Genomic DNA, 49541 nt, shown 5'->3' on the forward strand with positions numbered 1-49541 from the left:
GGAGCCTTCGGCCCCACGACCACGGCAAGTTTAGGGATCTTCCTTCACCCCCAAAGAAACCACTCCACCCCATCGAGCACTGGGCGAGCGCTGGTCCGGCTTCGTGGGGGCGGGTCCGCTGCTGCTCGGTCCGCCGCATCAAGCACCTGGTAGGGCCGGGTACGGCTTCGTGGGGGCGTGGGTTTGGGTTTGCTGCTCCACGCATCGAGCACTGGGCAGGGTTCGTGCGGCCTGGATGGAAGGTCGATTTGCTGCCTCCCCCGAAGAAACCACTTCACCCCATCGAGCACCTGGCGAGCGTCGGTGCTGCCTGGCAAGAGGGGCCGGTTTTGCTCCTTGCCCCATTGAGCACCTGGCAGGCCGGTGCGGTTTCGTGGGGGGCGGGTGTCGTTCGGCGCCCCACCGCCACCCCCACCGCAAAGCCCACCCTCCCTGGGGGACCGTCCCTGATCCATCCTATCGTCGCAGGTCAGCTGACGGAAGAGGGTGCGCCGCGCCTGTGGATAACTCGCGATCATGGACGGGGGCGGGGTGGGCACTTGGTGTGCTCAGGAAGGGGGTGCTTCGGTGAGTGACTTTCTTGCTCTGGTTGCGACTGTGCTGTTGTTGTTGGGGAACGCGTTCTTTGTGGGAGCGGAGTTCGCCGTCATTACTGCGCGGCGGGATCGGTTGGAGGCGTTGGCTCGGGAGGGGAAGGGGCGGGCTGTCGTCGCGATTGAGGCGGGGCGGCAGTTGCCGTTGTTGATCGCGGGGGCGCAGTTGGGGATCACTGTTTGCTCTTTGGGGTTGGGGGCGCTTGCTGAGCCGGTGATCGCTAGTTTGCTGGAGCAGCCGCTTGGCGCGCTTGGTTTGCCTGACGCTGTGGTGCATGGGGTGGCGTTCGCGATCGCGTTGGGGGTTGTGGTGACGTTGCACACGGTGGTTGGGGAGATGGTGCCGAAGAATCTGGCTATCGCGGGGCCGGAGGGGGCGGCGATGGCGTTGGTTCCGGTCCACTTCGCGTTTTGTCGGTTGGTGCGGCCGTTGTTGGGGTTGTTCACTACCGTGTCTACCGCTGTGTTGCGGCTCTTTCATGTCACGCCTAAGGACGAACTGGAAAGTGCCTATACGCCGGATGAACTGGCTACGTTGATCGCCGAGTCGCGGCGGGAAGGGTTGTTGGACGACTCCGAGCACCGGCGGTTGGCCAACACGCTCTCGTCGGCTGAGCGGACGGTGGCCGAGGTGGTGGTGCCGTTGGAGAAGCTCAAGACGGTGCCGCATCCGCCCACGGTGGGCGATGTCGAGGCCGCTGTCGGTGAGACCGGGTTCTCGCGGTTTCCGGTGCGGATGCCGGATGGGTCGCTCAACGGGTACGTGCATGTGAAGGATGTGCTCGACCAGGTCGAGGGGGACCCTCGGGCTCGGGTGCCGTGGTCGCGGGTGCGGGGGCTGCCTGAGCTGCCCGCCGACTCCCGGCTCGATGAGGCGCTGGCCGCGTTGCGGCGGGCGCAGAGCCACCTCGCCAAGGCCGTGTCCGCTGACCGGACGGTGCTGGGCGTGGTGGCGTTGGAAGACCTGGTGGAGGAATACGTGGGAACGGTGCGCGACGGGACGCACATCGCCAATGGCGCTTGAGGTTCTGACCGAGGCCGAGTGGCATGCGCGGCGGGACGCGCACACCCGGCGGGTGCGGGTGTGGACCGGGCCGCATCAGGCTCGGCGGTCGCGGGGGGAGAAGCACCCGGTTCTCGACTTCCTGTTCACCTACTACAGCCACCGGCCCGCGCACCTGGAGCGGTGGCACCCGGGGGCGGGGGTGGCGCTGGCGGGCCCGTCCGCGCGCGAGTACCTGCGGTGGAAGGCGTACGTCGAGACCGAGGACGGGGTGACCGTCGACGTCGCGGGGATGCCCGAGGCGCGGCGGCGGACGGCGGTGTTCGTGCGCGACCTGCTGGTGGCCACGGCCGCGCGGGCGCCCCGGCTGGGGTGTTTCGGGCTGCACGAGTGGGCGATGGTCTACCGGCTGACCGAGGACGAGATCCGGCACGCCGACTGGCCGCTGCGGCTCGGGTCGGCGGGCACGGACGCGGTGGTGGAGGCGCAGACCATCAAGTGCAGCCACTTCGACGCGTTCCGGTTCTTCACCGAGCCCGCGCGGCCGCTGAACACGCTGCGGCCCACCCGGGAGGGGCAGATCGCGCTGGAGCAGCCGGGGTGTCTGCACGCGACCATGGACCTGTTCAAGCACGCGTACAAGCTCGACCCGTACACGCCTTCGGAGCTGGTGGCCGACTGCTTCGCGCTGGCGGTGGACGTGCGGGCGCTGGACATGCGCGCCAGCCCGTACGACCTGGGCGCCCTGGGGTACGCGCCGGTGCCGATCGAGACCGAGCGGGGGCGGGCGGAGTACGTGCGCGCCCAGTCGGAGTTCGCGCGGCGGGCGGAGCCGCTGCGGGCGGCGCTGATCGGGGTGTGCGAGTCGCTGCTCGCGGAGGCGCCCGCCTCCTAGGATCGCCTCATGCAGCGAAACTTCCCCGCCCGGGCCCTGGTCGCGATGCTCTTGGTCGTGCTCGCCGGATGCTCCGGGCAGACCAGTGGCGACACCCCGCCCGGCGATCCGCCCGGGTTGGGCAGCGGGCCCGTCCAGGCCCGGGTCGCGGTCGAGTTACGCCCGGTCCTGTCGGTGGCCGAGCCGGAGCCGGGCATGTCCACCGCGCCGAATCCGGAGCCGGGCGTGTCCACCGCGCCGAATCCGGACGTGCTGGTCGGCCCGGACGGCGCGGTCTACACGCTCGCCCCGTCCATCGACGACTTCACCCGGTTCGAGAACGTGGTCGCCGAGGACATGCGGGAGAACGGCGGCGGGTGGGTCGTGACCATCCAGCTGCCGCCCGACAGCGCGCGGGTTTTCGCCGACTGGACCACCGGGCACGTGGACGAGCGGCTCGCGATCGTCGTGGGCGGCAGGCTCATCTCGGCGCCCACGATCATGTCGCCGATCACCGGCGGCACGGTGCAGATCGCGGGGAGCTTCACCGAGCAGGAGGCCAAGCGGCTGGCCAGGGACATCACCGGCGGATAGGGAGACGGCTTGTGGCTGAGGCGAGCCCGAAAATCGTGGAGATCTACACCGACGGGGCGTGCGTGCCCAACCCCGGCCCCGGCGGCTGGGGCGCGGTGCTGCGCTACGGCGGCCACGAGCGGGAACTCAGCGGCGGCGAGGTGGAGCGGACCACCAACAACCGGATGGAGCTGATGGCCCCGATCCAGGCGCTGGAGACGCTCACCCGTCCGTCGCGGGTGGATGTCTACACCGACAGCACCTACGTCCGCGGCGGCATCACCGGCTGGATGACGAAGTGGAAGGCGAACGGCTGGCTCACCAGCGGGAAGAAACCGGTCGCCAACGTGGACCTGTGGCAGCGCCTGGACGCGGCCGCCGCGCGGCACGAGGTCGAGTGGCACTGGGTGAAGGGCCATAGCGGCCACCCCGAGAACGAGCGCGCCGACCGGCTCGCCCTGGCTGGCCTGCACGCCGCGCTGCGGGCGGCGGGCATCGAGCCGCCACCGGAGCGGCGGCAGGCAGGCCAGTCCACGGCGAGGCCGCGTCGGCCGGTGTGATCGCCACCCCGGAATCCCCTCCGGGCGGGCGGTGTTGTGCCTGCCGAGACCGTGACGCAGAAGGGGGACCGGGCATGTCGTTCGTCATGACCGCGGCGGAGCGCGAGGCATTCCTGTCGGGACCGCACGTGGGGGTGCTGGCCGTGGAGCGCGCGGGCGCGGCGCCGCTGGCGGTGCCGGTCTGGTACGACTACGAACCGGGCGGCGACCTGCGCGTCTGGATCGAGCGGGGCACCAGGAAACACCAGGCCATCAAGGCCGCTGGGCGGTTCAGCCTGGTGGCGCAGACCGAGGTCCGGCCGTACCAGTACGTCTCCGTGACGGGAACCGTCGTGGCGGACGACGATCCGCCCACCCGTGCGCAGGCGCTGGGCATCGTGCGGCGCTATTTGCCCGACGACCAGGCGGCGGCCTATGTGGACGATGCGCTCGATGAACGCGCGGTCCTGGTCCGGCTGCGCCCGGAGAAGTGGCTGAGCAACGACCAGAGCAAAGGCTGACCGGCGGACCCCGGTGCGCGGCTTCGCACCGGGGTCCTGCTGCCAGGTCGGGGTCAGCCGTTGAACGTGTCCGGGTTCGGACCGACGCGCTTGCCGTTCTCCAGCCCGGCCAGGACGTCCATGTCGTCGGGGGCCAGCTCGAAGTCGAAGATGTCGATGTTGGCGCGGATGCGCTCGGGGGTGACCGACTTCGGGATGACCACGTTGCCGAGCTGGATGTGCCAGCGAAGCAGCACCTGCGCGGTCGACTTGCCGTACTTGTCGGCGAGGGCGGTGACCGTCGGGTCGGCGATCAGGTTGCCCTGCGCCAGCGGGCTCCACGCCTCGGTCGCGATGCCGTTGGCGGCGTGGAAGGCGCGCAGCTCGGCCTGCGGCAGGTTGGGGTGCAGCTCGATCTGGTTGACCACCGGCACCGTGTCGGTCTCGGCCAGCAGCCGCTCCAGGTGCGGCACGTGGAAGTTGGACACGCCGATGGAGCGGGCGCGGCCCTCGGCGCGGATCTTCTCGAACGCGCGCCAGGTGTCCAGGTAGGCGTCCCGGCCGGGGGCGGCCCAGTGGATCAGGTACAGGTCCACGTAGTCGAGCTTGAGCTTGGCCAGGCTCTCGTCGAACGCGCGCAGCGTCGAGTCGTAGCCCTGTTCGGAGTTCCACAGCTTGGTGGTGATGTAGAGGTCTTCCCTCGGCAGGCCGGACGCGGCGACGGCCGCGCCGGTGCCCGCCTCGTTGCCGTAGATCGCGGCGGTGTCGATGCTGCGGTACCCGGCCTCGATCGCGGTGGCCACCGCGGCGGTCACCTCGTCGTCGGACACCTGCCAGACCCCGAACCCGATCTGCGGGATGGTCGTGCCGTCGTTGAGGGCGACATTGGGGACGTTCGGCATGAAGCGGATTCCTCCGGTCACTGGATCGATTCGTCTTCTCTCGCAGCAACCTCGGGGTACCCAGGTTTCTTCCCGCTACCGCGTGCGGTCCCTCACCGTCCCCGTGGGAGGGACCGCACGCGGTGGGTCAGCCGCTGTACGCGTCGATCGGGGGGCAGGAGCAGACCAGGTTGCGGTCGCCCTTGGCGCCGTCGATGCGCCGCACCGGGGGCCAAATCTTGCGCGCGTCCTGCCCGGCCGGGAACACGGCCTCCGCGCGGGTGTACGGGTGGTCCCACTCCCCCGCGATCGACGCGGCCGTGTGCGGGGCGTTGGCCAGCGGGTTGTCCGCCAGCGGCCACTCCCCCGCGGCGACGCGTCCGATCTCGCCCGCGATGGCGATCATGGCGTCGCAGAAGCGGTCCAACTCGGCCAGGTCCTCGCTCTCGGTCGGCTCGACCATCAGCGTCCCCGCGACCGGGAACGACATGGTGGGCGCGTGCAGGCCGTAGTCGGCCAGCCGCTTGGCCACGTCGTCCACGGTGATGCCGGTGGCCTTGGTGATGGGCCGCAGGTCGAGGATGCACTCGTGGGCGACGAACCCGCCCTCGCCGGTGTAGAGGACCGGGAAGTGCTCGTCCAGCCGCCGGGCGACGTAGTTGGCCGCCGCGACCGCGGTCAGGGTCGCGCGGCGCAGGCCGTCCGCGCCCATCATCCGCACGTACGCCCAGGAGATGGGCAGGATCGATGCGCTGCCCCAGGGCGCGGCGCTGATCGGGCCGACCCCGGTCGCCGGGCCCGCGGCGGGTTGCAGCGGGTGGTTGGGCAGGAACGGCGCCAGGTGCGCGCGCACGCCGATCGGGCCCACGCCGGGGCCGCCGCCGCCGTGTGGGATGCAGAAGGTCTTGTGCAGGTTCAGGTGCGAGACGTCCGCGCCGAACCGGCCGTAGCGGGCGAGCCCGATGAGGGCGTTGAGGTTCGCGCCGTCCACATAGACCTGGCCGCCCGCGTCGTGCACCAGCGCGCACACCTCGCGCACGGTGTCCTCGTACACCCCGTGCGTGGACGGGTAGGTGATCATGATCGCGGCGAGGTCGGCGCTGTGCTCGGCGACGGTGGCGCGCAGGTGGTCCAGGTCGATGTTGCCGGAGTCGTCGCACTTGACGACCGCGACGCGCATCCCGGCCATGACCGCGCTCGCGGCGTTGGTGCCGTGCGCGCTCGACGGGATCAGGCACACGTCGCGCTCGCCGTGGCCCTGGGCGCGGTGGTAGGCGCGGATCGCGAGCAGGCCCGCGAACTCGCCCTGGCTGCCCGCGTTGGGCTGGAGGCTGACCGCGTCGTAGCCGGTGAGCCGGGCCAGCCAGGTCTCCAGGTCGGCGACGATCCGCAGCAGGCCCTCGGCGTCCTCGGCGGGCGCGAACGGGTGCAGGTCGGCGAAGGCTGGCCAGGTGATGGGCTCCATCTCCGCGGTCGCGTTGAGCTTCATCGTGCACGAGCCCAGCGGGATCATGCTGCGGTCCAGCGCGACGTCCTTGTCCGAAAGGGACCGCAGGTAGCGCAGCAGCGCGGTCTCCGAGCGGTGTGTGGCGAACACCGGGTGCGTCAGGTAGTCCGACGTGCGCAGCAGCGCGCCGGGGAGGGCGTCGGCGGTCTCGGCGTCGAGCGCGTCGACCGCGTCGGCTGAGTCGAGGCCGCCGGGGACGCCGAAGGCGGTCCACACCGCGCGCAGGTGGTCGCGGGTCGTGGTCTCGTCAGTGGCGACGCCGATGTGGTCGGCGTCGACCAGGTGCACGGTGACGCCCTGCGCGCGGGCGGCCGCGGCGACCGCGGCGGCGCGGCCGGGAACGCGGGCGCGCACGGTGTCGAAGAACTCCCCGTGCACGACCTCGACTCCGCCCGCGCGCAGCCCCGCCGCCAGGACGGCGGCCATCCGGTGCGCCCGGGTCGCGATGGCGCGCAGCCCCTCGGGGCCGTGGTAGACCGCGTACATCGAGGCGACGACCGCGAGCAGGACCTGCGCGGTGCAGATGTTCGAGGTGGCCTTCTCGCGGCGGATGTGCTGCTCGCGGGTCTGCAACGCCAGCCGGTAGGCGAGCTTGCCGTCCGCGTCGGTGCTGACGCCGACCAGGCGACCGGGAAGCTGGCGCTCCAGGCCCTTGGTCACGGCCATGTAGCCCGCGTGCGGCCCGCCGAAGCCCATCGGCACGCCGAAGCGCTGGGTGGTGCCCACCACGACGTCCGCGCCGATCTCGCCGGGCGCCCGCAGCAGGGTCAGCGCCAGCAGGTCGGCGGCCACGGCGACCTTGGCGTCGCGCCCGTGCGCCTCGGTGACGAGCGCGGCGTGGTCGCGCACCGCGCCGCTCGCGCCCGGGTAGGACAGCAGGACGCCGAAGAAGTCGCCCACCGGCAGGCCGTCGGCCAGATCGGCCACCACGACCTCGATGCCCAGCGGCTCGGCGCGGGTCTCGACCACCGCGATCGTCTGCGAGAACGTGTCGGCGTCCACCACGAACCGGTTCGACTTCGACCGGCCCGTGCGGCGCAGCAGGGTCATCGCCTCGGCCGCGGCGGTCGCCTCGTCCAGCATGGAGGCGTTGGCCGTGGGCAGCCCGGTCAGGTCGGCGACCATGGTCTGGAAGTTGAGCAGCGCCTCCAGCCTGCCCTGGCTGATCTCCGGCTGGTATGGGGTGTAGGCGGTGTACCAGGCGGGGCTCTCCAGCACGTTGCGCCGGATCACCGGCGGGGTCACGGTGCCGTAGTAGCCCAAGCCGATCATCTGGGTCAGCACCCGGTTGCGCCCGGCGAGGTCGCGCAGCTCGGCCAGCGCCTCGACCTCGGTGGCCGGGTCGGGCAGGTCGATGGTCAGGTCGCCCTCGCGGATGGAGTCCGGCACCGCGTGCTGGGCCAGTTCCTCCAGCGACCCGACGCCGACGACGTCGAGGATCCGGGCCAGCTCGGCGGGCCGGGGGCCGACGTGGCGGTCGGCGAACGGGGTGCCGTGTTCCAGCGCGGCGAGCGGAATCCGGTCAGTCGTCATCGGTGCGGGTCCTCCGGCGTTCGGGGTCGGGCCTGACGGCGGGCGACGGCGCCCGCGTGGCCCTCCCCCTCTGTCCGTGCCCGCGAACAGGCGCCTGAGAGCTTCGTCCGGCCCTGCCCGGACTTGCACCTTCGGCGGAGTCGCCCGGCGGTGACCGGGAGACTCGCTTTCCAGAGGCGTCTCGACCACGCGGTCCGTTTGCCTGAGAGGTTCCGGGGAGGATTTGCTCCTTCGGCGCCGAGTCGGCCGGTGGGCCGCTCGGACTCTCCCGCGTGGGTTTCGCGACGACCTGGCAAGTCTATCTCGGTTGCCGCCGCTGCCAGGCACGCGGTGGACTGCGTTCATGACCACAAAAAGTCCGTTGAACGTAAAAACCGTGCTCGCCGCGCTCGATCGGCAACTGCGCCGCGACCTGCCCGCGGGCGACGCCCGCACGACGGTCGTCCGCACGGCCACGCTGACCCAGCACGTGGCGGACAGCCCGCACGGGTGGTCCGGGGTGCTGTGGTCCAACCTGGACGACGCCGACCCGGAAAACGCCGATCAGGTGATCGCCGAGGTGGTCGCCGGGTTCCGGGCTGGCGCAGGCGCGGCCGAGTGGAAGCACTACCACCACGACCGGCCCGCCGACCTCCCGCGACGACTGGTCGCGGCGGGCTTGGCGCCCGGCCCCGACGAGGCGGTGATGGTCGCCGAGGCGGCCGCGGTGCCCGATTTCGCGCCGCCCCCGGGCGTCACGCTGGTCGCGGTGTCCGATGCGGACGGAATCGCCGACGCGGTCCGGGTGCACGAGCAGTCGTTCGGCGGCGACTTCGCCTGGCTGGGGGCGCGGATGCGCGACGCGCTCCCGTCCGGATCGATGGACGTGGTGCTGGCCGTCGCTGACGGCACGCCGGTAAGCGCGGCCCGCACCGAGTACTACCCGGGCGCCGAGTTCGCGGGCCTGTGGGGCGGTGGCACCATTCCCCAGTGGCGCGGAAAAGGCGTCTACCGCGCGCTGGTAAGCCACCGCGCCCGCCGGGCGGAGGCTCGCGGCGTGCGCTACCTCCAGGTGGATGCCCTGCCGACGAGCCGCCCGATTCTGGAGCGCGTCGGCTTCACCCAGGTCACCACGACGACCCCGTACACCCTGTCCGACCGCGAGCGGTCCTAGTCAGCCCGCGTTGCGGGCCTTGCGGCGCTGGGTGAGCTCGTCCTCGGTCGGCTGCTCGATCTCCAGGCCGTCCGCGCGCTCGGCGGGGAAGTCGTGAATGGTCCCGCTGATCTCGCGGATGGCGCCGCTGACGGCGATGCCGAACACCCCTTGGCCGCCCTGGAGCAGGTCCACGACCTCCTCCGGCGACGTGCACTCGTAGACCGTCGTGCCGTCGCTGAACAGGGTGATCCTGGCCAGGTCGCGCACGCCCCTGCGGCGCAGGTGCTCGACGGCGACGCGGATGTTCTGCAGCGACACGCCCGTGTCGAGCAGGCGCTTGACGACCTTGAGGACCAGGACGTCCTTGAACGAGTACAGCCGTTGCGATCCGGAGCCGTGCGCGCTGCGCACGGTCGGGACGACCAAGCCGGTGCGGGCCCAGTAGTCCAGCTGCCGGTAAGTGATCCCGGCTATCTGGCACGCGGCGGGCCCCCGGTAGCCGACGAGCTCGTCCGGCAGTGAGGCATCCGGGAACAGCTCGCCCTGCTCTCCGGCGTCAGCCCCGACGGGACTTTCCTCGAACACGCCTGCCTCCCCTCGACCGGCCACCGATGACCGGCGAACGAGACCGCCCGTTCCGCTGTGGAACCGTCGGCCGGGCGAACCAGCCGGTGTGTGCGGCAACCGAACCACACCGACGCGATTCGCTCGTCCCTGACGGTAAGACGGGCGCGCGGGGAGGTCAACGCGACGCGCGGGAGCGCGTCGCACTCGCGCGCTGAACCCCGGGCCGACAGCTCGGCCGGGCGCGCTCGACGGGACTCAGGTGTCCGCGCCGCGAAAGTCCTCCGGCGAGACCGAGTCCAGGAACTCCCGGAACTTCTCGACCTCGTCCTCCTGCTCGTCCGGGATGATCAGCCCGGCCTCCTGCAGGACCGAGTCCTCGGCGTGGATCGGCACGCCGATCCGCAGCGCCAAGGCGACCGAGTCGCTCGGGCGCGCGGAGACCCGCACATCGCCGTCGAAGACCAGTTCGGCGAAGAAGGTGCCCTCGCGCAGGTCGGTGATTCTGACCTGTTCAAGCTCCCGGCCCAGTGCGCCGATCACGTCCTTGAGCAGGTCGTGGGTCAGCGGCCGCGCGGGCCGCACCCCCTGCTGCTCCAAGGCGATCGCGGTGGCCTCGACCGATCCGATCCAGATCGGCAGGTACCGCTCTCCTTCGGTCTCACGCAGCAACAAGATCGGCTGGTTCGCGGGCAACTCCACCCGCACACCCACGACGCGCATCTCGCTCATCGGGCTCGCCTCCCTCCGCTCGCTGGGGCATCGGCGTCCCGTCCTATCGAGGATCGCTCATCGCCTGCTTCGACGCTACCCGCCATCCGGACCCCACGCCTGACTATTCCACGCTGATCAGATCACAATGAGCAACGCGATGGGGCGGATTCTATTTCCCCGTCACCCTGCGCAGGCCCGCGTTCACCAGCAGCGAGTGCAGGGTGACCGACAACGCCGCGAGATCGCGAGCGATCTCGTCGGCGCGGGCGCGCGCCGACGGGTCGCGCTGCAGGTACATCGGCGCGACGACCTGCTCCAGCAGACCGACCTCGCGGTCCGCCGAGGCCCGGAACGCGCGCAGGTGCCTTGGCTCGATGCCGTAGTCGGCCAAGGCGGCCACGGTCCGGGCGATCGGCGCGGCTTCCGCGTCGAACCGGCCCTGCGCGTCCGCCTTGACCAGGCCGTACTGCTCCAAGTCGAGCAGCGCCGCTGCGTCGATGCCCGCCTCGGCGATCAGCTCGTCCCGGGTCAGCCGGGCGGCGGGCCGCTCGGCTGGGGTGAATGTCTCGGGAGCGGGCGCCCGCTCCGGCACCGACGCGAGCCGGGGCGCCGGGGCGCCGCTGTCGGCCCGGTCCAGTTGCTCCCTGATCACCTTCAACGGCAGGTAGTGGTCGCGCTGCGCCGCGAGCACGAAGCGCAGCCGCGCCACATCCGCCTCGGTGAACCGCCGGTATCCCGACGGCGTGCGGTCCGGGCTGACCAGCCCCTCCGATTCCAGAAAGCGAATCTTGGAGATGGTGACGTCCGGGAAGTCCGGCCGCAGGTGCGACAGCACCGCGCCGATACTCAATCCCTCACGCGCGGGCCGCCCGGCCGCCGTCACGGTGATCCCTAGGCCCCCGCGCCGGGGCCGGTGAGGAACACCAGGCGGAACTTGCCGATCTGCACCTCGTCGCCGCCCGCGAGCACGGCCTGGTCGACCGGCTCCCGGTTGACGTAGGTCCCGTTGAGGCTGCCCACGTCGATCACGACGAACTCCCCGCCCTCGCGGCGGAACTCCGCGTGCCGCCGGGAGACGGTGACGTCGTCGAGGAAGATGTCGCTGTCCGGGTGCCGACCCGCGCTGGTCGTGTCGCGGTCCAGCAGGAAGCGCGAGCCCGCGTTGGGGCCACGCTTGACCACCAGCAGGGCCGATCCGGCCGGAAGTGCGTCGACTCCCGCGACCGCGGGCTCCGGGGCCGGAGCCGCCTCGCGGCCCTCAGCCTCGGTGAGGAAGTCGGCCCGGAAGACCGAAGTCCGCTCCGGAGACTGCTCCGGCGGGACGCCGGGCCCGTCGTTCGTGCTCACCTGAGCTCTCCTCCTGCTGGTCAATTGCGTTGAACAGTGCCAACGTACCGTGCGCGATCAGGAGCCGGGATGGTGGTCCCACCTTGGCCGCGGCGCGCCGGGCCAAGATCGTCTCACGGCTCGGTGAGCGCCTGATAGGCGTCCGCGTCGAGCAGCGCGTCGACGGCGTCGGGGTCGTCCACGGTGATCTCGAACAGCCAGCCCTCGCCGTAAGGGTCGTCGTTGAGCAGCTCGGGCTGGTTGACCACGGCATCGTTCACGGCCGTGACCTCGCCGCCGACCGGCGCGAAGATCTCCGACACGCTCTTGGTCGACTCGACCTCACCGGCCAAGCCGCCCTGCTCGACCTGCTCGCCGACCTCGGGAAGCTGCACGAAGACCACGTCCCCCAGCTGCTGCTGGGCGTACTCGGTGATCCCGACGCGCACCAGGACGTCGGTTTTGGTCGCCACCCATTCGTGTTCGTCGGTGTAGCGGAGTTCTTCGGGAATCACCTGGTCGCCTCTCAAGGACGTGTCCGATGCGGTGGACAGAGCTTAGGGCCTGTATCGAAGTACCGGCACGCGCCAGCCGCGCCGGTACTTCGATACAGGCCCTAGAGGGCGCTCGCCTGGTTCCGCCGCAGCAAGGCCATCCGCGTCTGCACCACGTAAAGCAGCCCGGACCACAGGAACAGCAGGACGCCCCACAGGGCGAACGCGTAGGCCACCGGCCGCGCCGCGGCGGCGAACGCCGAGCCGCCCTGGGCGAGCAGCAGCAGCGGGAAGGCGTACATGAGGTTGAACGTCGCGGCCTTGCCGATGTAGGTGACCTCCGGCGGGGCGAAACCGTTGCGCCGCAGCACCAGGACGCACACGCCGACCAGCAGGTCGCGGCCGACCAGGACGGCCGCGACCCACCACGGGACGATGTCGCGCAGCACGAACGCCACGATCGTGGCCAGCGTGTAGAGCCGGTCGGCGGCCGGGTCGAGCAGGGCGCCGAGCCTGCTCGCCTGGTTGAGCCAGCGGGCGATCTTGCCGTCGAGCCAGTCGGTGAGCCCGCTGAACCCCAGCACCGCGATGGCCCACCCGTCGGCCCTCGGGCCGAGCAGCAGGTAGAGGAACACCGGCACGCCCGCGAGGCGCAGGACGCTGAGCAGATTCGGGATCGTCCAAATGCGATCCGGTGGTCTGCTCAGGTCCCGCGCGGCTTCGGCCATGCGGGGAAGGTTATGGCTCAGTCGTCGCGGTGCCGCGACCAGCCCTGGCGCTCCAGGGCGGCCGGGCTCATCGAGCACGGCCTGCCGAACGCGTCGAGCCCGACCCAGCGGGCGCCGCCCCCGGTGTGCTCCAGGACGAAAGCGTGTCCGCCGCTCCACACGACGCTGCACGGCACGGTCGGCAGCAGGTGCGGCCGGGGCAGCGTCTGGGCGGACAGTGGTCTCAGGCAGGTGTCGTCGTCGCTCATCTCGGGATCCCCTCTCGACAACAGTGTCGGCGATGACGCCGGTCGCGTTAGCCCCTTTGACCCAATCTTGACCGGTGGACAACCACTGTTCACACAGCGGCACCGTCGGCCACACGACTGTCACACTCCTGTCGAAACGGTGTTACGGAGCGACTTTCTCCGCGGCGAAGGTCTCCACCATCGTCGAGCAGAACGCGGGCAGATCGTCGGGTTTGCGGCTGGTGACCAGTGGGGCGTCCGCCGAGGTGTCCACGACGACCTGCTCGTCCACCCACTCCGCGCCCGCGTTGCGCAGGTCGGTCCGCAGGCTCGGCCACGAGGTGACCCGCCGCCCGCGCAGGACGCCAGCCTCGACCAGCGTCCACGGCGCGTGGCAGATCGCGGCGACGGGCTTGCCAGAGTCGAAGAAGGACTTGGCGAAGGCGACCGCGTCGGGGTCCGAGCGCAGGAAGTCCGGGTTCGCCACGCCGCCGGGCAGCACGAGCGCGTCGTAGTCGTCGGCGGTGACGTCGGCCGCGGCCCGGTCCACGGGGAACGTGTCGGCCTTGTCGAGGTGGTTGAACGCCTGGACGGTCTCCGGGCCGGTGGACACCAGCTCGGGCGTGCCGCCCGCCTCCTGGACCGCCTTCCACGGCTCGGTCAGCTCCACCTGCTCGATGCCCTCCGGGGCGACCAGGAACGCCACCTTTCGGTCGGTGAGCACTGCCATGTCGGTTCCTTCCACTCGGGTACACCCCGGGGATTGCCCACCGACGCGGGTTCCAATCAGCGCGCTTGTGTCCCTCAGCCCGCAGAAAGGCGGGGGCTACTCCCCGGTGAACTTCGGCGGCCTGCGCTCCAGGAACGCGCCGACGGCCTCGCCGAGGTCGCGGCTGGGTAGGAAAGCGGCGTTCCAGGCCGAGACGTAGCGCAGCCCGTCGGCGACGCGGCGCTCGCGTTCGAGGTTGAGCACGTCCTTGGTGCCCTGCACGACCAGCGGCGGGTTCGCGGCGATCTCGGCCGCCATGGCGCGCGCGGCGGCGACCAGGGCCGCCTGGTCCAGGTGGACGTCGTTGACCAGGCCGATGCGCAGGGCGCGCTCGGCGTCGATGTCCTTGCCGGTGAGGGCGAGTTCGCGCAGGTGGCCCTCGCCGACGATGCCGACGAGCCGTTGCAGGCTGCCCATGTCGGCCACGATGGCGACCTTGACCTCGCGGACGCTGAACTTCGCGTCGGCGCTGGCCAGCCGGACGTCCGCGGCGGTGATCAGGTCGACGCCGCCGCCGATGCACCAGCCGCTGACCGCGGCGATCACCGGCTTGCGGCACGCGGCGACCGCGGTGATCCCGTCCTGCATCCGGCGGATCCCGTCGAGGAAGCGGGTGCGCGGGCCCGCGAGGGAGTCCGCGCCGAGCAGCCCGCCCCAGTCGGGCATCATGGCGGGCAGGTCCAGACCATAGGAGAAGTGCGTGCCGCTGCCCGCGAGCACCACGGCCCGGACCTCGGGGTCGGCGTCGATCCGCTCGAACACGGTCGGCAGCTCGCGCCAGAAGTCCGGCCCCATGGCGTTGCCCTTGCCCGGCCCGAGCAGGGTCACCTCCGCCACGTGCTCGGCCACGTCGACTTTCAGGGACACCAGGTTCTCGGTCATTCCCCTAGTATTACCCACCGGTAACATCTTGTCAGCAGTGACCTGTACCCAGGCTGTTACCGCATCACACCGCGTTTCCCCCGAACGTGTCTGCCCAAGTTGGGCTGGCTTGACGGTGGCGGGCGGTAGGTTCCGAACCGTTGAGCCCGGAAGCGATGGGAGTCCCCGGATGGCAAGCCAGAGCGTGATGTCCACGCCGATCTTCGACGAGCTCTTGCGTGAGATGAGCGCGAGCGCCGCGGCCGAGGAACCGGCGGAGGACACCGCTGAACCGGCGGGCCAGCAGGCCGAGGCGAGCGGGCGGCGCAGGCACCGTTCGTCGTGATTCCCGACCGCGGCCATGGGTAATCTCGCGGGCATGACGCAGGAGCGCGCGGGCTCGTTCACCGTCGAGGGCCACACGCTGCGCTACACCGACTTCGGCGGCGGCGACCGCCTGCTCGTGCTCACCCACGGGCAGCTGATGACCCGGCGCATGCACGCCCCGCTGGCCCGCTCGCTGGCCGCGGCCGGATACCGGGTGGTCACCCTCGATCTGCTCGGCCACGGCGAGTCCGACCGGCCCGCGGAGTCCTGGCAGTACTCGATGAGCATCTGGGCGGAGCAGGTCGTCGCCCTGCTCGACCACCTCGACGTGGAGCGCGCGGTCGTCGGCGGGACCTCGCTCGGCGCGAACGTCACCCTGGAGGTCGCCGTCGCCGCCCCGCAGCGGCTGCGCGGGATGGTCGTGGAGATGCCGGTGCTGGACAACGCGATCGTGGCCGGGCTGCTCGCCTTCACCCCGCTGCTGTTCACCGCCCGGTTCCTGCCCTCGGCCGTGCGCGCTGTGGCCTGGGCCGCGGGCCGGGTGCCGCGCGGCAACCAGTGGGTCGACGTCGTCACCGACACCCTGCGCCAGGAGCCAGCGGCGATGGCGGCCGCGGTGCACGGCATCTTCTTCGGCCGGATCGCGCCGCCGAAGTCGCTGCGGACCGCGATCGAGGTGCCTGGCCTGGTCATCGGCCACCGCCGCGACCCCATCCACCCGTTCGGCGACGCGCACATGCTCGCGGGCGAACTGGTCGACGCCGAGTTCGTGGAGGCGGAGAGCCCGGTCGAGCTGCGCCTGCGGCCCGCGCGCCTGACCGCGCACATCGCCCGCTTCCTCGACGCGCGCCACGCGGTCGAACCCGTGCTGACCGCGCAATAGTCATTTGACACGGTCGGGTCCGATTCAGAGACTCGGATCATGGACATGGGGGATTCACGCAATACTTTGCACGGGATGCGCGCGCTCGCGCACCCGCTGCGGATGCGCATTCTGGGCCTGGTCAGCGATCGCGCCATGAGCGCGGCCGAAGTGGCCAGAGAACTCAAGGACAGTCAACCCAACATCAGCTACCACCTGCGCAAGCTCGCCGACGCGGGCCTGGTCGAGATAGTCGAGGAGGTTCCCATCCGCGGCGGGCTCGCCAAGCGCTACCGGCACTACCCGCCCTCGGTCGCCGCGCCGCGCGGCCCCGGGGACGACACGGTGGCGGGCAGGCGCGCCGCGAGCGCGGAGGGCGCGCTCACCGACGCGGAGCTGTGGGTCGACCCGCAGGTGTGGCAGGACCTGGTGGCCCGCGGCCGCGACTTGAGCCACCAGCTGCGGGACGCGGCCCGGCCGCCGCGCACGCCCGGGACCGTCCGGGTGAGCACGACAATCTCGATGATCCAGATGGACATCCCGACCCGGGCCGCGGGAGACCCGCACCCCCGGGAGTGAGGAGAACCGAGCGCCGATGACGACGGTGGGGATGTTCGCGCCGCTGCGCGAACCGATGTTCCGGCGACTGGCCATCGGCCGGACGACCACCTACATCGGCAACGCGGTGGCCCCGGTGGCGCTGGCGTTCGCGGTGCTCGACCTGACTGGGTCGGTCGTGGCGCTGGGCTTGGTGGTCGGCGCGCGGTCGATCGCGAACGTGGTGCTGCTGCTCATGGGCGGCGTGCTGGCCGACCGGCTGCCGCGCGGGGTGATCCTGCAGGGCGCGAGCCTGGCGGCCGCGGTGTCGCAGGCGGTCACCGGGCTCGCGGTTCTGCTGGGCTTCGCCTCGGTGTGGCTGCTGGTGGTGCTGAGCGTGGTCAACGGCGCCGTGTCCGCGGCGTCGTTGCCCGCGGCGTCGGCGCTGACGCCGCAGACCGTGCCCGAGGGGATGATCCGGCAGGCCAACGCGGTCGTGCGGATGGGCGTCAACACCGCCATGATCGCGGGCGCGTCGGTCGGCGGCATGGTGGCCGCGCTGGCCGGGCCGGGCTGGGCGATCCTGGGCACGGCGGCGGTGTTCCTCGCCGCGTCGTTCTTCTACGCGCGGGTGCGGGCGCCGGAGATCGCCGAGAGCGAGCCGACGCGGCCCTGGCACGACCTGCGGGTGGGCTGGGCCGAGTTCACCGCGCGCGCCTGGGTCTGGTCGGTCGTGGTGGCGCTCATGGTGGTCAACGCCGCGGTGATCGGCGCGGTGCAGGTGCTCGGCCCGGCCATCGCCGACGCCACGATCGGGCGGCTCGCCTGGGGATTCGTGCTCGGCGCGCAGACCGTCGGCGCCCTGGTGGGCGGGATGGTGGCGAGCCGGTGGCAGCCCCGGCGCGCGCTGCTGTTCGGCACGGCGCTGATCGCGGTCGAGGCGGCGCCGCTGCTCGTGCTCGCGCACGCCCCGATGGTCATCCCGCTGCTGGCGGCCATGTTCGTCGGCGGGATGGCCGTGGAGCAGTTCAGCATCGCCTGGGACGTGTCGCTCCAGGAGAACGTGCCGCAGGACCGGCTGGCCCGGGTGTACTCCTACGACGCGGTGGGCTCGTTCGTCGCGATCCCGCTCGGCGAGATCGCGGTCGGCCCGCTCGCCGCCCACTTCGGCGCTGCGGCGACCCTGACCGGGCTGGCCGCGCTCGTGGTCGCCGCGATCGTCGGCGTCGCGGTCACCCCGAGCATCCGCGCCCTCGCGCGCGGCGACGCGACCACCGGCGGACTGGCCCCGGCGGTCACCTGACCTCCGGGTCGGTTCCAGGGTCGTGCTCGGGGATTCGCCGGACGCGGCGGCACCGGCGGCGCTGGTGAAGTCGTGGGGTGCGAATCCCTTCCGCCTTATGGCGCTCCCGCGGCCGCTTCGGCAAGCTCATGGTCGTCCTGCTCTCCGTCGCGGTGGCGACGACGGGCCTGTTCGCGGTCGCTTTCACCGTCGCGTACCAGAACGCGCGGCAGACCAACGTCGGCACGCTGGCGTTCGCCACCCCGCTGGCGATCCCGCCGCTGCTCGAACCGACCGTGGACGCCGAGGGCCGCAAGCATTTCGACCTGCGCCTGCGGACCGGGCGCACGGAGTTCACGCCGGGGGTGGGCACCGACACCTGGGGCGTCAACGGCGCGCACCTGGGGCCGACGCTGCGCGCCCGCCGGGGCGACCAGGTCGTCATGCACGTGGGCAACGGCCTGCCAGAGGCGTCTTCGCTGCACTGGCACGGAATGCGGCTGCCCGCGGCCATGGACGGCGGGCCGCACCAGGAGATCGCGCCGGGCGCGACGTGGAGTCCACAGTGGACCATCAAGCAGCCCGCCGCCACCCTCTGGTACCACCCGCATCCGCACGGCCGGACCGCCGCGCACGTGTACCGAGGGGTGGCGGGCATGTTTCTCATCGATGAGGTCGACGGGATCAGCGGGCTGCCCGACGACTACGGCGTGGACGACGTGCCGTTGATCATCCAGGACAAGCGCTTCGCCGACGACGGCTCGCTGGACGAGAGCCAGTCGGTGGGCGGCGCCACCGGCATCCTCGGCGACACGATCCTGGTCAACGGGACCCGGGACCCGCACTTCGAGGTCTCCGCGACCCTGACCCGGTTCAGGGTGCTCAACGGGTCCACGGCGCGGATCTACAACCTGGGCTTCGACGACGGCCGCGCGTTCGACGTGGTAGGAACCGACACCGGCCTGCTGCGCTCCCCCGTGCGCCAGGACCGGGTGGTGCTCTCCCCCGGCGAGCGGGTGGAGATCGTGGTGCGGATGGCGCCCGGCGACGCGCCGATCCTGCGCGGCTTCCCCGGTGGCATCGGCACCGGCTTCCCCGACGGCCGGTTCTCCGGCGCGGACGACACGTTCGACCTGATCCGCTTGCGCGCCAAGGCGTCGCTGACCGAGGCCGCGCCGCTGCCCGCCACCCTGTCCGCCGAGGCGGACATCACCGCCCCCGCGGACGCCACGACCCGGCAATTCACCCTCAGCGGGCAGTCCACGATCAACGGCGAGGAAATGAGCATGACCCGGATCGACGCGGTGATCCCCGCGGGCGCGGTGGAGGTCTGGGAAGTGCGGGGCGGCGGAAACCCGCACAGCTTCCACATCCACGATGTCACCTTCCGGATCATCGACATCGACGGCTCGCCGCCCCCGGCGTGGCTGGCGGGCCGCAAGGACACCGTGTACCTGCCGCCCGGCAAACGAGTCCGCCTCGCGGTGTCCTTCGGCACGGACGCCAACCCCGCGACGCCGTACATGTACCACTGCCACCTGCTGCGCCACGAGGACAGCGGGATGATGGGCCAGTTCGTCGTAGTCGCCCCGGGGCAGAAACCGGTCACGCCACACGCGCACAACTGATAGGTGTTATCCGTGACGGCTCCCACCCTGCTGCTGGGCATCGATGTCGGGACGACCGCGGTCAAGGTCGCGGTGTTCACTGTGGACGGTTGCCTGGTCGCCGCCCATTCGACCGGCTACCCGATCAGCCGCCCTCGGCCGGGCTGGGCCGAACAGGACCCGATGGACTGGTGGCACGGCTGCGCCGAGGGCGTCCGCGCGGTCCTCGCCGGGCTGGCGCCGGGGGCGGTGCGGTCGGTCGGGATCGTGAGCCAGGTGAACACCCACGTCTTCGTGGACGACCGGCTGCGCCCGCTGGCGCCCGCGATCATCTGGCAGGACCAGCGCTGCGCCGACCTCGCCCGCGACCTCGACGCCCGGTTCACCGCCGAGGACAAGACCCGCGTCTGGGGCGGCCCGATCGTCCTCGACGCCTCGTTCGTCGGGGCGCGGGCGGCCTGGTTCGCCCACGCCGAGCCGGATCTGTGGGCCCGTGCCCGGTGGGTGCTGAGCCCGAAGGACTTCGTCGCCGCGAAGCTGACCGGGCGGATCGCGACGGACCGGCTGTCCGGGGTGCGGGTGGCCGGGGCGTCGGGCTATCTCCCGGAAGCCGTCGGGCTCGTGGACGGGCTGGCGGAGCGGCTGCCGGAGATCATGGAGCCGGAGGCGCCGCTCGGGGCGGCCGCGGACTCGGACTCGCCCCGGCGAGCGTGGTCGTGGGCACGATGGACGCCTTCGGTGCCGTCTTCGGCACCCGCACCACCGAGCCGGGCCGCGCCATGGTGTCCTGCGGGACCTCGCTCGTCGTGGCGGGCGCGTCGCGGGAATCGGTTGGGGAGCCCGGAATCGTCAGCTTCCCGCCCCGCCACGGGCTCACCGTCCACGCGGGACCGACCCAGGCCGCGGGCGACGCGGTGCGCTGGTGGAGCCGCGTGACCGGGCTGAGCGTCGCCGACGTGTTCGCCTCGGCGGCCGAGGGCGCGCCGGGAGTCGTGTTCACCCCACACCTTCAGGGTGAGCGGGCGCCGCTGTGGGACCCCGATGTGCGCGGAAGCTTCTTCGGCCTCGACACGGCGACCACGCGGGCGGACCTGTCCCGCGCGGTCCTGACGGGCGTGGCCATGTCCGCCCGGCACGTGTTGGAGGGCGTCGAGCGGGCGTGCGGGGTGCCGCTGCCATTGGTCGCCTTCTCCGGCGGCGGCGCCAGAAGCGACCTGTGGACCCAGATCCACGCGGACATCCTGCGCCGTCCGGTCGAGCGACTGCGCGTGCGTGACAGCGCCGCTCTGGGCGCGGCCCTGGTGGGCGCGGTTGCCGCCGGGATCTATTCGGATGTGGAGACAGCGGCAGCGGCGACGGTCACCGCCGAGCGCGTCTTCCGCCCCTCCCCCGACGCCGACCGTCTGGAAACCCTGTACGCCGCTTATCGGTCTTCACACGAAGCCTTGCGTGAGACGCACGCCCACCTCGCCGCCTGGCGCTCGGCCTGAGGCAACCCCGGCCGCCGTGGGTCAACCGACCACCTCCGACCGCTCAGCCTTGTCGGCCACCGCGCTGTCGTTATCCGGGCCGTCGATCTCGGCGGTGTCCTCGGGATCGTCGGCCGGTTCGGCGGGGTCGAGGCGGTCGGCGACCGTCCCCGAACCACGCTGGGCTTGGCTGTCTTGCGTGCCAACGACTTCCCGCCGCGGAATGTCCACTTGGGCGCGACGCACCGATTCCTCCAGACCCGCGGTGAGGCTGTCGGTGCGGAACAGGTCGGGGTCGAACGCGGGCCCCGGGCTGACGTCCGGCGGCGCGGGGATCACCGGCAAGGAGCCGCTGTAGCGCTCGATCTCCCGGGTCAGCTCGTCGGCGGCGTCGCGGGCGCCGGTCTTGAGCTTGTCCGCCTCGGTGAAAAACGACTCCAGGATCTCCAGCGGGTCCCCGCCCGAGACCGAGCCGGTCACCGACGCTTCCAGGCCCGTGGCGATCGCCGCCCCCGCCGCCGAGCCCGCCGCCGCGGCGCCGTGGGAGATCGTGGCGGCTCCGGCGACCCCAGCCCCAGCCCCGACCCCGGCGGTGAGCAACCCAGTGATGGCTCCGGCGAACGCGGTGACCAGCACCCGGCCCAAGAGGTTGTCGTCCGCTGGGTTCTGGCTCTCGTGGTATTGCTTGGCCGCATCGTGAAAGGACTCGGCCAGGGCGGTCAGGTCGTTGCGGGCGGTCGCGATCAGTTCCCGTGCCGCGACGACACCGCCCTCCACCTCGCTGATGTTGGTCACGCTGAGGTCGAACGCCTCGATCAACCGCGAGAGGTAGTACTTGGTCTCGTCGGCCGCGGCCCCGTTCCAGTCGGTGAGCAGCCGCCGCGCCTCGTCCAACTCGACCCGGGCGCCCTGGTCGAGTTCCCGCCAGGTCCGGTCCAGTTGGTCGATGAGGTCTTGCAGCCCGGCGATGTCGGTTTCCGAGAAAAGCCGGAACACCGCGGCTACCTGGGGCTTGCGCTCATCGATCAGTTCCCCGTATGTCCCCGGGCCGGTGATGTGCGCGTACTTGAGGTACTCACACGCGTCGAGGGCCCGGTTCGCAGGCTCGATCAGGTCGTCGTGGATGCCCTCCAGCAACGCCTCCCGCTCCTGATCCGCCAGCAAGTCGTCCAAAATTCCCACTGTGTCCCCGCCCGTCAGTCGTCTCGGAGGTCGGCGCTCTCATAGGTCTTGACCACGGCGGCGAGCGCGCCACTCGTCGCGGACGCGCTCTCGTTCAGCCGCCTCAGCTGGTCACGCACGGCGCCGACGTGCTGCTGGTAGGCCCACGCGATGCCGTCGAACCCCAGGTTGTCCCCGAACGCGTGCGCCGAACCACCGCCGGTGATCCAGTCCCCCACGTCGAACAACCGCGGCTCCCCGGCGGGCACTTCCGCCTCACCCGTCCCGACCATCGCGGTGTCCGCCTTCTCCGCCGCGACCGCGATGTGCCCACTGGCCCGCCGCAGCTGCTCCAGGTGAACCTCGAACCCAGGCATTCCCACCCCTCGTCCAGTCATCTCGACTTCGCACTTGACGCCCGCCCGCGGGCGTCGACTGGTCCAGATTGGCATGATCATGCCGCTGTTCGCCGGTGTTTGGCGGAATAATTCCACACACGCGGAATTGCGGTCGCGCCAAGGTGCGCTGGGCGGGCACGGGCCGCCGAGCCTGAGGCAACGCCGATCAAGGCGCGACGCTGGTCGCAGCCCCAAGAGAACACCCGACTCCCAGCAGATCGGCTGAAGATCGCGTACTTGAGGTACTCGCATGCGTCGAGGGCCCGGTTCGCAGGCTCGATCAGGTCGTCGTGGCTGCCCGCCAGCAACGCCTCCCGCTCCACCGACGTCGACTGGCTGCGGTGTGTGCGGCAATGATCGGGTGGCGTCGGCGATGACCAAGACCAACCACCGACACCCCGAAGCCACTCCCGCCCCGGCCGCGGCTTGACGACCACATAAGAACACCGTCCGCCTGCTTCACACCGCAGGCTCGGTGGTCAGCGGATGCCCGCCGCGTCCATGCCGCGGAGTTCGCGCTTGAGGTCGTGGATCTCGTCGCGGAGGCGGGCGGCGAGCTCGAACTGGAGGTCGCGGGCGGCGTTCATCATCTGGTCGGTCAGCTGCTGGACCAGGTCGGCCAGTTCGGCGCGGGGCATGGACTTGACGTCCTTGTCGCCGACGATGCCCGCGCTGCGGGCGTTGCCCGGCTCCCCCGCCGCGCGTTTGCCTCGGGAGGTGTTGCGGCCGGAGCCGCCGACCGGGACGGAGGCGTTGTCGTCCTCGGCCTCGGTGAAGACGCGGTCGAGGATGTCGGCGATCTTCTTGCGCAGCGGCTGGGGGTCCAGGCCGCGCTCGGTGTTGTAGGCGATCTGCTTCGCGCGCCTGCGGTTGGTCTCATCGATGGCGTGCCGCATCGAGTCGGTGATCTTGTCGGCGTACATGTGGACCTGGCCGGAGACGTTGCGGGCGGCGCGGCCGATGGTCTGGATCAGCGAGGTGCCGCTGCGCAGGAAGCCTTCCTTGTCCGCGTCGAGGATCGCCACCAGGGACACCTCGGGCAGGTCGAGGCCCTCGCGCAGCAGGTTGATGCCGATCAGCACGTCGAACTCGCCGAGCCGGAGCTGGCGCAGCAGCTCGACGCGGCGCAGGGTGTCGACCTCGGAGTGCAGGTAGCGGACCCGGATGCCCAGCTCCAGCAGGTAGTCCGTCAGGTCCTCGGCCATCTTCTTGGTCAGCGTGGTCACCAGGACCCGCTCGTCCTTCTCCGCGCGCACCCGGATCTCGTGGACCAGGTCATCGATCTGGCCCTCGGTCGGCTTGATGACGACCTCCGGGTCGATCAGGCCGGTCGGGCGGATGACCTGCTCCACGAACTCGCCGCCCGCCTGACCCATCTCGTACGGGCCCGGCGTCGCCGACAGGTACACCGTCTGCCCGATGCGCTGAGTGAACTCCTCCCAGGTCAGCGGCCGGTTGTCGACCGCGCTGGGCAGCCGGAACCCGTGCTCGACCAGGTTGCGCTTGCGGGACATGTCGCCCTCGTACATGCCGCCGATCTGCGGCACCGTCACGTGCGACTCATCGATGACCAGCAGGAAGTCGTCGGGGAAGTAGTCGATCAGGGTGGCGGGCGCGGTGCCCGCGCCGCGGCCGTCGATGTGCCGGGAGTAGTTCTCGATGCCCGAGCAGAACCCGACCTGGCGCATCATCTCGATGTCGTAGCTGGTGCGCATGCGCAGCCGCTGCGCCTCCAGCAGCTTGCCCTGCCGCTCCAGGGTGGCCAGCCGCTCCTCCAGCTCCGCCTCGATGGCCGCGATCGCGCGCTCCATCCGCTCGGGGCCCGCGACGTAGTGGGTGGCCGGGAAGATGCGCAGCTCGTCGCACTCGCGGACGATCTCGCCGGTGAGCGGGTGCAGGTAGTACAGCTTGTCGATCTCGTCGCCGAAGAACTCGACCCGGATGGCCAGCTCCTCGTACGCCGGGATGATCTCCACCGTGTCGCCGCGCACCCGGAAAGTGCCGCGGGCGAACGCGATGTCGTTGCGGGTGTACTGCACGTCGACCAGCGCGCGCAGGAACAGGTCGCGGTCGACCTCGGCGCCGACCTTGAGCCCCACCGACCGGTCGAGATAGGACTGCGGCGTGCCCAGGCCGTAGATGCACGACACCGAGGCCACCACGATCACGTCCCGCCGCGACAGCAGGCTCATCGTCGCCGAGTGCCGCAGCCGCTCGACGTCGTCGTTGATCGAGGAATCCTTCTCGATGTAGGTGTCCGTCTGCGGGATGTACGCCTCGGGCTGGTAGTAGTCGTAGTAGCTGACAAAGTACTCGACCGCGTTGTCCGGGAAGAAGTCCCGCAGCTCGTTGGCCAGCTGCGCGGCCAGCGTCTTGTTCGGCGCCATCACCAGTGTCGGGCGCTGCACGCGCTCGATCAGCCAGGCCGTGGTCGCCGACTTGCCCGTGCCGGTGGCGCCGAGCAGCACGACGTCCTGCTCGCCAGCGCGAATGCGCTTCTCCAGCTCATCGATCGCCGCGGGCTGGTCGCCCGCGGGCTGGTAGTCCGCGACCATGCGGAACTTCACGTCGGCGCGCGGGATGTCGCTGACGGGTCGGTGCTCGGAGTGCGCCAGTACTGGGTGCTCGGTCGGGAAGGCCACGACAACGAGGCTACGCCCGCCCACCGACAATTCCGATCGGGCTGGTGGGCGCGGTCAGCAGCCGCAGTCGCAACACCCGCAGTCACCGCAGTCGCAGTCCCAGGAGCTGCGCGGTTTCCCGCTCCACGCGCCCGGATACGGATCGCGGCAGCACACCTGGCAGGTGCCGCACTCGTAGAGGCACGCGAAGCAGCCGAGGATGATGTTGCGCTTCGTGGGCGGCGTGGTGAGCTTGGGCCAGCGGTAGCACAGACAGCCCGATGGCTTGTGCGGCCCATCGCCGCCGCGTCCGCCGTGGTCGTGCGGCGGAGGCGGACCGGGGGGCTGATTACCGGGTGGCTGGTAACCCGGCGGCGGGTTGCCGGGCGGATAACCGGGCGGCGGGTAACCCGGTCCCTGGTGCGGCGGGTACCCCTGCTGCGGATAGCCCTGCGGGTGGCCGTGCGGATGAGGCTGCGGCGGCTGGCTTCCCGGCGGGTGCGGCGGCGCGGGGCGCTGCCAGCCGGGCGGCGGGGGCTGCTGACCGTGCGCCCGGAAAGTGCGGTGCACGGCCGCCCCAAGCTCGTGGACCAGGAGCGCGTGGACCAGCGCGCCGTCGTGGAACCTCGCCTCGGTCAGCGCCAAGCGGACGCCCATGACCGCGTCGTCGCAGAGCCGCCGGGCCTCGGCCAGCGACGTCCCGGTGGCCGCGAGCGGGTTCCACGCGCCGGTCGCGGCGTCCTCGGCGAGGTCCTCGACCGCGTCCAGCAGGTGCGCGACCCGCCCGAACAGCCGTCCCGCCTCGCGCAGCGGGGCCTCGTTGCCGGGCAGGCCCGCGAGCGTGGCCGTGTGGGCGAACGCCGCCGCGGTCGCCGTCTCGGTCGGCTCGGTCGCGGTGAGCACCGACATCCCGGTCCGGACCGCGGCCTCCACCTCGCCCTGCCTGCCGACCGCGTCGAGCAGGACCGCGGTGGCGAAGCCGACCCGGTCGCCGGAGGCCGCGCCCTGGCGGGCCCACCGGGTGGCGACCCGCCGGGCCGCGCCCGCGACCGGGCGCCTGCCGAAGACGCCGTCGCCGTCCTCGACGTGGTCGCCCACCTTGGCTGAGGCCAGCACCAGCGAGACCGCCGCGGCCAGGCGCGCGCCCGCGCCGTCGGCGACCGAGGCGGACCGCAGCCCGCGCAGCGCGCACGGGCCAGCCGTCCGCCGGTCCGCGACCGGGGTCTGGGCCTCGACCAGCGCCGAGATCGCCAGGCCGTCGTAGTTGGTCACCGTCCTGGCGAACTGGCCGTGGTCGTCGCGCAGCGCGAGGCACAGCCCACACAGGTGCGCCAACCACGTCGTCGCCAGGTCGGCGCGCAGGCGGTGGCGGCAGGGGCGCAGTATTCCGAACATCTCAGCAGTCACACATCCGCGGCCGTGGGGACAACGCGCCTGCCGGTCCAGGCCGGGGTGTCCGACCGCGACTGTCCAGAAGGTCCGGACAACCGGCCACGGCAGACGCGCCGGGTCGGCGCCGGAGCCTAGCGGGATTCACCCGTTCAGTTGACGAAAACACGCCACAAAGGCTGGGCTCAGGTCGGGGTGAGTGGGCACGATGTCGGCATGGCCGCGAACTTCCCGGTACCCGTCCCGACCGCCCGCCGCGACGACACCCACCACGAGGTGCACTCGCCCAAGGTGGAGGTGTTCGACGTCGCCGCGATGACCAACACGGACCCGAAGGGGTACGTGCGCAAGGTCGACCGGTACCGGGAGACCGAGCACGGGCTCTACATGGCCCGGCCGGTCAAGGGCCACCAGCGGATCGCCTACTTCGAGTCGCTGCTGCTGCCCGAGCAGGGGCTGCGGGTGTCCAAGTGGCGTGGGCGGCCGGGCGTCGACCTCGGCCACGATTTCTATGTCGACGTCGTGGACGTGACCGACGGCCCGGTGTGGCGCACCGTCGACCTCTACCTCGACGTGCTCGTGCGCACCGGCCGCGACCTGCGGGTCGAGGACTCCGACGAGTTGCTGGCCGCGTTCCGGGCCGGGCTGATCGACTTCGGCGCGACGCTGCGGGCGATGGAGCGCGCGCACCGCGCGGTAGACGGGATCGCGCGCGCGGGCTACGACGTCGACCAGTGGCTGGCGGGTCTCGGAATCCCGGCTCCGTGGCTGATTCGTTAGCGGAATGTGCGGGATCAACTCAACCCGAGGACTCGCGAAGGTGACTATATTCACCTGAAAGATACCTTCGCGGTGACGACTCGTGACATAACGAATCAGCTCTGGTGATCACTGAGAGCACGTCCGCGACTACCCTCAGCCCCGTGGGCACGGTCATAACGCCGCAGCTGGTCGACATTGTCGACACGGTCGCCGCGGTACGCAGCTTCTCCTCCGGGATGACCCGGACGCTCCGCGTTTGCCAGGTGGAACGCTGGGGTCTCCGCATGGAGTGCCCCACGCCGGAGGACCCGTTCTACGACTCCGAGGTCACCTGGCTGTTGCCGCACCTCAACCTGCGGCTCACCCAGCAGAAGCCGCGCTCTCGGCACGCCCGGGGCGGCCCGAGCGTGCTCAGCGCCGCCCGGGTGATGCGGGACGGCCGCTACTGGCGCACGACCGACCTGCTGCTCGGGCTGGCCGCGCCGGGCGGGGCCGCCGCGCGGATCGTGCGGTCCGAGGAGTTCGCCGCCGCCGTCGCGGGCCAGGTGCTGCGCGTCGGCGACGCCGACCTCGCGCTGTCCACGGTGCACAAGACCCTCGAAGAACTCAGCCGGTTCCGGCACGACCTGTCGTCGTGGCTGGCCTTCAAGCACATCTTCGAGGTCTGGCCGCCCTACTAGAGCCGCCAGCCGGTTCCCGCCGCCCACTGCTCGGCGCGCGGGACGGCGCCCGCGAACCACGGCTCCTTGGCCGTGCCGTACTCGGGGATGTTCGCGAAGTCCCCCGCGAGCCCGCGCTTGACCCGCTCGTACTCCTGCCGGGCGACCGAATCGCCGCGCAGCCAGTCCCGGAACAGCAGGGTGAGCCGGGCGAACGGCGAGTCCTGCTGACGGATGTGGACGTTGGCCCACCGCCCCGGGTCGGCGCTGACGTGGGTGCGCTTGGGGTGCGGCTTGATGTCCGGCGGGTGCGGGGTGTCCTCGTCGAAACCGGGCAGGCGGGGGAAACCCGCCGCGGCGAGCGGTCCGTCGAGGGAGAAGTCCAGGGCCGGGACCACGATCTGGAAGTCGAGGACGTCCTTGGCGGCCAGCCACGGGACCGCCGTCGAGCCGACGTGGTCGATGCGCAGCACCTTGTCGCCGGTGACCAGCCGCAGCCGGGCGAGAATCCGCTCGGCCTGCGCGGGCCAGGTCGGGTCGGGCGCGACGATGCGGGGCGCGCCGCGGTCGACGTGCCGGTGCAGGCGGACGTTGGACTCGAACCGGACGAGTCGATCGGCCCAGAGCGTGTCGACCGCGGCCTGCACCTGGTCGCGCGGGCCGCTGTTGTCCAGCCAGACATCGGCCACGGCGCGGCGCTGCTCGTCGGTGGCCTGCGCGGCGATCCGGGCGCGGGCATCGTCCTCAGCCAGACCGCGGGAGTGCACCAGCCGGTGGACCCGGGTCTCCACGGGCGCGTCGACCACGATCACCAGGTGGTAGAGCGCGGCCATCCTGTTCTCCACCAGCAGCGGCACGTCGTGCACCACCACCGCGTCCTCGGGCGCCTCGGCCAGCAGTTCCGCGGTCCGGGCGGCGACCCGGGGGTGCACGATCGAGTTGAGCCGCAGCCGGGAAGCCTCGTCGGAGAAGGCGATCGCGGCGAGCTTGGCCCGGTCCAGCGCCCGGTCGGCGAGAATGCCCACGCCGAACGCCTCGACCAGCTCGGCCAGTCCCTCGGTGCCGGGCTCCACGACCTGCCGGGCGATCACGTCGGCGTCGATGACCAGCGCGCCGTGCTCGGCCAGCCGTGTGGCCACTGTGGACTTTCCCGACCCGATCCCGCCCGTGAGGCCGATGCGCAACATGATCGGCATTCTTCCAGCCATCGTCCGATCGCGACCGAACAGTTACCTCTTGTGGGTGATGACACGCCGCGACGTTCCCCGGGTTTCTCGCCTTTAGTGGCTACGGTGTCGCCAGCCAACCACCCAAGCGGAGGAATCGATGCACGACATTCGGCACCAGGGAAGGCACCGGCTCGGTTCGCCGGGCCTGGTGCACTGCATCGAGCATCGGCCGGTGGCCGACGCGCTCGCCGAGTACCGCCGAACCTGGTGGTCCGCCATCCTGGTGCCCGCCCGGCACAGCCTCGCGGGGCTGCGCAGGCGCGCCGCCGCCGCCGCGGCCGAACGCGCGTGGGCCCCGACGGTCCGCCGCGTCGCCACCGCGAGCTGACCACAGCGCTTTACGGCTGTCACCGAGCGTTTCTTACTGGGCCGTGTCCACGGGACGCGCCCAGCATCAGTGTGTCCTTGCGCGCCCCTGACTCGTTCCCGTGCTGTCGCCCGAAGGCGTCGGCGGGACCAGAACGCCCGACGTAAACGGGCTGACATGCCCTCGCACGCGATGCAACATGGGGCCGTGAACACGCAAACCGCGCTGTCGAACGCGCGCGAGGTTGTCGCTCTGTGGTACGTCGATCAGCGCGGCGCGGCTGACATCGTCTACGCGGCGTGCGATCTGCTGGTGGCCGGATTCGATGGCTCAGCGCTGCGGATGCTGGCTGCCGCCTCGATTCGGCATGCTGAGGACGAGGTCCCCGACCTGCTGGAACCAGCCTTGCACGAGGTTGGGCTTCCCTACCACGCGAGGAGCACCGCCGCCGCGGGCACAGCCGGGCTGATAGCCATGGCCTCGCAAGTTCTGCGCGACTCGATCACGCCCAGGTATTTGGCGGCATGGACGCACAACACCTTCGGTCACACCGGGCTTGAGCTCGCTGAACATCTCGCTCAACTGGACGATGTCTACGACATGCTGAAGTACACGGACATGACCCGAGAGGAAGTCGACGCCCAAGTCAGGGCAGAAGCGCGACGAATCACCGAACTCGGCGCTGTCGCATCCCCCTAGGCCCGGCCGCAACCGCGCGACCGGCGTCCGACTGGACGATTGGGGGCACCACCCAGGAAGTGCCCCAAGACATTCGCGAAGCCGAGCCCTGGACAGGCCGAAGGCCCCGCACCGGAGTGCGGGGCCTTCGGATGTTCTCGCTGGGGCTAAATCACACGCCGCCCGACAGCTTCTCGCGGAGCGCGGCGAGCTGCTCGTCGCTGGCGAGGGTGCCGCCGCTCTGGGCGGGCTTCTCGGCTCCGGCGGAGGAGTAGCTCTGCTCGCCACCGGCGCCGGTGGTCGCACCCGGGACAGCGCCCTCGGCCTCGGCGGCGGCGTCCGCCTCCGCGGCCTTGACGATCTGCTTCATGTGCTGCTCGTAGCGGGTGTGCGCCTCGGCGTACTGGCGCTCCCACTCCTCGCGCTGCTTCTCGAAGCCGTCCTGCCACTCCTGGGTGTCCGGGTCGAAGCCCTCGGGGTAGATGTAGTTCCCCTCGGCGTCGTACTCGGCGGCCATGCCGTACTGGGTCGGGTCGAACTCGGTGTCGGGGGTGAAGCCCTCGTTGGCCTGCTTCAGCGACAGCGAGATCCGGCGACGCTCCAGGTCGATGTCGATGACCTTGACCATGACGTCGTTGCCGACCTGCACGACCTGCTCCGGGATCTCCACGTGGCGCTCGGCCAGCTCGGAGATGTGGACCAGGCCCTCGATGCCCTCGTCCACCCGGACGAACGCGCCGAACGGAACCAGCTTGGTGACCTTGCCCGGCACGATCTGGCCGATCGCGTGGGTGCGGGCGAACTGGCGCCACGGGTCTTCCTGCGTCGCCTTGAGCGAGAGCGACACGCGCTCGCGCTCCATGTCGACGTCGAGGACCTCGACGGTGACCTCTTGGCCGACCTCGACAACCTCGGACGGGTGGTCGATGTGCTTCCAGGACAGCTCGGAGACGTGCACGAGGCCGTCCACGCCGCCCAGGTCGACGAAGGCGCCGAAGTTGACGATCGAGGAGACGACGCCCTTGCGGACCTGCCCCTTCTGGAGCTGGTTGAGGAACTCGCTGCGGACCTCGGACTGGGTCTGCTCCAGCCACGCGCGCCGGGAAAGCACCACGTTGTTGCGGTTCTTGTCCAGCTCGATGATCTTCGCCTCAAGCTCGCGGCCCACGTACGGCTGCAGGTCGCGCACGCGGCGCATCTCCACGAGGGACGCGGGGAGGAAGCCGCGCAGACCGATGTCGAGGATGAGACCGCCCTTGACGACCTCGATGACCGTGCCCTTGACCGGCTCGTCCGACTCCTTGAGCGCCTCGATCGTGCCCCAGGCCCGCTCGTACTGAGCGCGCTTCTTGGACAGGATCAGGCGGCCCTCCTTGTCCTCCTTCTGGAGAACGAGGGCCTCGACCTCGTCGCCGACCTTGACGACATCGGCGGGGTCGACATCATGCTTGATCGACAACTCGCGCGAGGGGATGACGCCCTCGGTCTTGTAGCCGATGTCGAGCAGGACCTCGTCCCGGTCGACCTTGACGATCGTGCCCTCAACGATGTCGCCGTCGTTGAAGTACTTGATCGTCGCGTCGATCGCGGCGAAGAACTCCTCCTCCGTCCCGATGTCGTTGATGGCGACCTGCTGCTTCGGCGCGGACGCAGCCGGGACAATGGTGGTGTCGGTGGACATTAGGTAGGTGGCTCCGGTACGGATTGGGGTCGTTGGGCTTATCCAGTTCTGGGCGCGGCAGGATCTTCTCGCCGACGGACACCCAGAAGAACAGGAAACCCAGACACCGCCAACGCCGCGCGACCTGTGGCGATTCCCAGCGGTCAGAAACCCAGGTCGGCGCGATACCACTGCGCGGATGTATCCTACGCGGCCCCGCGAGAGCCGGGCAAACCCGGGGGTACCTCGTGCTGCCGCCGCACCGGCCCGGCTGACAGGATGGCGGCGTGTCGAGCAGCACCAGTGCGGAGAAGACTCTCGGAACCACGGCGGTGGCGCGGGTCGAGGTGGGGTCGAGGGAGTCCGTCGCGGCGAACATCGCCTGGTGGGACGCCGACGCGGACGACTACCACGCCGAGCACGGCGACTTCCTCGGCGTGAGCGACTTCGTGTGGTGCCCGGAGCGGCTGCGCGAGGAGGACGCCCGCCTGCTCGGCGACGTCGCGGGCCGGGAGGTCCTGGAGGTCGGCTGCGGGTCGGCGCCGTGCGCGCGGTGGCTGGCCGAGCGCGGCGCGCGGGTGGTCGGGCTCGACCTGTCGACCGGCATGCTGCGCTACGCGGCCGCGGCCAACCTGGCGACCGGGGTGGCGGTGCCGCTGGTGCGGGCCAACGCCGAGCGGCTGCCGTTCGCGGCCGGGTCGTTCGACCTGGCCTGCTCGGCGTTCGGCGCGGTGCCCTTCGTCGCCGACGTCGGCGCGGTGTTCCGGGAGGTGGCGCGGGTGCTGCGGCCGGGCGGGACGTGGACGTTCGCCGTCACCCACCCGATGCGGTGGATCTTCCCGGACGACCCGGGCCCGGACGGGCTGCGGGTGACCTCGTCCTATTTCGACCGGACCCCGTACGTCGAGGTGGACGCGGCGGGCACGCCGACCTACGTCGAGCACCACCGCACGCTGGGCGACTACGTGCGGGCGCTGAGCGCGGCTGGCTTCGAGCTGTTCGACCTGGTCGAGCCGGAGTGGCCGGAGGGGCACACCCAGGAGTGGGGCCAGTGGAGCCCGCTGCGCGGCGCGCTGTTCCCCGGGACCGCGATCTTCCGCTGCCGCCGGTGACCGCCGGGCTGCTGCGGGCGCAGACGGCCCGGTTCGCCGGGCTCGACCCGCTGCTGCCCGCCGCGGTGGAGCCGCCGCCCGGCGACCTGCTGACCGCCGACCTGCCCGGCGGCGACCGGGTCGCGGGCGTGCTCACCCGCACGGCGCTGGCTCCGGGGACCCCGCAGACGCTGTGGTCGGCGACGGAGGTGTGGGAGCTGCACCCGCTGCTCGGCGCGGCGGGCGGCGCGGGCATGGACGCGCTGCTGCGGCGCTGGCCCACGGTGCTGGCCCGGGTCTTCCCCGCGCGGGACTCCGCCTGCGTGGTCAACTGGCCCAGCCGCGACACCGAGGCCACCGCGGCGCTGCTGGCGCACGGCATGGTGCCGCTGTCGGTGCTGGCCGTGCGGCCACCGCTGCCCGCTGATCGGCCGGACCGCCCGGCCGCGGGCGTCCGGGTGCGGGCGGCGGGCCTGGCGGACCTGGACGAGCTGGTGGCCTCGGCGATGGCCGAGGTCGAGTACTCCTCCCAAGTCGGCGGCGCGATCCTGCGGGCCGGGGCAGCGGACATCAAGCGCGACGCGCTGCTGCGGCACCTGGAGCAGGGCGACCCGGTGTGGCTGGCCGAGCGGGACGGCGAGGTCGTCGGCCACGCGGAGGGCTGGCACACCGACTCGACGCCCGGGTCGTGGGCCGAGACCCGGGTGCGGCACGGCCGCTGGGGATATGTGAACTGCCTGTCGGTGGCGCCGTCGGCGCGCGGCACCGGCGTCGGGCGGGCGCTGATGGACGTCGTGCACGCCGAGCTGGCGGGCCCGGCGGGCTCGTTTCTCTACTACAACCCGCCGAACCCGCTGTCGCCGGTGTTCTGGGCGCGGCAGGGTTACCGGCCGCTGTGGACGGTCTGGGAGATCCGCCCGGCGGGCGCCCTGCGCTGAGCCGCCGTTTAGATCCTGTCGAGCCAGGGCCTAGAGCAGGTCCGCGCTGATCAGCGCCTGTAGCGCGCCCAGCGCGGCGACGACGGCGGCGGCGATCCGCCAGTGTGTCGCCCGGTCGGCCTCGGTCTCCCATTTCATGGCCATGGCCCACCCGATCGAGATCGCCGCCACGCCCGCGATGACGCCGCCGATGTTGAGGCGGTTGTCCACGGTGACCTGGCCGTTGACGACCACGGTCTGGGAGATGCCGAGGAAGAAGACGTAGGGAAGCAACGCGCACACGAGTCCGGCGGCCAACAGTTTCACCTGTCTGTTCACGGGCCTCTGATGGCGGTGACCGCCGGGCAGTTCCCTCCATCGGGTCACGGAGATCACTCCGTGACCGGTTGCGTGCGGCGCTCATCAGGCGCAGCCTTTGTACTGACCGGTCAGTACAAAGGAGGTGGCGCATGGAGGTTCACGCGGACCGGGTGGCGGTCATGGGCGCGCACGGTCCCCTCTTGGCCGCGACGTCGCTGCGGGTGGGCTCGGGTGAGCTGGCGGTCGTCGCGGGTGAGCCGAACGACGGGCACACTGCCTTCGGACTGGCGCTGACCGGCCGGATCTCGCCGTCGTCCGGGTCGGTCAGCCCGGACGCGGCGACGCTGCGCGCGCACGCGGTCCTGGTCGACTCCCCCGCGGTGACCGCGCCCGAGCCGAACCTGCGGACCGCCGACGTGGTGGCCGAGGAACTGGCGCTGGCGGGCGCGCGGCCCCGGCGCGCCGCCGTCGACCGGGTGCTGGAGACGCACGGGCTGAGCCCGGACGTCCGGTTCGAGACGGTGCCCGCCGCCGCCCGGGTCGCCCTGCTGACCGGGCTCGCCGCCGCGCGGCCCGGCGTGGCGCTGCTGGTGCTCGACACCCCCGACCGGCACAGCGGCGATCCCGGGGACTGGTGGCCGACCGCGCTCGCCCAGGCCGAGGCGGGCCGCGCCGTCGTCGTGCTGTGCGGCGCCGCGGCGGCCCACCGGCTCCCGCTGACCCCGGCCCGGCTCGGCGAGTCGGACCAGCCCGCCCCGCTGGCGACCCTGCTTCCGTTGGAGAACTGACATGAGCAACCTTGCGGGCACGGTGGCCCGATGAGCGTCCTGCGCCTGGCGCGCAACGAGTTCCGCCGGATCAGCTCCGGCACGATGCCCAAACTCGCGGTGCTGGCCTTGGTCCTGGTGCCGCTGCTCTACGGGTCGATGTACCTCTACGCCAACGCCGACCCCTACGACCGGCTCGACCGGATTCCAGCGGCGCTGGTCGTGGCCGACACCGGCGTCACCACAGCGGACGGAACCCGGCTCGACGCGGGCCGCAAGGTCGCGGGCAATCTGCGGGACTCCGGGGCGTTCGACTGGCACGAGGTCGACGCCGCCGAGGCCGAGGCTGGCGTGCGGGACGGCCGCTACACCTTCTCAATGACGCTGCCCGAGGACTTCTCCTCGGCCCTGGCCTCCAGCGGGGAGTTCGCCCCGCGCCAGGGATTCATCACCGTGACCACCAACGACGCGAACAACTACCTGGTCGGCACCATCGCCGACCGGGTGGTCAGCGAGGTCCGCAAGGCGGTCGCGGCGGAGGTGGGCGCCGAGGCCGCGGAGAGGTTCCTGGTCGGCTTCGGCACCGTCTACGAGCGCACCCGCCAGGCCGCGGACGGCGCGACCCGGCTCGCGGACGGCGCGGGCCAGGCGAACGCGGGCGCGGCCGAACTCGCGGGTGGCCAGCGCAGGCTGCTCGACGGCGCGACCCGGCTCGCCGATGGCGCCGCGACGGCGGCGACCGGCGCGGGCGAGCTGTCCACCGGGCTCGGCACGCTGCGGGAGAAGACCGCGAACCTTCCCGGGCAGACCGCGGCGCTGGCCGATGGCGCGCGGCAGGTCGCCACCGGCAACGAGCGGGTGGCCAAGACCGGTGAAGAGGTGGCGGGCGCGGCGCAGGGTCTGGTCGACCGGCTCGACGGCGTGGCCGAGCAGGTCGCCGTTCGGCTACGCGCGGCGGGTGTGCCCGAGGACCAGATCACCGCGATCCAGAGCGAATTGGGCACCCTGCGGGCCCCGGTCGACCAGGCCAACACCCGCGTGCGCGACGCGGCGACCCAGTTGCGCGCCCTGGCCGATGGGTCGGCGAAGGTGGCGGACGGCGCGAGCACGCTGGCCGCGGCGACGCCCGCGCTCACCGACGGCATCGCCAAGGCCGCCGAGGGTGGCCGCGATCTGGCCGAGGGCACGGTTCGGCTGCGGGACGGGGCGATCGAGGTGCGCGACGGCGAGCGCGCCGCCGTCGAGGGAACCGACAAGCTGGCGGCGGGGACGAAGACGCTGGCCGACGGCAGCGTCCAGCTCCGCGACGGGCTCACGTCGGGCCTCAACCAGATCCCGCACCCCGACGACGCGACCCGCGACGCCACCGCCCGCACCATCGGCGACCCGGTGGCGGTGCGGACCATCGGGGAGAACAGCGCGGGCAGCTACGGCGCCGGGCTGGCCCCGTTCTTCCTCGGCCTGGCCGCCTGGATCGGCGCGTTCGTGCTGTTCCTGCTGGTGCGGCCGCTGTCGGCGCGGGCTCTGGCCGCCGGGCACCCGGCGGCGCGCACCGCGCTCGCGGGCTGGCTGACCCCGGCGCTGCTCGGGGTCGCGCAGGTCGTGGTGATGTTCGCGGCGGTGACGACGCTGATCGGCATCCATCCGGCGCGGCCGGTGGCGACGCTGGGCTTCCTGGTGCTGACCTCGCTGGCGTTCGTGGCGATCGTGCACGCGCTCAACGCCGCCCTCGGCCCGGCCGGGAAGTTCGTCGCCCTGGTCGTGCTGATCCTCCAGCTCATCAGCGCGGGCGGCACGTTCCCCTGGCAGACCCTCCCGGACGCGCTGATCCCGCTGCACCAGGTGCTGCCGATGGGCTATGTGGTCGACGGTCTGCGGCATCTGCTCTACGGTGGGTCGCTTTCGGGGCTGGGCGTCGACATCGGCGTGCTGGTCGCTTACCTGATCGGGGGGCTCGTGGTGTCGACGGTCGCGGCGCGCAGGCAGCGGGTGTGGACCGCGGCCCGGCTGAAGCCGGAGCTGGTCCTGTGACTCCTCGGAGCCCGAAGTCCGGCGGCGCCAAGCAGAAGTTGTTCGACGCGACGCTGCGGCTCGCGGGCACCCGCGGCATGGCGGGGCTCACCGTGGACGAGATCGCCGCGGCGGCTGGGGTCGCCAAGGGCACGGTGTACTACAACTTCGGCAGCAAGGACGGCCTGATCGACGCGCTGCTGCGGCACGGGGTCGACCTGCTCGCCGACCGGCTGCGCGCGGCCGAGGACGCGGGCGACACGATGGACACGCTGGCCGCGCTGGTGGACGGGATGCTCGGGTTCTTCGCCGAGTACCCGACGTTCGCGCAGCTGCTGGTCAGCGAGCTGTGGCGGACGCCGGGGCAGTGGCAGCAGACGCTGGCGCTGCTGCGGGAGCAGGTCACCGCGATCATCCGCGCCCAGGTGGGGCGGCTCGCCGACGCGGGCCTGCTGCCCGAGGGCGTGCCGGTGCCGACCGCGTCGGCCGCGTTGTTCGGCACGGTGCTCGTGGTGGCGCTGGACTGGCAGGTGTTCCACCCGGAGCAGAGCCGCGCCGAGGTCCGTGACTCGGTGCTGATGCTGATGCGCGGCCTGCGCGGCGGCGGCCCGTAGCGCGCGCTCGACGCAGAACGGGGGCCGCGCGTCAGTGGGAATGTGCGATCAGGCTGTGGTCGCAAGCTGTGCGTTCCGGCGGATGGGTCGGTGAAATCACACTGTGGGGTCGCCGAGGAAGCGGCCGACGCCCCAGGCTCGGTCCCCCGGCTCCTTGACCTCGTCGACGGCCACGCCGTCGACGTAGTACTCGACCGGCTCGATGAGGCCGAGGTCGACCGCCTCCTGCCAGGCCTGGTACGGGCCGACGCCCCAGGGGTACCAGGGGATCAGGTCGTCGGTGACGACGATCGCGCCGGGGACGGCGATGCGGCGCGCGTTGCGGGTGTCGGCCGCGGCGACCTCGTAGTCGTGGCCGCCGTCGATGAACACGAGGTCCGCGGCTTCGCGCATTGTCTTCAGATAGCGGGGCAGGGTCTCGACGGAGTTTCCGACCACCAACTCGTGCCTGCCCGGGTAGTTCGCGTCGATGAACTCCTTGGCGAGTTCGACCGAACGGCGGTTGTCCAACTCGAACGACACCACCCGGGTTTCCGGTGCGCTTTCCAGGAATGCCAGGCTGGAGAAACCGACGTTGAAGCCGATTTCGGCGACAACCCTGGACTTCGACGTCCGGGCGAGTTCCCGCAGATACAGCGCCTGCGCGACGCTGGCGCCGCCTTCGTGAACCGGAGCGCCGCGTTCCCGGACATACCCGTAGACCTGCCACATCAGAGTCTCGATATCGCTCATGACTTCGTCGGGTCTGCTTTCCACGGCGCCATCCTTTTCCTGAAGTCCACAAGTCAAGGTGGCACAACTTACCGGAATTGAACCACTGCGGATACGTCCGACCATGACAATCGGCGACCCGACCCTGGCTCACCATCCGACATATTTCGCGGCCGCACGGGAAAAACGATCTTGCCGCATACCGTCTCACCTCCGGTTTCGCGGGTGTCGCCCGCGAGCGCCGGGGAGCGCTCTCGACGCGCCGGACACGGCCTCTACCAGACCTCGACCACCCGCGCCGAGGTTTTGACCATAATCTTGCCAACCGCACAATGCGTTTCGGCGGATCATGTCCACCAGGCAAACAAATGAAGGATGGCTCATTTTCCGGCGCGACAACACGCCGTCCGTAGGTAACAGAAGATTTACCCCGAGTCTCTAGAGTTCACCCGGAAGTGTCATAAGGTCGAGTCGCTGACGCTCTACGACCGTGAGCGGCACTCGCAGGGGGAAAGCAGTGATCAACGCCAGCAGTCCCGTCATGTCCACTGTACCGGCGCGCGTTCAGCCACACCGCGCGCGGGTTTGGCGGCCACGGCGCTCCGCGGTGGACATCGAAGTCGTCATACCGGCGTTCAACGAGGCGAGACGGCTGCGTGAATCCCTGCTGGCCACCGCGCGATATCTCGCGAGCGTGCCGTGGTCGTCGCGAATCGTGGTCGTGGACAACGGCAGCGCGGACGCCACCGCCCGGGTCGCGCGCGCGGTCATGGCCGAGTCGCGGGTGCCGATCACGGTCATCGGCTGCGCGATCGCGGGCAAGGGCGCCGCGGTCCGGCGCGGGATGATGACGAGTTCGGCGCGGTTCGTCGGCTTCGTGGACGCCGACCTGGCCACGCCCATCGACACGCTCGGCGCCGCGGTGCGGCTGCTGGAGAACGGCGCGACCGCGGTCATCGGCTCCCGGTACGCGGCGGGCGCGGCGATTGTGCGCAAGCAGCCCCTGACCCGCCGGATCGGCGGCGCGGCGTTTCGCGCGCTCACCGCGCGGATGGTGCCCGGCGTGTCCGACACTCAGTGCGGGTTCAAGTTCTTCGAGCGGGCCGCCGTGCAGCACGCGCTGTCGACCTGCGAGGTCACCGGATTCGCTTTCGACGTCGAACTGCTGCGCGGGGTGCGCGCCGCGGGCGGCACGGTTGTGGAACTCCCGGTGGCCTGGACCGACGACGCCCGGTCGAGTTTCCGCCCGCTGCGCGACGGCCTGCCCGCGTTCCGGGCCGCGGTCAAGTTGCTGGCGGCTGGGGCGTGAGCGGGCTGGACGCGCTGCGCGGGCGCTCGGTGCTGGTGCTGAACTGGCGCGACGTGCGGCACCCGCAGGCGGGCGGCGCCGAGTTGTACGCCCACCAGATCGCCAAGCGCTGGGTCGCGGCCGGGGTCAAGGTCACCTGGCTGACCTCGCGGCCGCCCGGCGCGGCCAAGCGCGAGGTCATCGACGGCATCCAGATCCTGCGCCGAGGCGGGACGTTCTCGGTCTACGCCGCGGCGGCCGCGTCGATGCTGCGCTTCGGCTCGCTGTTCGACGCGGTGGTCGACTGCCAGAACGGCATCCCGTTCTTCGCCCCGGTCTTCATGCGGCCGTCCGCCGCGGTCGTGCAGGTCGTGCACCACGTGCACCAGGAGCAGTTCGGCGTGCACTTCGGCAAGCCGATGGCGGTCGTCGGGCGGTTCCTGGAGGGCCCGATGAGCAGGCGGGTCTACGGCGACCGCGCGACCGTCGCGGTGTCGCCGTCCACCCGCAGGGACATGCGGAACCGGCTCGGGATGCGCGGGCCGGTCTTCGTGGTGCCCAACGGCAACGAGCCCCCGGCGCACCGGTCCGGTCCGCGCGATCCGGACCCGACGGTGGTGCTGGTCAGCCGCCTGGTGGCGCACAAGCGGGTGGACCGCCTGCTCCGCGCGCTGCCCAAGGTCCTGGCCGAGGTCCCGAACCTGCGCGTGGAGATCATCGGCGACGGTGTGGAGCGGCGGAAGCTGGAACTGCTCGCCGGTGAGCTGGACCTGCGCGGCTCGGTGCGCTTCCGGGGCAGGCTGGGCGACGCGCAGCGCGACGAGCTGATCCAGCGGGCGTGGCTGACCACCTCGACCTCGCAGGGCGAGGGCTGGGGCTGCACGGTGCTGGAGGCCGCCCGCTTCGGCGTGCCGTGCCTGGCGATCGCCGCCGCGGGCATCGACGACTCGGTCCGCCACGACCGCACCGGGTGGGTCGTGCCCGCCGAGGACGGGCTCGCCGAGGCGATGATCGAGGCGATCACCCGGCTATCCGACGACAAGACCGCGGCCCGCTTCTCCGACGACTGCCGCGCGTGGGCGGCGGCGTTCACCTGGGATCGCAGCGCCGAGTTGCTCGCCGCCGTGGTCGCGGCGGAGATCGGGCGGCGGACCGGGCCGAGGGCCAACCGCCGCCGCGCGCGGTCGGATCTGGCCACCGCGGTGCGGTTCCGGGTGCCCCGGGACGTGCCGCCGCCGCGCGGGCGGCTGACCGACCAGGTCGTGGTGGCGGGCGAGTTCGGCGGCGCGCTGCTGCACGGCTGCGACGAACTCGACGCGGAAGCGGTGCTGGCCAGGTGGAACGTGGAGCCGGTGAGCATCGAGCTCGCCGGTGAGGAGCAGTTGCTGACCGGGGTGCGCACGCCAGCGGTGCCCGCGGCGGAACCCGCGTGACGGCGGTCGCCGACACCCCGCTCGCCCGCGCGGGCACGCAGGTGGCCGGGGCGACGCTGGTGGTCAGCCTGGTCAGCTACGCCTATGGGCTGGTGCTGGCCCACCTGCTCGACGGCGCGCAGTTCGCGGTGTTCGCCGCGGGCCAGACGCTGCTGCTGCTCGCCGGGACGGCCGCGGCCGCCGCGGTCCCGTGGGCGCTGGCCAAGGCTGTGCGGGCGCACCCGCCCGGGTCGGCGCAGCGGCGGTCGGCGATGGCGTACGCGCTGAGCCTGAGTGTGGTGGGCGCGGTGCCCGCCGCCGCGCTACTCGGCGGGGTCACCGCCCTCTACGCCGCCCCGCCCGCGGCGCTGACCACCGCGGCAGCGGCGGCGGCGATCGTGGTGTCCGGCTGCGCTGTCGGCTGGCTGCAAGGTGAGCAGCGGTTCGCCCGGCTCGCCGGGCTGCGGGTGGCCGAGGTCGCGGTCCGGGTCGCCGCTGGCGCGATGGCGGTCGCCGCCGGGCTGGGGGCGGCGGGAGCGCTGGGCGGGTTCCTGCTCGGGTCGGCCGTGTTGTTCGTCGGCGGGCTGGCCGCGGTGTCCGGCGGGCGCCGGGCCTGGGCGGACCTGACCTGGGCGCCCGCGACGCTGCGCGAGCGCGCGCGGTGGACCGAGACCGCGGGCCTGACGACCGCGCAGGCGCTGCTAGGTGTGTTCACCGCGACCGACATCGTGCTCGCGCCGGTGCTCGCCGGGGCGGGCGGCGCGACGGCGGGTTTCCAGCTCGCCGGGACGCTGGGCCGCGCGCCGCTGTTCGTGGCGACCGCGTTGGCGGTGGTGGTGTTTCCCCGGCTGGCCCGGCCGGGCGGGGCGGGCGCGCTGCGGGAGACGGCGGCGACGTACGGCTGGCTGGGGCTGCCGCTCGCGGTGCTGCTCGCCACCGCGCCCGACCCGGTGCTGGGCCTGGTGGTCCCTGCCCACCTGCCGGACGTGGGGCGGTCGCTGCCGTTCACCGCGGTCGCGGGGCTGGCCTACGGCGTGGTCGCGCTCCTGGTGACCGCGCTCCAAGCCGACAGCGCTTTCCGGCGCGCGGCGACGGTGTTGGGCGCGGCGATCGGGCTGCTGGTCTGCGGTCTGCTGACGGGCTGGCTGCTGGGTGGTGTGCCCGGCCTGGCCGCGGGGACCGGCGTGGGCGCGGTGGCCGCCGCGCTGTTGGCCGTGCGGCTGACGCCGCTGCCGTCGTGGACCCTGCTCGCGGCGACCGGGCCGGTCGTGGCCGCGGCCGTGGCGACGCCGGTGCTTCTGGTGAGCCGATCGTGGCCGCCCGGGTGGCTTGCCGTCGCTGTCCTTTTCGGACTGTTCGCGCTGTGGCGGGTGCGGGCGGCGCGGCGGCGGGCGCCGCGACCGGGCGAGCGGCTTCGGGTGCTGCATCTCGGGTTTGAGGACCCGGCCCTGCCCGGGTCCGGCGGCGGCGCGGTGCGCACGCACGAGATGAACCGCAGGCTCGCGGGCAGCCACGACATCACCGTGCTCACCACCCGCTGGCCGGGGTGCGTCGACCGGGTCGAGGACGGCGTGCGCTACGAGCACGTCGGCCTGGGCAGCGGGCGCACGTATCTCGGGCGGATCGCGGGCTACGCCTTGGTGCTGCCGTTCGTGGCCCGGCGGTATCCGGCGGACTTGGTGGTGGAGGACTTCTTCGCGCCGATCTCGACCATGGGCGCTCCATTGTGGACCGGCAGGCCGACGATCGGTTTGGTGCAGTGGCTCAACGCCAGGGAGAAGTCTCGGCAGTACAAGCTGCCGTTCTTCCTGGTCGAGCGGGCGGGTGTGCGCGTCCACCGGCGGCTCGTGGCCGTCTCCGACGGCATCGCGGACCGGTTGCGGGGCATGAACCGCGCGGCGCGCGTCGACGTCGTGGGCAACGGCGTGGACCCGGCCGCGTTCGAGGTCTCCGTGCCGCGCGGGCCGGACGTGGTGTTCGTCGGCAGGCTGGAGATCGCGCAGAAGGGCTTGGACCTGCTGGTGGCCGCCTTCGCCGCCGCGGCGGACGGGCTGCCCGGCGACCTGGTGCTGGCGGGCACCGGCCCCGACGAGCGCGAACTCCGCGCGCTGGCCGAGAAACTGGGCGTCGCCAACCGGGTGCGGTTCCCCGGCTGGGTGTCCGGAGTGGACAAATACCGGCTGTTCGGGGCGGCGGCGGTGGTCGCGGTCCCGTCCCGGTTCGAGACGTTCGGGATCGTCGCGGTCGAGGCCGCGGCGGCCGGGAGCCCGGTGGTGGCCTTCGACATCCCGTGCCTGCGCGAGGTCGTGCCGGACGGAGTCGGCGTGCGGGTCCCCGCTTTCGACACCGCCGCGCTGAGCCGGGCGCTCACCGAGATCGCCACAGATTCCAGCCGGGCGGACCGGATGGGCAGGCGCGGGCGCGAGTTCGCCCGCAGGTACTCGTGGGACCGGCTGGCGCGGCTCCAGGAAAACGCTTACCTGGCCGCGGTCCGGGAGTGGCAGGAGGCCGACGATGCCGGTGATCGCTGAGCAGGCGTGCCAGTCCCTGTGGAACGAAGGATTCCTCACGCTGCCCACGTTGTTCTCCGCCCAGGAGGTCCGCGAGGTCGAGAGGGAACTGGACGCGCTGTTCGACCGCTTCGCCACCCTGCCGCCCGCGAGCGTGCTCGACCTCGGCGGCACGGCTGGTGAGTTCGGCCACGACGTGCCGGAGATCCTCTACCCGTCGGTCCTGTCCCCCGCGCTACGCCGGACCGCGGTGTTCCGGCGCAGCCTGCGCTTGGCCCGGCAGGTGTTCGGCCCGGGCACGTGGTTCCGGTTCGACCACAGCATCCGCAAGCCGCCGCGCTGCGGCTACGAGACCGTCTGGCACCAGGACCGCGTGCACAAGCGTTCCCGGCTGCCCGAGCGGCGGCTGAACGTGTGGATCCCCACCGCACCGGTGGGAGTCGCCGACGGCTGCATGCGGTACGTTCCGCGCAGCCACCTCGCCGGGGTGCTGCCGCACGCGGCGGTGCCCGAGCGGCGCGGCGCGCTGCGCGCGGTCGACGTCAACGAAGAGTCCGCTGTGGACTGTCCGCTGCCCGTGGGCGGCGCGGCGCTGCACCTGTTCGAGACCGTGCACAGCGCCCACCCCAACCGCGGCGAGCGGCCGAGAACGGCCTGGATACTCCAGTTCAGCCAGCCCCGCACGCGGGTGCCCGCGGCGGGCCTGCTGCACCAGGCGATCCATATCGGACAGACCAGGAACTGGCGCAGGGCCAGGAAAGGAGCACCCGAGTGCTGACCGACCCGGACGCGATCGTGCGCGCCCAGCTGGCCGGACTCGGCAACCGACGCGCCCGCGGCAGGCGGGCGGCCCGGGTGTTGGTGGTCGGCAACTTCGGCAACGGCAACACCGGCGACGAGGCGCTGCTCGCCCGCGCGCTGGTGGAACTGCCGCGCGGCACGGAAGTGAGCGTGCTCTCGCGCAACCCCCGGCTGGTCGAGTGGACCCACGGCGTGCCGTCCCGGCCGATGACCGCGCTGTCGTTCGCCGCTGGCCTGCGCTGGTCGGACGCGGTGCTCGTGGTCGGCGGCGGCATGTTCGGCGCCGGGCTGCCGCCGCTGGTCCGGCTGCTGCCCTGGGTGGTCGACGCGGCCAAGGCCGCCGGCCGGGACACCGTCTACCTGGCGATCGGCGCGTACCCGGGGATGCCGCCCGCGGTGGCCCGGCGGCTGCGGGCAGCCGCGGCCGAACTGGGCCGGGTCACCGTGCGCGACCGGCTGTCCGTCGAGACCCTCGGCTCTGCCGTGCCCAACGTCGGCGACCTGGCGCTGCGGCTGCGCCCCGAGCCGCCCGAGCACGCCGCCCGCGCGCTGGCAGGCGCGGGCGTGGACACCTCGGCCCCGCTGCTCCTGTTGTCCCTCAAGGCGTTGCCGGACCCGGCGAAGATGGCCGCGCTGGCCGACACGTGCCTGCTGGCCGCCCGCCGGTGGCGCGAGCGCGGCGGGGTCGTCGCCGCGCTGGCCCTGTCGACCCACGCCGACTACGGGCTCGGCCTCGCCCGCCGCGACGCCGTCCTCGCCGCCGAGCTGGCCGACCGGCTCGGCGCCCCGCTGCCGGTGGTCGGCCCGCAGCTTCCGCCCGCCCTGGCCAAGGCCGTGGTCGGGCGCGCGGCGGGCGTGCTCGGCCTGCGCCTGCACGCGATGGTCTTCGCCGTCGGCTCCGGCGTCCGGTGCGCGGGCTTCGCCTGGGAGGAGAAGACCCGCGCGTTCCTGGCCGAGGCCGACCACGCCACCATCCTCGACCCCGAGACCCCTGCCTCGGTCACCGACTGGGTGGACGCGACCATCGTGGCGGTGTCGGCGGCGTGACCGTGACCGACCGGACCGACCGGACTGAGCCAACCGGCCGGACCACCGCGTTTTCGTGGACTCGCGGCAGACTCGCGCTGGCGGGCGGCCTGCTGGTCGCGCTGGCGCTGGGGCTGCGGATCTGGGGCCTGGCCACGGCGAACGAGCTGTTCATTGACGAGATCACCTACTCCCGGCTGGCGCTGTCGGTCAGCCGGGGCGAGTGGCCCAACCTCGCGGGCGCCCCGTTCTACCTGCACCCGCCGCTGACGTTCTGGCTCAACGGCGGCGTGGTCGAGCTGTTCGGCCTGTCACCGGACCCGACCACGCTCGTCTTCCAGCTCCGCTGGGTCAACGCGCTGCTGGGCGCGGTGGTCGTCGCGCTGGCGTACCTGGTGCTGCTGCGCACGACCCGCCCGGTGGTGGCGGTGGTGGGCGCGGCCGTTCTCGCCGCCGACCCGTTCGTGCTGCGCAACGACAGCCGGGTCATGCTGGAGACGCCCGCGTTCGCGCTGATCCTGGCCGGGTGGCTGTGCCTGCTGGTCGCCCTGGACAAGCCAGGCGGGACCGCGCGCCGCGCGCTGCTCGCCGCGGGCGGGGCGCTGATCGGGTTCGCGATCCTGGCCAAGGACGTGGCGTTCGTGCCGGGACTGCTGCCGGTGGTCCTGGCCGTCCTCTGGCGGCGCACGCTGGCGCCGCGCACGGCCGCGGTGGTGGTCGGCGCGGGGGTCCTGCCGTACCTGGGCTATGTGACCGCGCTGGCCCTGTCCGGTCGCTTCCCGGGGTGGTGGCAGGCCAAGATCGGCGGACTCCGCAGGATGGCCGGGCTCGACCAGATCACCGGGTTCAACGCGCCCAACGCGCCGAGCCTGCTGGACACGCTGCTCAGCCAGCTCAGCCGGTTCGGCACGTCCTACGCCCTGCTCGGGATCGCGGTGCCCGCCGGGCTGCTGGCGCTGCGCTCGGCGCGGGCCGACCGCAGGCTCCTCGGACTGGTCGCCTCGGTCATGGGCCTGCTCGGGCTGTTCGCGTTCGGGTTCGGCACGCTCGAAGAGCAGATGGGCTACTTCGTGGTGGTGCCCGGCGTGCTCGCGTTCGCCGTCGCCTACGTCGAGCCGCCCGGCTGGCTCCACCGGCTGCGGCCCGTGCTCGCCGCCACGGCGGCCGTCGTCCTGGTCGCCGGGCTGGCGCTGGCCGCGCACGCGCGCGGGGTCCAGGACAACGGCTACCAGCAGGCCAGGGAGTACCTGGACACGAAGCTGCCGCCCGGCGCGCGCGTCGGCCTCACCACGCCCACCGCGCAGTTCGCGCTGCACTCCGGCGAGGGCGCCGACCTGCGGGTCGGCACCTGGGCCTCGCTGGGCGCGCTGCACCGGTTCCGGGCCGAGTACGTGCTGACCCAGAGCCGCCCGCTGAGCCTGGGCTACGGCTACGCCTCCCCCGACCTGCTGCCCTGGCTGGCGGCGCACGCCACCCCGGTGTTCACCACGACCGGGCCGTCCGGCGGCGACACCGTGGTCTGGAAGCTCGACCCGGTGGCGCTCGACGCGGCGGTCCGCGCCGGTCAGGTGATCCCCGAGGTCGTCTCCCCCTGACGGGCGAGCACCAGCAGAGCAGCGGGGATCGCCACGCTCAGGCCGAGGACGACAGTCTGAGCGATGGCGTCCCCGGGCGGGAAGTGCGCCAGGTGGGTGACGTGGAACACCAGATGCGGCACCGCGAACACGAGGCTGGCGGCCAGCGCGGTGCGGACCATCCCGCGCTCCAAGCGCGCCGCCGCGACGCCGAGGACCAGCGCGACGGCGAGGTTCAGCGCCCCGACGTCGCGCATCAGGTGCTCGTTGTACGGCGGGAGCAGCGCCACCCACGGATGCCCGGGCAGCGGGAAGCCGTCGTAGAACACCTTCGGCAGCGCCAACTGCACCACGCCCACCAGTCCCTGTGTGGCGGCGAGGAGAACCAGCCCCGCCCGCAGCCAGCCACGCGCCGCCATCATCGCGCCGTCCGGTACGACACGGCCCGCGGCGCGCGCCGCTCAGCCAGGTACTCCTCGAAGGTGATCTTCCCGAACGGGTTGTCGGTCAGGTTTCCGCCATCCCGGTAGCCGCGGAACACCTTGCCGGGCAAGCGAACCGGCACCACTGGCCGACGCTGCCCGGTCGCCGCGAGAAACGCGCGCGCCAGGTCGCGGGCATCGCGGGTCCGCGGGCCGCCGATGTCGGGAACCCGGCCAAGCGGCTCGCCGAGAGCGAGGTCGACCAGCCGCACCGCCACGTCCCGGGCGTCGATGGGCTGGAAGCGGAAACCGGGCACCGGGAGCACCGGGAGCTTGGCCGCCCCCGCGAACAGGGCGCGCAGCAGGTCGTGGAACTGGGTGGCCCGCAGGATCGTGTGCGGCAGGCCGGATCGCTCAAGCAGCCGCTCGGTCGCCAGCTTCTGCCGGTAGTAGCCCAGCGGTATCCGGTCGACGCCGACGATGGAGATATAGACCAGGCGCGGTGAACCGGCCCGTTTCGCCGCCGCCACCACCGCCTCGGTCGCCGCTTCCTCCTGCCCGCGCCCGAACGCGGTCGCGCAGTGCGCGATCGCGTCGACCTCGGCCACCGCCGCGCCCACACCCTCGCCAGTCAGCAGGTCCGCGACCGCCCACTCGGGCGCGACACTGCCCTCCGGGCGTTGGCGCCTGCTCAGCACCCTCGGCGCGTGGCCGAGATCGAGCAGCCGCCGCACCACCGCCCGGCCGAGCACGCCCGAGCCGCCGGTCACCAGGATTCGTTCACCCACCGGGTCCTCCTTCACCGTCGTGTCACCCAGTAGGACTGGCTAGACCCCCGGAATGTGACAGGGCCGTCCGCCAAGCCGCGGTCAACCAGTTCAGGCAGAGGTTGGCGTGGACCAGTGAGCGGCCGGGATCAGGAGGCGTGGGCGCGGGCCTCGCCGACATGCTGGATGGCGGGCGCGCGACCGGCGAGAGCGCGGCGCAGACCAGCGAGCACCCCGTCGGTGATCTCGTCCGCGGTGAGCCAGCGGGTGCGGCCCGCGTACCGGCGCACCCCCAGAACGACGTGCTGAGTGGGATGGTTGATGAGCACCGTGTCCGGGGCGCCGCGCTGGTCGCCGATGCCGTGCACCTCGACCACCGGGGCGTCCGGGCGCAGCAGCGGCTCGACGGCCCGCATCATCGGCACCCGGCAAGGCCCGTGCGTCCAAGCGATCAGCAGGTCGGCGGGCCCGCCCAGCGCCCGCGCGGCCCGGCGGGCCAGATCGTCCGGCCTGGACCAGTCGGCCTCCACCCACCGGGCGCGGCCAACATCGTCGTCAGGGAGGTCGGTGGCCAGCGGCGCGTAGCGGCGACTGGGGACGACGACATGCCACCCATCGGCCACCAAGGCGGCGGCGCACCCGGCCAACATGCCGGTGCCGCCGAGAACCAGAGCCCGTTTGGTCGCCATGCCCGCCTCCACTTCCGATCAGCCGGGCGACCCCGGCCTCACGCGTCTCTCGGGGTGTAGCGCTCGTGGTGCACGACCTGCTCCAGCGGCATCCGGCTCCGCCAACCGTGCCGTTCCAGATCCGGCACCTCATGCAGCCGCTCGACCGGGCCGAGACAAAGCCAGGCGACCGGGCGGATATGCGCCGGAATACCCAACAGGTCACGCAAATACTCTTCACGATAGAAACTCACCCAGCCCACGCCAAGCCCCTCGGCGGTCGCCGCCAGCCACAGGTTCTGGATGGCCAGGCACACCGAGTACAGACCCGCGTCCGCGATGGAGTGCCTGCCGAGAACAGCGGGCGATCCGCGTTGCGGGTCGTAGGTGACGACGACGGACATGGTGGACTCAAGGATGCCGTCGATCTTGATGCGGTCGAAGGTGGTGGCGCGTTCTCCGGTCAGTTCGGCGGCGAACCGGGCCCGTTCGGTGTGGACGTGGCGGTGGAACTCGGCTCGGGTGCCCGGGTCGCGGACCAGCACGAAGTCCCAGGGCTGCGACATGCCGACGCTGGGAGCCGCGTGCGCTGCGGACAGGACCCGCTGGAGCACATCGTCGTCGATCCCGGCGCCGGTGAACTCGGCCCGCACGTCGCGACGGCGGCCGATGACCTCGTAGACATCCACCGGGTCAGCCTAGATTCATGGCTCTGCGTGCTAGGCGGGGTGGCTGGTTCTGGGGTTGCTCGATGGAGTGGGGGCTGGGTTGCGGTGTTGTCTGCTCGATGGGGTGGAGTGGTTTCTTCGGGGCCCCTACGAAGGAAGATCGCCGTGTGAAAGACGGGTGGGAAGCCTACGGCCTCACACGCGC

At 72.0% G+C, this 49541-nt stretch carries 50 protein-coding genes, 1 pseudogene and 1 riboswitch; of the genes and pseudogenes, 28 read left to right on the forward strand and 23 right to left on the reverse strand.

The genetic code is table 11. From position 1 onward, the window contains the following. The first annotated feature begins 567 nt into the window (after positions 1–567). The 5 genes from ACZ6SD_RS26030 (at position 568) to ACZ6SD_RS26050 (ending at position 4103) form a co-directional block, all read left to right on the forward strand. Entirely contained in the window at positions 568–1617 is a 1050-nt protein-coding gene (locus ACZ6SD_RS26030; RefSeq protein WP_465319616.1) for a hemolysin family protein, read from the forward strand. After that, positions 1607–2491 (forward strand): 3-methyladenine DNA glycosylase, encoded by an 885-nt coding sequence (locus tag ACZ6SD_RS26035; RefSeq protein WP_465319617.1) that lies wholly within the window; start codon positions 1607–1609, stop codon positions 2489–2491. Before ACZ6SD_RS26030 ends, ACZ6SD_RS26035 begins: the two co-directional genes overlap by 11 nt. 9 nt (positions 2492–2500) lie before the next feature. Continuing rightward, complete coding sequence (locus tag ACZ6SD_RS26040) at positions 2501–3064, forward strand: SecDF P1 head subdomain-containing protein (RefSeq protein WP_465319618.1); 564 nt, start codon at positions 2501–2503, stop codon at positions 3062–3064. An 11-nt stretch (positions 3065–3075) separates the two neighbouring features. After that, positions 3076–3603: a ribonuclease HI gene (rnhA, locus tag ACZ6SD_RS26045; protein ID WP_465319619.1), complete on the forward strand. Its 528-nt coding sequence runs from the start codon at positions 3076–3078 to the stop codon at positions 3601–3603. Between the two features lie 74 nt (positions 3604–3677). Then, positions 3678–4103 carry a pyridoxamine 5'-phosphate oxidase family protein gene (locus ACZ6SD_RS26050; protein WP_465319620.1) on the forward strand — a complete coding sequence of 142 codons (426 nt, stop codon included), beginning with the start codon at positions 3678–3680 and terminating at the stop codon, positions 4101–4103. 53 nt (positions 4104–4156) lie between these two features. Here ACZ6SD_RS26050 and ACZ6SD_RS26055 read toward each other — a convergent pair whose 3' ends face one another. Next, positions 4157–4984 carry an aldo/keto reductase gene (locus tag ACZ6SD_RS26055; RefSeq protein WP_465319621.1) on the reverse strand — a complete coding sequence of 276 codons (828 nt, stop codon included), beginning with the start codon at positions 4982–4984 and terminating at the stop codon, positions 4157–4159. 127 nt (positions 4985–5111) lie between these two features. Next, the gene (gene gcvP / locus ACZ6SD_RS26060) at positions 5112–8003 is read right to left on the reverse strand and encodes an aminomethyl-transferring glycine dehydrogenase (protein WP_465319622.1); all 2892 of its coding nucleotides are present in this window, start codon (positions 8001–8003) and stop codon (positions 5112–5114) included. Positions 8004–8183: 180 nt separating this feature from the next. Next, positions 8184–8284: riboswitch (glycine riboswitch) on the reverse strand. A gap of 62 nt (positions 8285–8346) precedes the next feature. Here gcvP and ACZ6SD_RS26065 point away from each other — a divergent pair. Continuing rightward, on the forward strand, positions 8347–9156 hold the full coding sequence (locus ACZ6SD_RS26065) for a GNAT family N-acetyltransferase (protein WP_465319623.1): 810 nt from the start codon (positions 8347–8349) through the stop codon (positions 9154–9156). On the opposite strand, the gene ACZ6SD_RS26070 is transcribed toward ACZ6SD_RS26065, so the two are convergent. The 9 genes from ACZ6SD_RS26070 to ACZ6SD_RS26110 form a co-directional block, all read right to left on the reverse strand. Next, entirely contained in the window at positions 9157–9723 is a 567-nt protein-coding gene (locus tag ACZ6SD_RS26070) for a MerR family transcriptional regulator (RefSeq protein WP_091447589.1), read from the reverse strand. A gap of 237 nt (positions 9724–9960) precedes the next feature. Continuing rightward, the gene (locus ACZ6SD_RS26075; protein ID WP_091447592.1) at positions 9961–10434 is read right to left on the reverse strand and encodes a bifunctional nuclease family protein; all 474 of its coding nucleotides are present in this window, start codon (positions 10432–10434) and stop codon (positions 9961–9963) included. A gap of 151 nt (positions 10435–10585) precedes the next feature. After that, the gene (gene ftsR, locus ACZ6SD_RS26080) at positions 10586–11299 is read right to left on the reverse strand and encodes a transcriptional regulator FtsR (protein ID WP_465319624.1); all 714 of its coding nucleotides are present in this window, start codon (positions 11297–11299) and stop codon (positions 10586–10588) included. Positions 11300–11307: 8 nt separating this feature from the next. Beyond that, complete coding sequence (gene garA / locus ACZ6SD_RS26085) at positions 11308–11763, reverse strand: glycogen accumulation regulator GarA (RefSeq protein ID WP_091447598.1); 456 nt, start codon at positions 11761–11763, stop codon at positions 11308–11310. A gap of 113 nt (positions 11764–11876) precedes the next feature. Continuing rightward, positions 11877–12257, reverse strand: a complete 381-nt coding sequence (gcvH, locus tag ACZ6SD_RS26090) for a glycine cleavage system protein GcvH (protein ID WP_465319625.1) — start codon at positions 12255–12257, stop codon at positions 11877–11879. A 101-nt stretch (positions 12258–12358) separates the two neighbouring features. Then, a complete protein-coding gene (locus ACZ6SD_RS26095; protein WP_465319626.1) occupies positions 12359–12964 on the reverse strand; it encodes a CDP-alcohol phosphatidyltransferase family protein in 606 nt (201 codons plus the stop codon). A gap of 17 nt (positions 12965–12981) precedes the next feature. Then, entirely contained in the window at positions 12982–13212 is a 231-nt protein-coding gene (locus tag ACZ6SD_RS26100) for a hypothetical protein (protein WP_465319627.1), read from the reverse strand. A 142-nt stretch (positions 13213–13354) separates the two neighbouring features. Continuing rightward, the gene (locus tag ACZ6SD_RS26105; RefSeq protein WP_465319628.1) at positions 13355–13921 is read right to left on the reverse strand and encodes a type 1 glutamine amidotransferase domain-containing protein; all 567 of its coding nucleotides are present in this window, start codon (positions 13919–13921) and stop codon (positions 13355–13357) included. Between the two features lie 96 nt (positions 13922–14017). Beyond that, complete coding sequence (locus ACZ6SD_RS26110) at positions 14018–14842, reverse strand: crotonase/enoyl-CoA hydratase family protein (RefSeq protein ID WP_465319629.1); 825 nt, start codon at positions 14840–14842, stop codon at positions 14018–14020. Positions 14843–15011: 169 nt separating this feature from the next. Between ACZ6SD_RS26110 and ACZ6SD_RS26115 the strand changes: the two genes are divergently transcribed. The 7 genes and pseudogenes from ACZ6SD_RS26115 (at position 15012) to ACZ6SD_RS26145 (ending at position 20926) form a co-directional block, all read left to right on the forward strand. After that, positions 15012–15167 carry a hypothetical protein gene (locus tag ACZ6SD_RS26115; protein WP_465319630.1) on the forward strand — a complete coding sequence of 52 codons (156 nt, stop codon included), beginning with the start codon at positions 15012–15014 and terminating at the stop codon, positions 15165–15167. A gap of 33 nt (positions 15168–15200) precedes the next feature. Then, a complete protein-coding gene (locus ACZ6SD_RS26120) occupies positions 15201–16031 on the forward strand; it encodes an alpha/beta fold hydrolase (RefSeq protein ID WP_465319631.1) in 831 nt (276 codons plus the stop codon). 75 nt (positions 16032–16106) lie between these two features. After that, on the forward strand, positions 16107–16589 hold the full coding sequence (locus ACZ6SD_RS26125) for an ArsR/SmtB family transcription factor (RefSeq protein WP_465319632.1): 483 nt from the start codon (positions 16107–16109) through the stop codon (positions 16587–16589). A 16-nt stretch (positions 16590–16605) separates the two neighbouring features. Continuing rightward, positions 16606–17850: an MFS transporter gene (locus ACZ6SD_RS26130; protein WP_465319633.1), complete on the forward strand. Its 1245-nt coding sequence runs from the start codon at positions 16606–16608 to the stop codon at positions 17848–17850. Between the two features lie 77 nt (positions 17851–17927). Next, a complete protein-coding gene (locus ACZ6SD_RS26135) occupies positions 17928–19457 on the forward strand; it encodes a multicopper oxidase family protein (protein WP_465319634.1) in 1530 nt (509 codons plus the stop codon). An 81-nt stretch (positions 19458–19538) separates the two neighbouring features. Next, positions 19539–19937, forward strand: a pseudogene (locus ACZ6SD_RS26140) (FGGY family carbohydrate kinase); the annotation flags it as partial. Between the two features lie 278 nt (positions 19938–20215). Then, positions 20216–20926 carry an FGGY-family carbohydrate kinase gene (locus ACZ6SD_RS26145; protein ID WP_465319635.1) on the forward strand — a complete coding sequence of 237 codons (711 nt, stop codon included), beginning with the start codon at positions 20216–20218 and terminating at the stop codon, positions 20924–20926. Positions 20927–20947: 21 nt separating this feature from the next. On the opposite strand, the gene ACZ6SD_RS26150 is transcribed toward ACZ6SD_RS26145, so the two are convergent. The 4 genes from ACZ6SD_RS26150 to ACZ6SD_RS26165 all read right to left on the reverse strand — a co-directional run bounded on the left by ACZ6SD_RS26150 (position 20948) and on the right by ACZ6SD_RS26165 (position 26480). Next, on the reverse strand, positions 20948–22078 hold the full coding sequence (locus tag ACZ6SD_RS26150; RefSeq protein ID WP_465319636.1) for a hypothetical protein: 1131 nt from the start codon (positions 22076–22078) through the stop codon (positions 20948–20950). 23 nt (positions 22079–22101) lie between these two features. Beyond that, entirely contained in the window at positions 22102–22443 is a 342-nt protein-coding gene (locus ACZ6SD_RS26155; RefSeq protein ID WP_465319637.1) for a hypothetical protein, read from the reverse strand. Between the two features lie 500 nt (positions 22444–22943). Then, positions 22944–25106, reverse strand: a complete 2163-nt coding sequence (uvrB, locus tag ACZ6SD_RS26160) for an excinuclease ABC subunit UvrB (RefSeq protein ID WP_465319638.1) — start codon at positions 25104–25106, stop codon at positions 22944–22946. Positions 25107–25160: 54 nt separating this feature from the next. Then, positions 25161–26480, reverse strand: a complete 1320-nt coding sequence (locus tag ACZ6SD_RS26165; protein WP_465319639.1) for a DUF5685 family protein — start codon at positions 26478–26480, stop codon at positions 25161–25163. Positions 26481–26690: 210 nt separating this feature from the next. On the opposite strand from ACZ6SD_RS26165, the gene ACZ6SD_RS26170 reads away from it, so the two are divergent. Together ACZ6SD_RS26170 and ACZ6SD_RS26175 are read left to right on the forward strand one after the other, a co-directional pair. Beyond that, a complete protein-coding gene (locus tag ACZ6SD_RS26170; protein WP_465319640.1) occupies positions 26691–27254 on the forward strand; it encodes a ribonuclease FAU-1 family protein in 564 nt (187 codons plus the stop codon). A gap of 143 nt (positions 27255–27397) precedes the next feature. Further along, on the forward strand, positions 27398–27916 hold the full coding sequence (locus ACZ6SD_RS26175) for a DUF402 domain-containing protein (protein ID WP_465319641.1): 519 nt from the start codon (positions 27398–27400) through the stop codon (positions 27914–27916). On the opposite strand, the gene coaE is transcribed toward ACZ6SD_RS26175, so the two are convergent. Further along, positions 27913–29082 carry a dephospho-CoA kinase gene (gene coaE / locus ACZ6SD_RS26180; protein WP_465319662.1) on the reverse strand — a complete coding sequence of 390 codons (1170 nt, stop codon included), beginning with the start codon at positions 29080–29082 and terminating at the stop codon, positions 27913–27915. The two genes, ACZ6SD_RS26175 and coaE, sit on opposite strands and share 4 nt — an antisense overlap. Before the next feature lie 139 nt (positions 29083–29221). Here coaE and ACZ6SD_RS26185 point away from each other — a divergent pair, with 139 nt between their 5' ends. Both ACZ6SD_RS26185 and ACZ6SD_RS26190 read left to right on the forward strand, forming a co-directional pair. Next, the gene (locus ACZ6SD_RS26185; RefSeq protein ID WP_465319642.1) at positions 29222–29452 is read left to right on the forward strand and encodes a hypothetical protein; all 231 of its coding nucleotides are present in this window, start codon (positions 29222–29224) and stop codon (positions 29450–29452) included. A 186-nt stretch (positions 29453–29638) separates the two neighbouring features. Continuing rightward, positions 29639–30130 carry a hypothetical protein gene (locus ACZ6SD_RS26190; protein ID WP_465319643.1) on the forward strand — a complete coding sequence of 164 codons (492 nt, stop codon included), beginning with the start codon at positions 29639–29641 and terminating at the stop codon, positions 30128–30130. A 151-nt stretch (positions 30131–30281) separates the two neighbouring features. Here ACZ6SD_RS26190 and rpsA read toward each other — a convergent pair whose 3' ends face one another. After that, complete coding sequence (gene rpsA / locus ACZ6SD_RS26195) at positions 30282–31790, reverse strand: 30S ribosomal protein S1 (RefSeq protein WP_091447636.1); 1509 nt, start codon at positions 31788–31790, stop codon at positions 30282–30284. Between the two features lie 266 nt (positions 31791–32056). Here rpsA and ACZ6SD_RS26200 point away from each other — a divergent pair, with 266 nt between their 5' ends. Beyond that, a complete protein-coding gene (locus ACZ6SD_RS26200; protein WP_465319644.1) occupies positions 32057–32881 on the forward strand; it encodes a class I SAM-dependent methyltransferase in 825 nt (274 codons plus the stop codon). Then, a complete protein-coding gene (locus ACZ6SD_RS26205) occupies positions 32878–33798 on the forward strand; it encodes a GNAT family N-acetyltransferase (protein ID WP_465319645.1) in 921 nt (306 codons plus the stop codon). The genes ACZ6SD_RS26200 and ACZ6SD_RS26205 overlap by 4 nt, the downstream gene beginning before the upstream one ends. A gap of 30 nt (positions 33799–33828) precedes the next feature. Here ACZ6SD_RS26205 and ACZ6SD_RS26210 read toward each other — a convergent pair whose 3' ends face one another. Next, positions 33829–34116 carry a hypothetical protein gene (locus tag ACZ6SD_RS26210; RefSeq protein ID WP_465319646.1) on the reverse strand — a complete coding sequence of 96 codons (288 nt, stop codon included), beginning with the start codon at positions 34114–34116 and terminating at the stop codon, positions 33829–33831. A 131-nt stretch (positions 34117–34247) separates the two neighbouring features. On the opposite strand from ACZ6SD_RS26210, the gene ACZ6SD_RS26215 reads away from it, so the two are divergent. Genes ACZ6SD_RS26215 through ACZ6SD_RS26225 form a run of 3 tightly spaced genes read left to right on the forward strand, consistent with a single transcriptional unit; the run spans position 34248 to position 37489 of the window. After that, positions 34248–34886, forward strand: coding sequence for a hypothetical protein (locus ACZ6SD_RS26215; RefSeq protein WP_465319647.1), 639 nt, complete (start codon positions 34248–34250; stop codon positions 34884–34886). 30 nt (positions 34887–34916) lie between these two features. Then, the gene (locus ACZ6SD_RS26220) at positions 34917–36896 is read left to right on the forward strand and encodes a YhgE/Pip family protein (protein WP_465319648.1); all 1980 of its coding nucleotides are present in this window, start codon (positions 34917–34919) and stop codon (positions 36894–36896) included. Next, the gene (locus tag ACZ6SD_RS26225) at positions 36893–37489 is read left to right on the forward strand and encodes a TetR/AcrR family transcriptional regulator (RefSeq protein WP_465319649.1); all 597 of its coding nucleotides are present in this window, start codon (positions 36893–36895) and stop codon (positions 37487–37489) included. The genes ACZ6SD_RS26220 and ACZ6SD_RS26225 overlap by 4 nt, the downstream gene beginning before the upstream one ends. Before the next feature lie 96 nt (positions 37490–37585). Here the strand turns inward: ACZ6SD_RS26225 and ACZ6SD_RS26230 are convergent, their stop codons facing one another. Next, entirely contained in the window at positions 37586–38245 is a 660-nt protein-coding gene (locus ACZ6SD_RS26230) for an O-methyltransferase (RefSeq protein ID WP_465319650.1), read from the reverse strand. Between the two features lie 562 nt (positions 38246–38807). Here ACZ6SD_RS26230 and ACZ6SD_RS26235 point away from each other — a divergent pair. The 6 genes from ACZ6SD_RS26235 to ACZ6SD_RS26260 are packed head-to-tail and all read left to right on the forward strand — an operon-like array spanning position 38808 to position 46832. Next, positions 38808–39509 (forward strand): glycosyltransferase, encoded by a 702-nt coding sequence (locus ACZ6SD_RS26235; RefSeq protein ID WP_465319651.1) that lies wholly within the window; start codon positions 38808–38810, stop codon positions 39507–39509. Then, positions 39506–40921, forward strand: coding sequence for a glycosyltransferase family 4 protein (locus tag ACZ6SD_RS26240; RefSeq protein ID WP_465319652.1), 1416 nt, complete (start codon positions 39506–39508; stop codon positions 40919–40921). Before ACZ6SD_RS26235 ends, ACZ6SD_RS26240 begins: the two co-directional genes overlap by 4 nt. Next, positions 40918–43431 carry a glycosyltransferase gene (locus ACZ6SD_RS26245; RefSeq protein ID WP_465319653.1) on the forward strand — a complete coding sequence of 838 codons (2514 nt, stop codon included), beginning with the start codon at positions 40918–40920 and terminating at the stop codon, positions 43429–43431. The genes ACZ6SD_RS26240 and ACZ6SD_RS26245 overlap by 4 nt, the downstream gene beginning before the upstream one ends. Continuing rightward, entirely contained in the window at positions 43415–44188 is a 774-nt protein-coding gene (locus tag ACZ6SD_RS26250; protein ID WP_465319654.1) for a phytanoyl-CoA dioxygenase family protein, read from the forward strand. The genes ACZ6SD_RS26245 and ACZ6SD_RS26250 overlap by 17 nt, the downstream gene beginning before the upstream one ends. Next, positions 44182–45258 carry a polysaccharide pyruvyl transferase family protein gene (locus tag ACZ6SD_RS26255; RefSeq protein ID WP_465319655.1) on the forward strand — a complete coding sequence of 359 codons (1077 nt, stop codon included), beginning with the start codon at positions 44182–44184 and terminating at the stop codon, positions 45256–45258. Before ACZ6SD_RS26250 ends, ACZ6SD_RS26255 begins: the two co-directional genes overlap by 7 nt. Next, positions 45255–46832 (forward strand): ArnT family glycosyltransferase, encoded by a 1578-nt coding sequence (locus ACZ6SD_RS26260; protein WP_465319656.1) that lies wholly within the window; start codon positions 45255–45257, stop codon positions 46830–46832. The genes ACZ6SD_RS26255 and ACZ6SD_RS26260 overlap by 4 nt, the downstream gene beginning before the upstream one ends. Here ACZ6SD_RS26260 and ACZ6SD_RS26265 read toward each other — a convergent pair. The 4 genes from ACZ6SD_RS26265 to bluB form a co-directional block, all read right to left on the reverse strand. Then, positions 46802–47233, reverse strand: coding sequence for a hypothetical protein (locus tag ACZ6SD_RS26265; RefSeq protein WP_465319657.1), 432 nt, complete (start codon positions 47231–47233; stop codon positions 46802–46804). The genes ACZ6SD_RS26260 and ACZ6SD_RS26265 overlap by 31 nt on opposite strands. Further along, positions 47230–48021, reverse strand: a complete 792-nt coding sequence (locus tag ACZ6SD_RS26270) for an SDR family oxidoreductase (protein WP_465319658.1) — start codon at positions 48019–48021, stop codon at positions 47230–47232. The genes ACZ6SD_RS26265 and ACZ6SD_RS26270 overlap by 4 nt, the downstream gene beginning before the upstream one ends. A gap of 128 nt (positions 48022–48149) precedes the next feature. Beyond that, the gene (locus ACZ6SD_RS26275; RefSeq protein ID WP_465319660.1) at positions 48150–48689 is read right to left on the reverse strand and encodes a Rossmann-fold NAD(P)-binding domain-containing protein; all 540 of its coding nucleotides are present in this window, start codon (positions 48687–48689) and stop codon (positions 48150–48152) included. A gap of 38 nt (positions 48690–48727) precedes the next feature. Beyond that, on the reverse strand, positions 48728–49357 hold the full coding sequence (gene bluB / locus ACZ6SD_RS26280; RefSeq protein WP_465319661.1) for a 5,6-dimethylbenzimidazole synthase: 630 nt from the start codon (positions 49355–49357) through the stop codon (positions 48728–48730). Positions 49358–49541 lie beyond the last annotated feature (184 nt).

This window comes from Actinokineospora sp. NPDC051303 (genome assembly GCF_055586285.1).

What these genes read in the sequence shown, in the direction of transcription:
- ACZ6SD_RS26075 (WP_091447592.1), bottom strand. Translation starts at nt 10,434, where the DNA reads ATGAGCGAGATGCGCGTCGTGGGTGTGCGGGTGGAGTTGCCCGCGAAC.
- ACZ6SD_RS26125 (WP_465319632.1), top strand. Translation starts at nt 16,107, where the DNA reads ATGCGCGCGCTCGCGCACCCGCTGCGGATGCGCATTCTGGGCCTGGTC.
- coaE (WP_465319662.1), bottom strand. Translation starts at nt 29,082, where the DNA reads ATGTTGCGCATCGGCCTCACGGGCGGGATCGGGTCGGGAAAGTCCACA.
- ACZ6SD_RS26145 (WP_465319635.1), top strand. Translation starts at nt 20,216, where the DNA reads ATGGTGTCCTGCGGGACCTCGCTCGTCGTGGCGGGCGCGTCGCGGGAA.
- ACZ6SD_RS26250 (WP_465319654.1), top strand. Translation starts at nt 43,415, where the DNA reads ATGCCGGTGATCGCTGAGCAGGCGTGCCAGTCCCTGTGGAACGAAGGA.
- rpsA (WP_091447636.1), bottom strand. Translation starts at nt 31,790, where the DNA reads ATGTCCACCGACACCACCATTGTCCCGGCTGCGTCCGCGCCGAAGCAG.
- ACZ6SD_RS26185 (WP_465319642.1), top strand. Translation starts at nt 29,222, where the DNA reads ATGCACGACATTCGGCACCAGGGAAGGCACCGGCTCGGTTCGCCGGGC.
- ACZ6SD_RS26050 (WP_465319620.1), top strand. Translation starts at nt 3,678, where the DNA reads ATGTCGTTCGTCATGACCGCGGCGGAGCGCGAGGCATTCCTGTCGGGA.
- ACZ6SD_RS26055 (WP_465319621.1), bottom strand. Translation starts at nt 4,984, where the DNA reads ATGCCGAACGTCCCCAATGTCGCCCTCAACGACGGCACGACCATCCCG.
- ACZ6SD_RS26275 (WP_465319660.1), bottom strand. Translation starts at nt 48,689, where the DNA reads ATGGCGACCAAACGGGCTCTGGTTCTCGGCGGCACCGGCATGTTGGCC.
- ACZ6SD_RS26040 (WP_465319618.1), top strand. Translation starts at nt 2,501, where the DNA reads ATGCAGCGAAACTTCCCCGCCCGGGCCCTGGTCGCGATGCTCTTGGTC.
- ACZ6SD_RS26095 (WP_465319626.1), bottom strand. Translation starts at nt 12,964, where the DNA reads ATGGCCGAAGCCGCGCGGGACCTGAGCAGACCACCGGATCGCATTTGG.
- ACZ6SD_RS26065 (WP_465319623.1), top strand. Translation starts at nt 8,347, where the DNA reads ATGACCACAAAAAGTCCGTTGAACGTAAAAACCGTGCTCGCCGCGCTC.
- ACZ6SD_RS26105 (WP_465319628.1), bottom strand. Translation starts at nt 13,921, where the DNA reads ATGGCAGTGCTCACCGACCGAAAGGTGGCGTTCCTGGTCGCCCCGGAG.
- ACZ6SD_RS26215 (WP_465319647.1), top strand. Translation starts at nt 34,248, where the DNA reads ATGGAGGTTCACGCGGACCGGGTGGCGGTCATGGGCGCGCACGGTCCC.
- gcvP (WP_465319622.1), bottom strand. Translation starts at nt 8,003, where the DNA reads ATGACGACTGACCGGATTCCGCTCGCCGCGCTGGAACACGGCACCCCG.
- ACZ6SD_RS26220 (WP_465319648.1), top strand. Translation starts at nt 34,917, where the DNA reads ATGAGCGTCCTGCGCCTGGCGCGCAACGAGTTCCGCCGGATCAGCTCC.
- ACZ6SD_RS26110 (WP_465319629.1), bottom strand. Translation starts at nt 14,842, where the DNA reads ATGACCGAGAACCTGGTGTCCCTGAAAGTCGACGTGGCCGAGCACGTG.
- ACZ6SD_RS26170 (WP_465319640.1), top strand. Translation starts at nt 26,691, where the DNA reads ATGGCCGCGAACTTCCCGGTACCCGTCCCGACCGCCCGCCGCGACGAC.
- ACZ6SD_RS26115 (WP_465319630.1), top strand. Translation starts at nt 15,012, where the DNA reads ATGGCAAGCCAGAGCGTGATGTCCACGCCGATCTTCGACGAGCTCTTG.
- ACZ6SD_RS26155 (WP_465319637.1), bottom strand. Translation starts at nt 22,443, where the DNA reads ATGCCTGGGTTCGAGGTTCACCTGGAGCAGCTGCGGCGGGCCAGTGGG.
- ACZ6SD_RS26130 (WP_465319633.1), top strand. Translation starts at nt 16,606, where the DNA reads ATGACGACGGTGGGGATGTTCGCGCCGCTGCGCGAACCGATGTTCCGG.
- ACZ6SD_RS26100 (WP_465319627.1), bottom strand. Translation starts at nt 13,212, where the DNA reads ATGAGCGACGACGACACCTGCCTGAGACCACTGTCCGCCCAGACGCTG.
- ACZ6SD_RS26265 (WP_465319657.1), bottom strand. Translation starts at nt 47,233, where the DNA reads ATGATGGCGGCGCGTGGCTGGCTGCGGGCGGGGCTGGTTCTCCTCGCC.
- ACZ6SD_RS26120 (WP_465319631.1), top strand. Translation starts at nt 15,201, where the DNA reads ATGACGCAGGAGCGCGCGGGCTCGTTCACCGTCGAGGGCCACACGCTG.
- ACZ6SD_RS26035 (WP_465319617.1), top strand. Translation starts at nt 1,607, where the DNA reads ATGGCGCTTGAGGTTCTGACCGAGGCCGAGTGGCATGCGCGGCGGGAC.
- ACZ6SD_RS26165 (WP_465319639.1), bottom strand. Translation starts at nt 26,480, where the DNA reads ATGTTCGGAATACTGCGCCCCTGCCGCCACCGCCTGCGCGCCGACCTG.